Consider the following 56,183-nt stretch of genomic DNA (forward strand, 5'->3'; position numbering starts at 1 on the left):
CCCCGCGGCCCGGGACTGCGTGGCCGCCGAACGCGCGGTGCTCGCCGCCCTCGAGGCCGGCTGCAGCGCGCCGGTGGCCGCGCACGCCGAGCTCGCCGAGGGGGAGGACGGCGCCGCGGAGCTCTACCTGCGCGCGTCGGTCACCGCGCTCGACGGCAGCGACGGCGTCCGTGGCTCGATCACCGGCCCGGCGACCGCGGCCGCGTCCCTGGGGCGCGAGCTGGCCGCCGAGCTGCTGGACCGCGGCGCGGCCGCCCTGATGGCAGCCAGCCGGTGACCTCACCCCGCGGGGGCCACGCCCCCCGCCCCATCCGTCCCGTACCACCCGCAGCGACCCCCTCCGGGGGCAGGAACAGGAGCACGCGATGACGCGCTCACGCAAGCAGAACGGCAACGGCAAGGGCACGGTGGTCTTCGTGGGCGCCGGGCCCGGTGACCCGGAGCTGCTGACCGTCCGGGCCAGCGCCGCGATCGCCGGCGCCGACACGGTGCTGGCCGACCCCGAGGTGTCCGCCGCCGTCCGCGAGGCGCTGCTGGAGGCGCACCCGGACCTCGAGCTGACCACGGTCAGCGGCGAGCCGGCCGAGGTGGCCAAGTCCGCGGTGGCCGCGGCCAAGAACGGCAGCGTCGTCGTCCGGCTGATCGCCGGTGACCCGTTCACCAGCGACGCCGTGGTCAAGGAGGCGCTGGCGGTCACCCGCACCAGCGTCGCGTTCGACGTCGTCCCCGGCGTCGCGATCGGCACCGCCGTGCCCGCCTACGCCGGCGTCCCGCTGGGCGCGAGCTCGGTGCAGGCCGACCTCCGCACCGCCGACGCCCCGGTCGACCTGGCAGCGCTCGCCGCCGCCGCGACCGGCACCGGCAGCCCGCTGGTGCTGCAGGCCAACGCCGACCAGGTGGCCACCGCGGCGGCCGGCCTGCTCGAGGGCGGCCTGTCCGGCAACACCCCGGTCGTCGTCACCACCCAGGGCACCGGGACGGCGCAGAAGAGCGTCGCCGCCAAGCTGTCCGCGGTCGCCGAGAAGTCCGCCGGGCTGGACAGCCTGGCCGGTCCGGTCGTCATCACCGTCGGCTCCGTGGTCGACAAGCGCGCCAAGCTCTCCTGGTGGGAGAGCCGCCCGCTGTTCGGCTGGCGGGTGCTGGTGCCGCGCACCAAGGAGCAGGCCGGCGACATGAGCGAGCGGCTGCGCGCCTACGGGGCCGTGCCGGTGGAGGTGCCGACGATCGCCGTCGAGCCGCCCCGCAGCCCCGCGCAGATGGACCGCGCGGTCAAGGGCCTGGTCACCGGCCGCTACGGCTGGATCGTCTTCACCTCGACCAACGCGGTCCGCGCGGTGCGCGAGAAGTTCACCGAGCTCGGCCTGGACGCCCGCGCCTTCGCCGGGGTCAAGGTCGCCTGCGTCGGGCAGCAGACCGCCGACGCGGTGCGCGAGTTCGGCATCGTGCCGGAGCTGGTGCCCAGCGGCGAGCAGTCCAGCGAGGGCCTGCTGGCCGACTTCCCGCCCTACGACGACGTCTTCGACCCGATCGACCGGGTGCTGCTGCCCCGGGCCGACATCGCCACCGAGACCCTGGCGGCCGGGCTCAAGGAGCGCGGCTGGGAGATCGACGACGTCACCGCCTACCGCACCGTGCGGGCGGCGCCGCCGCCGGCCGCGGTGCGCGAGGCGATCAAGGGCGGTGGCTTCGACGCGGTCTGCTTCACCTCCTCCTCGACCGTGCGCAACCTGGTCGGCATCGCCGGCAAGCCGCACGCCCGCACCGTCGTCTCGGTGATCGGCCCGGCGACCGCGGCCAGCGCCACCGAGTTCGGCCTGCGCGTGGACGTGCAGCCGGAGACCGCGGCGGTCGGTCCGCTCGTCGACGCGCTCGCCGCGTTCGCCGAGGCCCGCCGCGCCGAGGCGGAGGCCGGGGACACCCCGTGACCTCCGGCCAGGGCGGCACGAACCCTGGGTTCGCCCGGGGACGCCGGCTGCGCTCGACCCCGGCGATGCGCCGGTGGACGGCGCAGACCCGGCTGTCCCCGGCCGACCTGGTGCTGCCGGTGTTCGTCAAGGAGGGGATCAGCGAGCCGGTGCCGATCAGCTCCATGCCGGGCGTCGTCCAGCACACCCCCGAGTCGCTGCGGAAGGCGGCCGCGGAGGCGGCCGAGGTCGGGATCAGCGGGCTGATGCTGTTCGGCATCCCCGCGGACAAGGACCCGGTGGGCTCCCAGGCCGACGCGGCCGACGGCGTGGTCAACGCGGCGCTGCAGCAGCTGCGGGCCGACCTCGGCGACGAGCTGGTGCTGATGGCCGACCTGTGCCTGTGCGAGTACACCGACCACGGGCACTGCGGCGTGGTGACCCCGGCGGGCGTGGTCGACAACGACCCGACGCTGGACCGCTACGCCGCCGTCGCGATCGCACAGGCCCAGGCCGGGGCGCACGTGATCGCCCCCAGCGGGATGATGGACGGCCAGGTCGCGGCGATCCGGGCCGGGCTGGACAGCGCCGCGTTCACCGAGACGCCGATCCTGGCCTACGCCGCCAAGTACGCCTCGGGCTTCTACGGGCCCTTCCGCGAGGCGGCCGAGGGCGCGCCCCAGTTCGGCGACCGCTCGACCTATCAGATGGACCCGCCGAACACCGACGAGGCGCTGCGCGAGGTGGCCCAGGACATCGCCGAGGGCGCCGACGCGGTCATGGTCAAGCCGGCCGGGCCGTACCTGGACATCGTCGCCCGGGTCGCCGACGCCGTCGACGTCCCGGTGGCCGCCTACCAGGTCAGCGGCGAGTACGCGATGGTCGAGGCGGCCGCCGCGAACGGCTGGATCGACCGCGAGCGGGCCGTGCTGGAGACGCTCACCGCGATCCGGCGGGCCGGCGCCGGCTCGGTGCTCACCTACTGGGCGGTCGAGGCCGCCCGCTGGCTGCGCTGATCGGGTCGTGAGCTGAGCGTGGCGCTGCTCACCGTCCACCCCGTGGGCGGCGCGGACACCGGAGCGCCTGGGAGAGTGGGACCGTGACTGAGCCCTACCCGTACGAGGCCCCGGTGTCGGCAGAGCTGTTCGAGCGGGCCGGCCGGGTGACGCCCGGCGGGGTGAACTCCCCGGTGCGTGCGTTCCGGGCGGTCGGGGGGACCCCGCGGTTCATGGCCTCGGGCTCCGGTCCGTGGCTGACCGACGTCGACGGTCGCCGCTACGTGGACCTGGTGGCCTCCTGGGGCCCGATGATCCTGGGGCACGCGCACCCGGAGGTGGTCGCCGCCGTCACGGCCGCGGCCCGCAACGGGTTCACCTTCGGCACCCCCACCGCCGCCGAGGCGGAGCTGGCCGAGGAGATCGTCGCCCGGGTGGCCCCGGTCGAGCGGGTGCGGCTGGTCAACTCCGGCACCGAGGCGGTCCTCTCCGCGGTGCGGCTGGCCCGCGGGTACACCGGCCGGCCGCTGATCGTGAAGTTCGCCGGCTGCTACCACGGCCACGTCGACGCCCTGCTGGCCTCGGCCGGGTCCGGCGTCGCGACCCTCGGCCTGCCGGACACCCCCGGGGTGACCACCGGCGCGGCGGCCGACACGATCGTGCTGCCCTACAACGACGTCGCCGCGGTCGAGGCGGTCTTCGCCGAGCGCGGCGACCAGATCGCCTGTGTGGTCACCGAGGCGGCCGCCGGGAACATGGGCGTCGTCCCGCCGCTGGACGGCTTCAACGGCCACCTGCGCCGGATCACCGCCGCGCACGGGGCGCTGCTGCTCGTCGACGAGGTGATGACCGGGTTCCGGGTCTCCGGTGCCGGTTGGTACGGCCTGGACCCGGTGGACGCCGACCTGTTCACCTTCGGCAAGGTCATGGGCGGTGGCATGCCGGCCGCGGCGTTCGGTGGCCGCGCCGACGTGATGGAGCAGCTGGCACCGTCCGGGCCCGTCTACCAGGCGGGCACGCTGGCCGGGAACCCGGTCGCGGTGGCGGCCGGGCTCACCACGCTGCGGCTGTGCACCGACGAGGTCTACGAGCGGTGCGACTCCGTCGCCGCCCTGCTGCGGGGTGCCGCCAGCGCGGCGCTCTTCGCCGCCGGGGTGCCGCACCGGGTGCAGCAGGCCGGCTCGATGTTCTCGGTCTTCTTCGTGCCCGACGAGCGCCAGGTGCGCGACTACGACGACGCCCGCAGCCAGGACGTCGCCGCGCACACCGCCTTCTTCCACGCCATGCTCGCCCGCGGCGTCTACCTGCCGCCCTCGGCGTTCGAGGCGTGGTTCGTCAGCGCCGCCCTGGACGACGAGGCGCTCGACCACGTGCTGGCCGCGCTGCCCGCCGCCGCCTCGGCCGCCGCGGCCGCCGCCGGCGGCCCCGCCTCGCCCGAGGCGAAGGACACCCTGGAGCTGCAGCCGTGAGCGAGCGTGCGAGCGAACCAATGTGCACAGCAGCGGCGCGAACGCGCACGACGAGCGCCAGCGAGGAGAGCTCGTGAGCGAGACGACCGTCGTCCACCTGATGCGGCACGGCGAGGTGCACAACCCGGCCGGCGTGCTCTACGGCCGGCTGCCCGGCTACCGGCTGAGCGAGGCCGGCGAGGGCATGGCCCGCACCGCGGCTGCCTGGTTCGCCGACCGGGACGTCACGCACCTGGTCGCCAGCCCGCTGGAGCGGGCGCAGCAGACCGCGCGTCCGATCGCGGACACGCTGGGGCTGGAGATCGCCACGGACGAGCGGCTGATCGAGGCCGGCAACTCCTTCGAGGGCAAGACCTTCGGCGTCGGTGACGGGGCGATGCGGCACCCGGGCAACTGGTGGCGGCTGCGCAACCCGTGGACCCCCTCGTGGGGCGAGCCGTACCGGGAGATCGCCGCCCGGATGCTCGGCGCGATCGACAGCGCCCGGGACGCCGCCCGCGGGCACGCCGCTGTCTGCGTCAGCCACCAGCTGCCGGTCTGGACCGTCCGGCTGCACCTGGAGGGCCGTCGCTACCTGCACGACCCACGTCGCCGGGAGTGCGGGCTGGCCAGCGTCACCTCGCTCACCTACGACGGCGACCGGCTGGTGCGGCTGGAGTACGCCGAGCCGGCCGGGGCCACCGACCCCGATGCGGTGCCCGGTGCATAGCCGACTGGCGGCCGCGCTGGCGGTGGCCGCCGTGCTCACCGCCGGCTGCAGCACCGGGGACGACGCGGTCGACGTGACCAACGGCGGGGAGTTCCGCTTCGTGGCCGGCACGCCGGCCGGCGAGGTCATCCCCGAAGGGGAGCGGGCCAGTGCGCCGGAGTTCTCCGGGACGCTCCTCGAGGGTGGGGAGTTCGCCTCCGACGAGCTGGCCGGCGACGTCGCGGTGCTCAACTTCTGGGGTTCGTGGTGCGCGCCCTGCCGGGTGGAGAGCCCCGAGTTCCAGGAGGTCTACACCGAGGTCCGGGACGACGGCGTCCAGTTCCTGGGCCTCAACGTCAAGGACGAGGAGCAGCTGGCCACCGCCTTCGTGGAGAGCAAGGGGATCACCTTCCCCTCGCTGCACGACCCGCGCGGTGAGGTGGCGCTGGCGTTCCGGGACTACCCGGCCAGCGCCATCCCCTCGACGATCGTGCTGGACCGTGCCGGTCGCGTCGCGGCGGTGTACACCGGTGCCGTGCGCCAGGACGACCTGCGCACCGTGATCGCCCAGCTGACCGGGGAGGCCTGACCCATGGTGGAGGCGATCAGGGAGCTGATCGGTGACGGGCCGCTGCTGGTCGCCGCTGCGGTGGCGGCGCTGGCCGGGCTGATCAGCTTCGCCTCGCCCTGCGTGCTGCCGCTGGTCCCCGGCTACCTCTCCTACGTCACCGGCCTGGTGGGCAGCGCCCCGCGGACGACGGCCGGCACGCCCCCGGTGGGCGGGCCGCCAACGGGCGAGCCCTCCATGGACGGACCCTCGGTGGGCGGCTCCTCGGCGGGTGTGGCCCAGGCGGCTGGGGCCTCGGTGGCCACCGCCGTCCGGCCGGTCGACGAGCGGGCCTCGCGCGGCCGGATGGTGCTCGGCTCGGTGCTGTTCGTGCTCGGCTTCACGGTGGTCTTCGTGGCGATCAGCAGCGCCTTCGGCGGGCTGGGCCGGCTGCTGCTGGAGTACAACGACGTGATCACCCGGGTGATGGGCCTGGTCACCATCGTGGTGGGGCTCGGCTTCCTGGGGTGGTTGCCGTTCCTGCAGCGCACCGCCCGGATCAACGCCCGCCCCGCGGTCGGCCTGGCCGGCGCCCCGTTGCTCGGTGTGGTGTTCGGGCTGGGCTGGACCCCGTGCCTGGGCCCGACCCTGCAGGCCGTGCAGAGCCTGGCCTTCACCGAGGCGACGGTCGGGCGCGGTGCGTTCCTCGGGCTCGCCTACTGCGTGGGACTCGGCGTGCCGTTCGTGCTCGTGGCGCTGGGCGCCCGCTGGGCCGTGGGGGCGATGTCGTTCCTGCGCCGCAACGCCCGCACGGTCACCCGGGTCGGCGGGATCGTGCTGATCGGGGTCGGCCTGATGCTGGTCACCGGGGCCTGGACCGAGCTGATGATCTGGCTGCGCGGCTGGCTGGCCGCCACCGGACTGGCCGAGTCGGCCCCGCTGTGACCACGACCGCCCCGCCGCGGCCGGCCGCGTCGGCCAGCCCACCGTCCCCGCCCTCGGCCGGCCGTCGGGTGCTGGGCCGGCTGCTGCGCTGGTGGCGGCAGCTGACCGCGATGCGCACGGCGCTGATGTTGCTGTTCCTGCTGGCCCTCGCGGCGATCCCGGGCTCGCTGCTGCCCCAGCGGTCGCTGTCGCAGAGCAACGTGAACGGCTACTTCGCCGACCACCCCACCCTGGCGCCCTGGCTGGACCGGCTCTACCTGTTCGACGTCTTCAGCTCGCCGTGGTTCGCCGCGATCTACCTGCTGCTGTTCATCTCGCTGATCGGCTGCGTCGTGCCGCGGGCGATCGAGCACGGCCGCACCCTCGTCACCCCACCACCGACGGCGCCCCGGCACCTGCAGCGGCTGCCGGAGTCGGCGGCACTCACCACCCCGCTGCCCGCCCCGGCCGCGCTCGACGTCGTGGAGGAGGAACTGCGGGTCCGTCGCTTCCGGGTGGTCCGCCGGGAGGGCCGGTCCGGTCCGGAGGTGTCGGCGGAGAAGGGCTTCCTCCGGGAGACCGGCAACGTGTTGTTCCACTTCTCGCTGCTGGCGCTGCTGCTCGGCCTGGCCGGCGGCAAGTTGTGGGGCTACGAGGGCAGCATCCTGGTGACCGAGGGCCAGGGCTTCTGCAACGCGTTCCAGCAGTACGACACCCACCGGTCCGGGCCGCTGGTCGACGGTGAGGACCTCTCGCGGTTGTGCGTGGACCTCGACGACTTCGAGGCTCAGTACGAGGAGAACCTCACCGCCGCCTCCTACACCGCGGACATCAGCTGGGAGCTGGACGGCGCCGACCCGGTGAGCACCACCATCGGGGTCAACGACCCGCTGCGGGTGGGTGGCGACCGGGTCTACGTCACCGGGCACGGTTTCAGCCCCGTCTTCAGCATCACCCGGCCGGACGGTCAGACGTTCACCGACCTGTCCACGCCATTCCTCCCTGCCGATCTGGGCACCATGCTCAGCCAGGGCGTGCTGAAGGTGCCCGACCTGGGCGCCGGCTCGACCGAGCAGCTGGCGATCGAGGGGTTCCTCGCCCCCACCGGTGTGCTGGAGGCCGGCTTCCTGACCTCGATCGACCCGCGGCCGCTGGACCCGAAGGTGGGCATCGACGTCTACACCGGCTATCTGGGGCTGGACTCCGGCATGCCGCAGTCCGTCTACGCGCTGGACCGTGACCAGATCGACCGTGGTGTGCTGACTCGGCAGGCCCGGACGAACCTCGCCGTGGGGGAGTCGACCACCCTGCCCGACGGGACCGTGGTCACCTTCAGCGGCCTGAAGGAGTTCGCGGCTCTGCAGGTCTCGCACGACCCCGGCCAGGTGTGGGTGCTGGGGGCGTCGATCGCCGTCCTGGTCGGGCTGCTCGGCATGCTGCTGGTCCGCCGGGAGCGGGTGTTCGCCCGCTCCGGCCCCTCTCCGGACGGCGGGGGTACCGTGCTGTCGATCGGCTCGCTGACCCGGGGCAGCGCTGACACCGGTCCTCGCTTCGCCTCGTTCACCGAGGACGTGCAGGAGGCCCTGGCCGCCCGCACCGACGCCCCGGCGAGCACCCCACCGGCCCGTGGACACGGGCCGGCACCCGATGAGGAGGCACCGCCGTCGTGATCGACGAGTCGCTGGCCGCACTGTCCGACACCCTGTTCTCGGTCAGCGTCGGGCTGTACTCCCTGGCCGTGGTCGCGTTCTGCGCCGAGCTGGCGTTCGGCCGGTCGCGGCAGTCCCGGGAGCTCGTGGCCGCCGGCGGCCCTGCGGTGCCGCCGGCCGGGGCGTCGGCCGCGACCCCGCCCGCGGAGCCCGAAGGGGCCCGCCGGCTGGGCCTGGTCGCGATGGTGCTGACCGGGCTGGGGGCGGTCGCCCACGCCGGTGTGCTCGTCGCCCGCGGCATGGCCACCGATCGGTTGCCCTGGGGCAACATGTACGAGTTCGCCACCGCGGTCGTGCTGGTGGCCGTCGTGGCCTACCTGGTGCTCGCCGTGCGGGCGCCGTCCCTGCGGCACATCGGCGTCTTCCTGCTCGCGCCGGTGGTGCTGTCGATGGTGCTGATCGGGCTGTTCCTCTACGCCGAGGCCGGCCCGCTGGTCGCCGCTCTGCGGTCGAGCTGGCTGGCGATCCACGTCAGCACCGCCACCATCGGCTTCGGCATCTTCTTCGTCAGCGGCATCGCCAGCGTGCTCTACCTGGTGCGCACCCGGCGGGACGCCACGGTCGCGGCCGGTGCCGGCACGGCCGCGCCGTCGCTGCTGGACCGGCTGCCCACGGCGGCGGCGCTGGACCGCACCGCCCACCGCACCGCCGTCTTCGGCTTCCCGATCTGGACCTTCGCGGTCATCGCCGGGGCGATCTGGGCGGAGAGCGCCTGGGGCCGGTTCTGGGGCTGGGACCCGAAGGAGACCTGGGCGTTCATCGCCTGGATCGTCTACGCGGCCTACCTGCACGCGCGCACCACGGCCGGTTGGCGGGGGCGCCCCTCGGCGTGGATCAACATCGTCGGCCTCGCGGTGATGATCTTCAACCTGCTCTTCGTCAACCTGGTGTCGACCGGCCTGCACAGCTACGGCGGCGTCTGACCCTCCTCCGGTAGCGCCGATGCTGGGCTGCTGGGCCGATCACCCACCGTCACCTTCGAGTGAGACGGGGCCGGCAGCACGCGCGATGAAGGGCTGCGAGGCGCTGCCCATGGCATCCTGACCGCATGACTGAGAGCGGTGGAGCTCACCGTGGGTAGGCACTCGGCCGGGAACCGTGCGCTCGTCGACCCGATCGCCGCGGCCGCGCTGTCGCAGCGGGCCACGCCGGTGGAGCCACCCCAGCCGACTCCCGCACCCGACCTGGCGGAGAACCAGCAGGACGGCGGCCTGGGCTGGCCCGGCGAGCCGGGCGAGGGCTCCGGTCTCGGGTGGCCAGAGGACACCGCGGCGGACGACACCACCGTGAGCGACACCGCGGCGGACGACCTCACCGCGAGCGGAACCACGGCTGCCGACACGACTGTGGCGGCGCTCGCTGCGGCCCCGGTTGCCCAGCGGAGGTCGGGCTGGCGCCGGTGGTTCGGTGGGAGCCCCGCGGTGCCACCCACGCCGTCGGGCAGCACCGCCGCCTGAGCGGGAGACCCAGAAGCGACGAGTCGCCGGCCCCGGAGGGCCGACGACTCGTCGTGTGTCAGCGTGCGGGCCAGGCGACCCGCGGGTCAGGTCAGGCGGCGGTCGTCCCGTCGTCCCGCCGGGCCCGCCGCTCGAGCTCGCGCAGGAACTCCGGGTCGTCGTCGGGCGCCACCGGCCGGGTGGGCCGCTGCGCCCGGGGCGGGCGCGGCCCGCGGGTCGGACGCTCCGGACGACCGATGCCGCCGGACCCTCCCCGGCCACCGTCCTGCGCCGACGCAGCGCGCATCACCAGTACGACCACGGCCACCGCGATCACCAACATCACCAGGAAGACCATCGGGCCACCCCCCTCATCACCACCAATGTACGACCGCGGCGATACTCGGACCCGGTGATCTCCTGCCCGACCGGGGCGGGCCCCGCGCCAGCGCCCTGCGGGCGTGCACCCGAGGAGCCGGAGGGCGACATCGACGCAGTCGACGAGCAGCTGATCAGCCTGCTGCGGGCCAACGGCCGGGCCAGCTACGCCGAGCTCGCCCGGCAGGTGGGGCTCTCGGCCCCCTCGGTGCACGAGCGGGTCGGGAAGCTGGAGGCCGCCGGCGTCATCACCGGCTACCAGGCCGTCGTCGACCCGGCCTCGGTCGGGCTCGGCGTCACGGCCCTGGTCGGGGTGATCGAGAGCGACCAGGTCGACGACACCGGCCTGGAAGAGGCGATGGCGGAGCTGGCGTCGGTGGAGGACTGCTGGCGGGTGGCCGGCAGCGAGGGGTACGTGCTCAAGGTGCGGGTTCCCGACATCCGGGCACTCGAGGACACCATCAGTGCGTTGAACAGGATCCGGGGCGTCGCACGCACCCGGACGACCGTGGTGCTGTCGACCAAGTGGGAGGGCCGTCGTGGCTGAACAGACGAGGACCGGCGGGGCGTCGGTGCCCGGCGGCACCGATGAGGGGACGCCGAGCCGGGGCGGGGTCGCCCGGTGGCTGGCGATCTACACCCTCGGGCGGCTGGCGATCGCCGCCGCGCTGATCGGGCTGCTGTGGGTGCTCGGGCTGCCCGGCACACCGGGCTTCCTGTTCGGGGTGCTGCTGGCGATGCCGGTGTCCTACCTGGTGCTCGGCGGGGTGCGCCAGCAGCTGACCAGTGCCCTGGTGGCCCGCAACGCCCGCAAGGAGCAATTGCGGGCCGAGCTCCGCGGCTCCGCCGCCGACGACGGCTGACGCAATCTCCGCATGGGGCTCATCGCTCCAGCGGTCGTCGATCGCTCTCTGGTGCGCGGCTCACCAGCGGGCACCTGAGTCGGCCTGCCTGCTCAGGAGCCGATGGCTCGACGGAGCCGCAGCCAGAGCTCGTCCGCGACCAGTCCGCGGTTGAGCACGTCCCAGTCCTGTCCGCGGTCGAAAGGGCCGTGGCCCTCGATCGATCCGATGACGTTCCGCAGGTGGACGTCCTCCTCGGCGATCTCGCGGACCCGGGACCAGTTCGGGTCGCCGCGCCACAGCACGAGGTGCATCGAGGGGTCGAACGTGTTCGCGGTGCGGTCGACCCCACCCTGCAGACCGATATCCCGGCAGCCGGTGAAGTCGTTGCCCCGGACCACCGCCCGCTTGGCCGGATCGCTGGTCAGCGGGCGGGCATCGAAGTTGCCCTCCCACCGTCCCGAGAAGACGCAGTCCTCGAAGTGTGCGTGAACGGTGCCGAGGTCGAGCTTGACGTCGACGTCCTCGAACCGGCACCTCACGAACCGGGCGATCCCCGGATCGAACGCGGGACAGCTCAGGCCGCTGAAGTCGCACTCGACGAAGAGCGGGATCTCACGACCGACCTGCCCCCGCTTCAGCGGTCGCGGCAGGACCTCGTTCAGTGCGCTCGTGGCATCGGCGATCGTCAGCCACGACACTGCCCAGTTCGACAGGTCGGCACCGCGCACGGTCCCCGTGCCCTCGACCCTGACGTCGCCGCTCGGCCTGGCGCCTGCCTGCAGATCTGCACAGCTCACCGTGACCTGGTCCCGGTCCATGACCCGCCCTCCACAGCGTCGTCTGCAGTCGATCGGTGCCGCGCGAGCGGCCCACTTGATGTCCCAGCTGCCGCCTCCAGGGCGGACGGCGGCGGGCGCGGCACTAGCTGAGGGCGAGGCCGAGGCCGAGCAGGACGCCGGTGACCAGGGTGAGCTGCCCGGTGGCCTTCAGCGCGCCGATCAGCGCCGGCCCCCGGCCACCGCCCAGCACCAGGCGCACCGGCGGAACCGCCAGCGGGGCGGCCAGCAGGCCCAGCAGCGCCCACGGCCGGACGACGCCGATGCCGGCGATGACGAGGAAGGCGCCGACCAGCAGCCCGGCGTAGAACACCCGGGTGCGGGCCTCGCCGAGCAGCACCGCCAGCGTCCGCTTGCCGACGGCGGCGTCCCCGTGCACGTCGCGCAGGTTGTTGACCACCAGCAGCGCGACCGAGAGCAGCCCGATCGGCACCGCGGCGGCGAACGCCAGGCCGTCCAGCGACTCGGTCTGGGCGAACGTCGTCCCCACCACGGCGACCAGGCCGAAGAAGACGAAGACGAAGACCTCGCCCAGCGCCCGGTAGCCGTAGGGGATCGGCCCGCCGGTGTAGGTCCAGGCAGCGAGGATGCTCACCGCGCCGACGGCGACCAGCCACCAGCTGGACACCGCCGCGAGCGCGAGGCCGGCCACCGCTGCGACCGCGAAGGACGCCATCGCGGCGGTCAGCACCTGGCGGGGGGTGGCTGCGCCGGAGCCGACCAGGCGCATCGGGCCGACCCGGTCGGCGTCGGTGCCGCGCTTGCCGTCGGAGTAGTCGTTGGCGTAGTTGACCGCCACCTGCAGGGCGAGCGCGACGACGAGCGCCAGCAGCGCCGGCACCAGCCGGAACCCGTCGAGCGCGGCCGCGGCGCCGGAGCCGACGAGCACCGGGGCGAGGGCGGCGGGCAGGGTGCGGGGGCGGGCGCCCGCCAGCCACTGGGCGGGGGTCGCCATCAGTCGGTTCCTCTCGGCGTGCGGGTGATCAGCGTGCGGGCGACGGCCCGGCGGTCGGGCTTGCCGGTGTGCAGGGTGGGCACGGCGTCGACGACCCTCAGCTCGCGGGGGGCGGCTGCCGCGCCCAGCCGGGCGGCGACCCAGGGGCGCAGCTCGGCCAGGTCGGGGGTGGTGCCGGGCGCGGCGACGACGACGGCGACCACCCGCTGCCCCCACTCCGGGTCCGGCAGCCCGGTGACGACGGCGTCGGTGACCGAGGGGTGCTCGCGCAGCGCCGCCTCGACCCCCTGGGGGGCGACGTTGACCCCGCCGCTGATCACGACGTCGTCCAGTCGGCCGTGCACGGTGAGCCGGCCGGCGTCGTCCAGCGAGCCGGCGTCGCGGGTGCGGAACCAGCCGTCGCGGAAGGCGTCCGCCGTGCCGGCCGGGTCCAGTCGGTAGCCCGACGCCAGCACCGGGCCGGCGAGCTCGATCCCGTCGGTGACCCGCACGGAGACCCCGGCCAGGGGCACCCCGTCGTAGACGCAGCCGCTGGCCGTCTCGCTCATCCCGTAGGCGGTGCGCACCTGCACGCCGGCGGCGCGGGCTGCGGCGAGCAGGGCGGGGTCGGTGGCGGCGCCGCCGATCAGCACGCCGTCGAAGGAGGCCAGGGCGGCCGGCTCCTCGGCCAGGTACCGGCGCAGCTGGGTGGGCACCAGGGCGACGTAGCGGCGGTCACCGGCCGGCAGCCGGGCCGCGGCTGCCGTGAGCGACTCGCCCCGGCTGAGGACGACGGGCTCCCGGCCGGCCAGCGCGGTGCGGACGAGCACCTGCAGCCCGCCGATGGCCGAGGTCGGCAGCGCCAGCAGCCAGCTGCCGGGGCCGCCGAGCCGGTCGGCGGTGGCGGCCGCCGAGGCACGCAGCGCCGTCGCGGAGAGGAGCACGCCCTTGCCCGCGCCGGTCGACCCGGAGGTGACGACCACGAGGTCGGTCCCGGGCTCCAGCGGCTCGTCGGGGCGGAGCGCGGCACGGGCGGCGTCGGCCGGCCCGGTGCCGGCGGGCAGCACGGCCAGCGGCCGGTCGCCGTCCAGGCTGGACCGCAACGCCGGCCAGACGGTGTCGAGCACCGCCGCGGCCGCCTCGGGCGGCGGCGCGGCCACGAGGGTCAGCTGGCGGTGCACGAGGAGTCAGGCTACGGCGGCCCGCGCTCAGAACAGGTCGGGCACCAGCGCCAGGACGACGAACCGGATCGCGCGGCCGACCAGGCAGGTGACCACGAAGGCCCGCAGGCTCATCTTCGACGTCCCGGCGTAGAAGGCGATCGCCAGCAGGGGCGGGATGCCCACCGAACCGCTGAGCAGCACCACCCCCGGCCCCCAGCGGCCGGACAGCAGCGCGACGCCCCGGGCGTTGACCCGGCTCAGCCAGCGCCCCACCGGCCGGAGCGCCCGCTTCACCGGCCCGCCCGGGGGTGGCTCCCCAGCGGCCTCGGCGGCGGCGATGGCGGCCGCCTCCGCCGCCCCGCGCTCGCGCAGCCGGTCCAGCCAGCGGGAGCTGGTCGCACCCCGGGCCGCGGAGAAGAGCAGCACCTTGCCCACGGTCTGGCCGACCGCTGCGGCCACCGCCCCGGCGACGGCCACGGTGGGGGAGTGGGTCACCGCCAGGCCGATCACGTAGGCCTCGACCGGCAGGAACGGCGTGACGGCCGAGACCGCGCCGACCACCAGGCCGAGCGCGATCAGCCCGATGGTGCCGGCGTCAAGCACGGGCGGCGGCGCCCGAGGTCGGCTGCGCGACGTGCACGAGGTCGGTCGGCCGGGGCAGCCGCAGCACCCGGCCCAGCGACCAGACCTTGATCACCAGCACCACCGAGGCGGCGGCCAGGGCCACCCGCTGGTCGGGCACGAGCACCAGCAGCAGCACCAGCAGGGTCGTGTTGGTGACCTTGGCGACCACGTGCCAGTTCAGCGTCCAGGCCAGCCGGTCGACGAGGAAGAAGTAGTTCGGGGAGAGCACCGGCCAGCGCATCGGCAGCAGGGTCAGCGGCAGGTCGACCACGACGAACTGGAAGAGGAAGACCGCCACCGGCCAGGGTGCGTCGATGAACATCAGCAGCACGAGGGCGCAGCTGATGCAGTTGACCCGGTCGCAGACCACGTCGAACACCGCGCCGAAGCGGGTCTCCTGGTCCCGCCAGCGGGCGACGTTGCCGTCGGCGGAGTCGCCGATCCAGTAGGTGAGGTAGGCGGCGAGCAGCCACGGCCAGGACTCCTGGACGGCGGCGGTGGTCACCATCGCCAGTGAGGTCAGCGTGCGGACCACGGTGACCAGGTTCGCGGCGTTGAGCAGCTGGCGGGGGTCCTCGCAGGCGCAGCCGCGCACGCCGCACCGCACCGGCAGCCCGGGGCCGCGGGGGCTGCGGTCGGCGGGGACGGTCCGTGCAGCCGTCGAGTGGGCCACGAGGGGACCTCCGGGTCTCGGGTGCGCCGGCTCTCCGGTCGGCAGGGCGGCGCTGCGACTGCACGCTAGGGGGCGGTTGGCCCGCGCACCAGGACCGCGCCCGGGTGTCCCGACGCCCCGCCTACGCTGTCGGCCGTGGTCACCGCCCCTCCCGACGCCGCAGCGACGGCGCTGGAGGTGCACGTCTGGTCGGTGCCGCTGCGCACCCGGTTCCGCGGCATCGACGTCCGCGACGGGGTGCTCGTGCGGGGTCCGGCCGGCTGGGGGGAGTTCTCCCCGTTCTGGGACTACGACGTCGCCGAGAGCCGCCGCTGGTGGGCCGCGGCGCACGAGGCCGCCGTCCTCGGCTGGCCCGAGCCGGTGCGGGACAGCGTGCCGGTCAACGTCACGGTGCCGGCGGTGGGGCCGGAGCGGGCGCACGCCATCGTGACCGCGTCGGGGTGCGCCACCGCCAAGGTGAAGGTCGCCGAGCCCGGCCAGTCCGCCGCCGACGACGTGGCCCGGGTGGAGGCCGTGCGCGACGCGCTCGGGCCGGCCGGGGCGATCCGGGTGGACGCCAACGCCGCCTGGGACGTCGACACCGCGGTGGCCCGGCTGCGCGAGCTGGACCGGGTCCGCCTGGAGTACGCCGAGCAGCCCTGCGCCACCATCGCCGAGCTGGCCGCCGTGCGCCGGCGGGTCGACGTCCGGGTCGCCGCCGACGAGGTCGTCCGCCGCGCCGCAGACCCGCGGGCGGTCGACCTGCGCGAGGCGGCCGACGTGGTGGTGCTGAAGGTGCAGCCGCTGGGCGGGGTGCGGGCGGCCCTGGCGGTCGCCGAGGCGCACGGGCTGCCGTGCGTCGTCTCCTCGGCACTGGAGAGCTCGGTCGGGATCGCCGCCGGGGTCGCCCTGGCCGCCGCGCTGCCGGAGCTGCCCTTCGCGTGCGGGCTGGCCACCGTCGCGCTCTTCACCGACGACGTCACCTGTGAGCCGCTGCTGCCGGTCGACGGGGCGCTGCCGGTGCGCCGTCCGGAGCCCGACCGGCTGGCCGAGACCGCGGCCGACCCGGCGGTCGAGCAGCGCTGGCGCGACCGGCTGGCCGCGGTGACGGCACCGTGAACCCGGCCACCGCCTTCGCCCGGGTGCTCGTCGACGAGCTCGTCCGCGGCGGGGTCACCGACGCGGTGCTCGCCCCCGGCTCCCGTTCCGCACCGGTGGCGCTCGCGCTGGCCGACGCCGAGACCGCGGGCCGGCTGCGGCTGCACGTGCGGATCGACGAGCGGACGGCGGCCTTCCTCGCGCTCGGGCTGGCCAAGGCCAGCGGGCGGCCGGTGCCGGTGCTCACCACCTCGGGGACGGCGACCGCGCACCTGCACGCAGCGGTGCTGGAGGCGCACGAGAGCGGTGTCCCGCTGCTGGCGCTGACCGCGGACCGCCCGCCGGAGCTGCGCGCCACGGGTGCGAACCAGACGATCGACCAGGTCGGCCTCTACGGCGGCGCGGTGCGCTGGGCCCTGGACGTCGGGGTGCCCGAACCGGGGCGGGACGTGGCGCAGAACCGGTACTGGCGGTCGCTCGTCGCCAAGGCGCTGCTCGTGGCCCGGGGCGAGCTGTCCGGCGACCCCGGCCCCGTGCACCTGAACCTCGCGCTGCGCGAGCCGCTCATGCCCGACGACAGCGGCACCGGCCAGCCGCCGGCGCTGCCCTCGGGTGACCTGGCCGGGCGCCCCGACGGTGCGCCGTGGACGGTGTCGGCCGGGGACGGGGTGCGGACCGCGACGCTGACCGGCGGCGCACCGGCCGAGGGCGGCCGCACCCTGCTGGTCGCCGGGGACGCGCCGTCCGCGATCGGACGGGCCGCCGCCGTCGTCGCCGACCAGCGGGGCTGGCCGGTGCTGGCCGAGCCGAGCAGCGGGGCCTGGGGGGCGAGCGGGGCGCTGCGCGGGTCGGCGCTGCTGCTGGGGGCCGCGGACTGGCTGGCCGCGCACCGGCCCGACCGGGTGGTCGTCGTCGGACGGCCCACGCTGTCCCGGCCGGTCAACGCGCTGCTGGGCGACCCGGCGGTCACCGTGGAGACCTACGGGCCCACGCCGCGCTGGGCCGACCCGGGCCGGGGCAGCGCCGTTGTCGGCAGCGCCCAGCTCGACCCGGCCCTGGCGCTGCGCGACCCCGGCTCGCGGGCCGGCGGGGAGTGGGCGGGCCAGTGGACGCAGGCCGCCCGGCAGGTCGGGGCGGCGGTCGACGCCGAGCTGGACGCCCCCACGGGCGGGCTGACCGCGGCCCGGCTCGCCCGGGACCTGGTGGCGGCGTTGCCGGCCGGTGCGCTGCTGGTGCTCGGTTCCTCGACGCCGGTGCGCGACGTCGACCGGGTCGCCGTCCCGCGACCGGGGCTGACCGTGCTGGCCAACCGCGGGGTCGCCGGCATCGACGGCACGATCTCCACCGCGGTGGGGGCCGCGCTCGCGCACCAGGGTGCCGGCGGCGGGCCGGCGTTCGCGCTGATGGGCGACCTGACGTTCCTGCACGACCTGACCGGGCTGCTGCCCGGGGCGGGGGAGCCCCGGCCGGACCTGACCGTCGTCGTCCCGGACAACGACGGGGGTGGCATCTTCGCCCAACTGGAGCCCGGGCAGCCGCAGTACGCCGCCAGCTACCGGCGGGTGTTCGGCACCCCGCACGGCCGGGACCTGGTAGCGGTGGCGCGCTCGCTCGGCTGGGCCGCGACCGCGGTCAGCGACCCCGCCCAGCTGGTGGCCGCGCTCGGTGCGGGCGGGCCGCGGGTGGTCGTCGTCCGCACCGACGCCGCGGCCGAGGCGGCCCTGGCCACCCGGCTGCGCGCAGCCGCGGTCACCGCGCTCGGCTAGCTGGACGGTGAGCCCGGCCGGCTCAGGCCTGGGCGACGGGCAGGTCGCCGGCGGTGGTCGCCGGCCGCGGTCGGGGGAGCGCCGGTGCGGCGGAGGCCTGGCCGAGCAGCAACAGCTCCGCCTCCTCGGCCTCCAGCGGCTTGGCGAACAACCAGCCCTGGGCCAGGTCGCAGCGCTCGGCCCGCAACCGGTCGCGCTGGGCCTCGGTCTCCACGCCCTCGGCGACGACCTCCAGCCGCAGCGTGCGGCCCAGCTGGATCAGCCCGTGCACGATCGCCGCGTCGTCGGCCGAGCCGTCGAGCAGGCTCACGAACGAGCGGTCGATCTTGAGCACGTCGACGTCGAACTGGCGCAGGTAGCTCAGGGACGAGTAGCCGGTGCCGAAGTCGTCCAGGGCCAGCCGGGTACCGAGGGCGCGCAGCTCGCAGAGCCGCTCGGCGACGGCGTCCGGGTCGGTGACCAGCGCGGTCTCGGTGACCTCCAGGACCAGGGACGACGGCGTGATGCCGCTGGAGGTCAGCGCCTCGGCGACGTGCTCGACCAGCGTGCCGCCGACCAGCTGCCGCGCGGAGACGTTGACCGCCATGGACAGCGGCGCCGGCCGGGGGTGGGCGCGCTGCCAGCGGGCGGCGGTGGCGGTGGCCTCGGCCAGCACCCAGCGGCCGATCGACAGGATGTGCCCGGAGTCCTCCGCGATCGGGACGAACCGGTCCGGCCCGATCGTGCCGAGGGTGGGGTGCTGCCAGCGGAGCAGCGCCTCGAAGCCGACCACCCGCTCGGTCTGCAGGTCGACGACCGGCTGGTAGACCAGCCGCAGCTGGCCGGCGGCCAGGGCCCCGCCCAGCTCCCGCTCGAGCTCGATCCGTTCCAGCGCCGCGGTGCGCATGCCCGGGTCGAACACCACCCACTGGGCACGGCCGGCGGCCTTGGCCCGGTACATCGCGATGTCGGCGTCCCGGAACAGCGACAGTGGGGTCGCGTCGGGCTCGGCGGCGACGATCCCGATGCTGGCGGCCACGGTCACCCGGTGGCCGTGCAGCAGCACCGGCTCGTCGAGGGCCTGCAGCAGCCGCTCGGCCAGCGCGGCGGCGACCGGCAGGCCATCCCGGGTGTCGTCGATGAGGACGGCGAACTCGTCGCCGCCCAGCCGGGCCACGGTGTCCGCCGCCCGGACGACCCCCTGCAGCCGGGCGGCCACCGTGCGCAGCAGGTCGTCGCCGGCCAGGTGGCCGAGGCTGTCGTTGACGTCCTTGAAGCCGTCCAGGTCCAGGCACAGCACGATCGGCGGGCTGCCGGTGCGGCCGGCCCGGCGCAGCGCCTGCTCGGTGTGGTCGAGGAAGAGCGACCGGTTGGCCAGCCCGGTCAGCCCGTCGTGGAAGGCCTGGTGCGCCAGTTCCTGCTCGGCGAGCTTGCGCGGGGTGATGTCGTAGAGGCTGACGGCGATGCCGCCGACGTCCGGGTCGTGCCGCAGGTCGACGGCGCGCCCGCCCAGCCACACCGTGCCGCCGGTGGGGTGGGTGCCGCAGAGCTCCAGCTCGACCGGTTCACCCGGTGCGAGCCGGGCCCGGTCGAGGGCCGTCAGGACGTCGTCGGGGTCGACGCCGATGCCGCTGAGCAGCTGGGGCAGCGAGCGCCCGGTGCAACCGCGGCGCCCGAGCAGCTCGGCCAGCGACCGGGAGTCCGAGGTCAGCCGCCCGTCGCGGTCGACGACGGCCACTGCGTCGGAGGAGGTCACCGCCAGCGCCTCGTACCGCCGGGCCAGGGAGTGGACCTCGGCCCGGGCGCGGCTCTGGTCGGTGAGCAGCCGCTGGGCGCGCACGATCATCAGCACGGTCAGCGTGGAGGTGGCCAGCAGGCCGGGCAGCGGGTCGATGTCCTCCCCGGCCAGCCAGGCCCGGAGCTCGAAGGCGCCGGGCACCAGCAGCGGCAGGAAGGCCAGGGTCATCCGCCAGCGTCCGGTCCCGGCCGTGGCGGGCGTCACCGTGGGGCCGGCTGGGAGGTCGGAGCGGTCCGTCCAGGGCAGCGTGGCGAGCGCGACCGCACCGATCAGCCAGCCGGCGTCCAGCCAGCCGCTGACCGTGTCCGGGGCGGCGAGCAGCAGCCAGGCCAGGTCGGAGGCGAGCCAGGCGGTGGAGCCGAGTCCGAGCAGCAGTGCCGGCACCCCCACCCGCGACTGCACGACCATGCCGCGCACCACCAGGCCGAGGACGACCGCGTCCAGCAGCGGGTAGGCCGCCCAGATGGCCCGGGTGCCCAGCGGCAGGCTGTCGTCGGTCAGCGTCGAGTGCACCGAGCTCTGCCAGACCACCAGCAGGGCGATGACCAGCACCGCCGCGCCGTCGAGCAGGGCGTGGAAGCGGGCTCCGGGGTGGCTGTCGCCGTCCCCGGCGTAGACGAGCAGGGCGGCCCCGAGGGCGCAGTAGGAGCCCAGGTAGGCGGCATCGGCGAGCGAGACGTCCGGCGGGGCGTCGGCCAGCCACGCCTGCAGCTGCCACAGCACGTCGCCGACGGCGTTGAGCGAGACGGCGACCGCCACCCACCGGGCCGCCGGCCCCGGGCGGCACCGCCGGACACCCAGCCAGGCGGCGACCGCGGCGCCGACGGTCACGACCAGGTAGACGACCGAGGCCGAGGTGGACCCGCCGGTGAGGCCCACCAGGACGACGAGGGCAGCGGCCAGCGACAGCCACACGGCGGCGGCCGTGCGGCCGCCGTCGTTCGCCACCCTGCTGTCCATGCCCTGTCGTCCCCCTTGCCGGTGTCCCGTTCTGGACACTGTCGGGCCGCAGGCGGGTCGTCTTGACCCCAGGGGACCACCTTGCCGGGTGCGCTCGTCCCTCCGGGGGAGGCCTCAGTCCTCGAGGGCGGCCTGGAAGGCGGCCAGCTTCGCCTGGGTCTCGGCCAGCTCGGCGATCGGGTCGGAGTCGGCGACGATGCCGCAGCCGGCGAACAGCCGGGCCTGACGTCCGCCGTCGGCCCCGGTCAGCTCCGCGCAGCGCAGGGCGAGCCCGAACTCACCGTCGCCGCGGGCGTCCAGCCAGCCGACCGGCCCGGCGTAGCGGCCACGGTCCATCCCCTCGAGCTCGGCGATCACCCGGGCGGCGGTGTCGGTCGGGCTGCCGCAGACCGCGGCGGTGGGGTGCACGGCGCCCACCAGCTCCAGCAGCCCGGTCGCGTCGTCGTCGCGCTGGCGACCGCGGACGTCGCTGGCCAGGTGCCGGACGTTGGGCAGGGTCAGCACGATGGGCTGCTCGGGCACGACGAGGTCGTCGACGAACGGCCGCAGTGCGTCGGCGAGTGAGTCGACCGCGTAGGCGTGTTCGGCGTGGTCCTTCACCGAGCTCTGCAGGCCCGCCGCCAGCCGGTCGTCCTCCGCGCCGGCGCCCCGCGGGGCGGTGCCGGCCAGCACGCGGGCGTCCAGCTCCCGGCCGGTCCGGCGCAGCAGCAGCTCGGGGGTGGCGCCCAGCAGGCCGTCGACGGCGAAGGTCCAGGTGTCCGGGAACCGCTCGGCCAGGCGCAGCAGCAGGCGGCGGGGGTCCAGCGGACGGTCAGCGGTGACCAGCAGGTCACGGGCCAGCACCACCTTGTCCAGCTCGCCGGCGTCGATCCGGGCGACCGCAGCGGCGACGGCGCCACACCAGGCCATCGCGTCCAGGGCGCCGTCGGCGTAGGCGAGCCGGCCGATCGAGGTGGCCGCGTGCTGCGTCGAGGTCTCGACGACCGTGAGCTGCTCGTCGTCCGCGTCGCCGGTGACGGTCACCCAGGTGCACCCGTCGCGGCGGCCCACGACGACCTCGGGGACGACGAACACCGACGTCCCCACCGCCGGGTCGAAGGCCACGGAGGCGAACAGGACCGGCCCGGAGCCGGGGACGCCGACCGGGTCGTGGACCTCGGTGTCCGCGCAGCGCTGGGCCCACCAGTCGGCGGCCTCGGTGAGCGCGCCGGGGCCGGAGACCTCCAGCCGGTCGGCCTCGCCCCAGCCGACCATGCCCTCGCCGCGGCGCACCCAGGCCAGCGCACCGTCGCGGGGGAGGAGGGTCAGCAGCGGTGTGCGCCGGGTGCCCAGCGGGGTGGTGGTGACCGCTGCCGCGCTGGTCGCGGTGCGTGCGGCTGCCGTGGTCACCGCTCCAGAGTAGGAGGCGCGCAGGTAGCGTCGCCGTCGTGGCGACCGGGGAACGGGCTGGGGCAACAGGGGCGCGAGCCGGGCTGGACAAGCGGCCGGCGGAGGTCGCGGCGATGTTCGACCGGGTCGCCGGCCGGTACGACCTGACCAACACGGTGCTCTCCGCCGGGCTGGACGCCGGCTGGCGCCGGGCCACCCGCGAGGCGCTGGGTGCGCAGCCGGGCGCCACCGTGCTCGACGTCGCGGCCGGGACGGGGGTCTCCACCGTCGAGCTCGCCGCCGGGGGCGTGCGCGCGATCGCCTGCGACTTCTCCCAGGGCATGCTCCGCGCCGGGGCGTCCCGGCCGGTGCCGAAGGTCGCCGGGGACGCGATGGCGTTGCCGCTGGCCGACGAGAGCGTCGACGGCGTCGTCATCTCCTTCGGCCTGCGCAACGTCGCCGACCCGCAGGCCGCGCTGCGTGAGTTCACCCGGGTGACCAGGCCCGGCGGCACGCTGGTGGTCTGCGAGTTCTCCAGCCCCACGTTCTCCCCGTTCCGCACCGTCTACACCGAGTACCTGATGCGGGCCCTGCCGGCGATCGCCCGGGCGGTGAGCAGCAACCCGGAGGCCTACGTCTACCTGGCCGAGTCGATCCGGGCGTGGCCGGCGCAGTCCGAGCTCGCCCGGTGGCTGCAGGGCGCCGGCTGGGCCGACGTCGCGTGGCGCGACCTGACCGGCGGCGTCGTCGCCCTGCACCGCGGCACCCGGGTCTAGGGACGGCTGCGCATGGCCCATTCCTCTCCCAGTGCCCAGGTGCTGATCGTCGTCTCGCTCCTGGGCGTCCTCGGCCTCGGCGTCTGGGCGTGGGAAGTCGCCGGTTGGGGTGTGTTCGTCGTGTTCGGGCTGCCCGCGGTCGGCGCGGCTCTCGCCCTGTGGGCCGAACGCGCCAGCGTGACGATGCGGGGCCCCGCGACCGTCGCGGCGGTGGGGGCGATGTCGGTCGCCCGGGGGTGGGTCACGTTGCTGGCGGGCGGGCTGTACCTCCTGGTGCCCGCCCTCCTACTGCTGGTCGCCGCGGTGGTCTCCTGGGTCAGCAGGCGGCCGGACCTCGCCATCCGGCCGCGCCGCTGAGCGCTGCGCCCCGGCCCGGCGTCGAACCGGGGCGTCGAGTGTCGAGCTGTCGACGCCTGGCGGCTGGCGCAGACGTGCACAGCTCCACACTCGGGGAGCGCCGAGTGGTCATCGAGACGGGTTTCCCGGCCGGACCGTGAGGAGCAGGCTCCGGGCATGACGATCCCGCCCACCCCTGAGCCCCAGCCGCCGTCGCCGTCCCCGTCGCCGACCGACCCGATCACCCCGCCGTCCCCGGCGCCCGTCCCGGGCCCTGACCCGACCGATCCCACCGCGCCGCCGCCGGCACCGGCTCCCGGACCGCTGTGAGCCGCTGACCTGCGCTCTCGCGCCTGTCGGGACCCCTGGTGTGAACGCGGTCACCGGGGGTCCTGGTGTTCCGCCACCCCTTCGGCATAGGCTTCGACCACTCGACCTTGTGAACCAGTTCACAAGCACAGGGTGAAGCAGTTCACAAGGGGTCGCCCGGTCGTCGGATGTGAGCGGAGGTCGTCGCAGTGGTCCGCCCGAGGTCGTGCACGCCCCCCACCGTCCCGCGGAACACCTGCCTCGGGAGCTGCTGATGCTGTCGAACTACGTGCCCCTGGTCGGGCTCTTCGTGCTCGCCGCAGGCTTCGCGCTCTTCTCGGTCACCGCCGCTCCGTTCATCGGCCCGCGCCGCTACAACAGCGCGAAGGTGCAGGCCTACGAGTGCGGGATCGAACCGGTCGACCAGCCGCTCACCGGCGGACGGATCCCGGTCAAGTACTTCCTCACCGCGATGCTCTTCATCGTCTTCGACATCGAGATCGTCTTCCTCTACCCGTGGGCGGTCGCCAACGACGCGCTGGGCCTGTGGGGCCTCGGCGCGATGGCGGTCTTCATCGGCACCGTCTTCATCGCCTTCGTCTACGAGTGGCGCCGCGGGGGGCTCGAATGGGACTGACCGACACGGGACCGACCGACACGCAACCGACCGACACGCGACCGACCACGGATGGGGGGCGCTGAGATGGGCCTGGAGGAGAAGCTGCCGAGCGGCGTCCTGCTGACCAGCGTCGAGAAGCTCGTCAACTGGACCCGCAAGTCCTCGCTCTGGCCGGCCACCTTCGGCCTGGCCTGCTGTGCGATCGAGATGATGGCGTCCGGTGCCGGCCGCTACGACCTGGCCCGCTTCGGCATGGAGGTGTTCCGCGCCTCCCCGCGTCAGGCCGACCTGATGATCGTGGCCGGGCGGGTCAGCCAGAAGATGGCGCCGGTCCTCCGGCAGATCTACGACCAGATGCCCGAGCCGCGGTACGTGCTCGCCATGGGGGTCTGCGCCAGCTCCGGCGGCATGTTCAACAACTACGCGATCGTGCAGGGCGTCGACCACATCGTCCCGGTGGACATGTACCTGCCCGGCTGCCCGCCGCGGCCGGAGATGCTCACCGACGCCATCCTCAAGCTGCACCACAAGATCCAGCACCAGCCGCTGGGCGCCAAGCGCGCCCGGGAGCAGGCCGAGGCCCGGGCCAACGGGACGGCGCCGGAGCTGCACCTCGCGATGCCCTCCAGCGTCCGGGCCGACCCGGCGGCGCGGCGCGCCTACGAGCAGGCCGCGGCCGAGGGCCGCACCGGCCAGTTCGCCATCGAGCAGCGCGGAGGCAACGCCGTCGTCCTGCCCGGAGCAGGTCGATGAGCGACGAGGCCGGCTTCGGGGCCGCGACCGAGCCCGGCGGGGGGTTCCGCAAGGGCGCCTTCGGGGTCACCGGCAGCGGCGACACCTCCGGCTTCGGTGGCCTCGTCCGGGTCGAGCCCGGCGGCGCCGTCGCGCTGCACTCCACCGACCGGCCCTACGGCGGCTGGTTCGACGAGGTCACCGACGCGCTGATCGACGCGGTGGGCGAGGCCACGTACGCCGCCGCCGTCCACCGGGTCCTGGTCGACCGGGGCGAGATCACCTACTTCGTCGCCCGCGAGCACCTGCTCACCCTGGTCCAGGCGCTGCGGGACGACGAGTCGCTGCGCTTCGAGCTGTGCAGCAGCGTCTCCGGCGTCGACTACGCCGACAGCGGCGGCCCGGCCGCGACGCCCGACCGGCCCCGGCTGCACGTCGTCTACCACCTGACCTCGATGACCTACCGCCGCCGGATCCGGCTCGAGGTGGCCGTCACCGTCGAGGACCCGCACGTCCCGTCGGTGAGCTCCGTCTACCCCACGGCGGACTGGCACGAGCGGGAGGCCTGGGACATGTTCGGCATCGTCTTCGACGGCCACCCGGCGCTGACCCGGATCCTCATGCCCGACGACTGGGAGGGCCACCCCCAGCGCAAGGACTACCCGCTCGGCGGCGTCCCGGTCGAGTACAAGGGCGCCCAGATCCCCCCGCCCGACGAGCGCCGGAGCTACCGATGACGACGACGAGCGACCCGTACGCCGGCTCCCGGGAGACCACCGAGGGCCGGGTCTACACGGTCACCGGCGGCGACTGGGACCAGACCTTCGGCGCCGACACCCACGACGACCAGCGGCTCGTGGTCAACATGGGCCCGCAGCACCCCTCGACCCACGGGGTGCTCCGGCTGGTGCTCGACCTCGAGGGCGAGACCGTCACCCAGGCCCGCGTCGTCATCGGCTACCTGCACACCGGCATCGAGAAGACGACGGAGTACCGCACCTGGACCCAGGGCACGACCCTGGTCACGCGGATGGACTACCTGGCCCCGCTGTTCAACGAGACCGCCTACTGCCTGGCCGTGGAGAAGCTGCTCGGCATCGAGGCGCCGCCCCGGGCACAGACCATCCGGGTGCTGGTCATGGAGCTCAACCGGATCGCCTCGCACCTGGTCGCGCTGGCCACCTTCGGCATGGAGATGGGCGCGCTCACCGGCATGACCAACGGCTTTCGGGAGCGGGAGCTGGTCCTCGACGTGCTCGAGGAGATCACCGGGCTGCGGATGAACCACGCCTACGTCCGCCCCGGCGGGCTGGCGCAGGACCTCCCCGAGGGAGCCGTCGAGTCCGTTCGGGAGCTGCTCGCCGTCCTCCCCGAGCGGGTCGCGGGCACCCACCGGCTGCTCACCGGCCAGCCGATCTGGCAGCGCCGGCTCAAGGACGTCGGCTACCTCGACCTCACCGGCTGCGTGGCCCTCGGCGTCACCGGCCCGGTGCTCCGCGCGGCCGGCCTGCCCTGGGACATGCGCAAGGTCGAGCCGTACCTGGGCTACGAGACCTACGACTTCGAGGTGCCGACGGCGGACACCTGCGACGCATGGGGCCGCTACCTGGTGCGGATGGGCGAGATCACCGAGTCCATCAAGATCATCGGCCAGGCGCTGGACCGGCTCGAGCCGGGGCCGGTGATGGTCGAGGACAAGAAGATCGCCTGGCCGGCGCAGCTGTCCCTCGGCGCCGACGGCATGGGCAACTCCCTGGACCACGTCCGGCACATCATGGGCCAGTCGATGGAGGCCCTGATCCACCACTTCAAGCTGGTCACCGAGGGCTTCCGGGTGCCGGCCGGCCAGGTCTACACGGCGATCGAGTCCCCCCGCGGCGAGCTCGGCTACCACGTCGTCAGCGACGGCGGGACGCGCCCGTTCCGGGTGCACGTCCGTGACCCCAGCTTCGTCAACCTGCAGGCCACCGCGGCGATGAGCGAGGGCGGCATGATCGCCGACGTCATCGCCGCGATCGCCTCGATCGACCCCGTGATGGGGGGAGTGGACCGCTGATGAGTGCTCTTCCCGGTTCCTACGAGGGGACGGCGGTCACCGGGCTGGACTCCAGCCCGGTCGAGCCGGCCGCCCCGGACCTGCCACCGCTGACCGAGCAGACCGAGGCCGAGGCCCGCGAGCTGATGGCCCGCTACCCGCAGGAGCGGTCGGCGCTGCTGCCGATGCTGCACCTGGTCCAGTCCGTGCAGGGCTACGTGTCGCCCGAGGGCGTCGGCTTCTGCGCCCGGCTGCTCGGGCTGACCAAGGCCGAGGTGGGCGCGGTCGCGACCTTCTACACGATGTACAAGCGGCACCCGACGGGCAAGCACCTGGTCAGCGTCTGCACCAACACGCTCTGCGCCGTCCTGGGTGGGCAGCAGATCTACGACGCCGTCTCCGCCGACCTCGGCGTCGGCCACGACCAGACCGCGCCGGACGGCTCGGTCACCCTCGAGCACGCCGAGTGCCTGGCCGCCTGCGACTACGCGCCCGTGGTCACCGTCGACTACGAGTTCTACGACCAGCAGGACGTCGAGTCGGCCCGCGCGCTGGTCACCGCACTGCGGATGGGGGAGAAGCCGCCGCCCACCCGCGGGGCCCCGCTGACCGACTTCCGCGGCGTCTCCCGCCAGCTGGCCGGCTTCTCCCAGCACCCGGACCTGGAGAGCGAGCGAGCGGCGATCGACGCCCCGTCGGCCGGTGTGCCGACCCTGGTCGGCGTGCGGCTGGCCGTCGAGCGGGGCGAGGTGGCGCCGCCGATGCAGGCACCCGAGCCCGAGGCCGCGCCCGAGCCGGACGTCGAGCCGGCAGGGAGCGCGGGCGAGACGCCGTCCGAGCAGGCCGCCGACACCGCCGTCGCCTCCGCCGACACCCCGGCCGAACGGGCCGGTGCGGTGCAGCACCACCCGGACGCCCCCGAGCCCGCCGGCCGCCAGCCGGCCGAGCGCGGCCGCGAGGGCACCGACACCCCGCCCACCGAGTCCGGCGCCGGGCAGAACAGCTCGATCGAGCGGGAGGCCTGAGATGCCCCTGACCCCCGTCCTCACCGCGCGCTTCGACGCGCCCCGCTCCTGGACGCTGGAGACCTACGAACGCCTCGACGGCTACCGTGCGCTCCGCTCGGCCCTGGAGATGGCGCCGGACGACGTCGTCTCCCTCGTCAAGGACTCCGGACTGCGCGGCCGCGGCGGCGCCGGCTTCCCGACCGGGTTGAAGTGGAGCTTCATCCCGCAGCCCAAGCCGGGGGAGACCCCGACCGGCCCGGCGGCGGCGCCGAAGTACCTGGTGGTCAACGCCGACGAGGGCGAGCCGGGCACCTGCAAGGACCTGCCGCTGATGATGGCCGACCCGCACTCGCTGGTGGAGGGCGTGATCATCACCGCCTACGCGATCCGCTCGCACTTCGCCGTCATCTACGTCCGCGGTGAGGCGGTGCACGCCCACCGCCGGCTGATGGCCGCCGTGCAGGAGGCGTACGCCGCCGGCTACCTCGGCAGCGACGTGCTGGGGTCGGGCTACGACCTCGAGCTGGTGGTGCACGCCGGCGCCGGGGCCTACATCTGCGGCGAGGAGACCGCGCTGCTGGACTCCCTGGAGGGCTACCGCGGCCAGCCCCGGCTCAAGCCGCCGTTCCCCGCCGTCGCAGGCCTCTACGGCTCCCCGACGGTGATCAACAACGTGGAGACGTTGGCCAGCGTGCCGTACGTGGTCCGTGGTGGCGCCGAGTGGTTCAAGAGCATGGGCCCGGAGAAGTCGCCCGGCCCGAAGATCTACTCGCTGTCGGGTCGGGTGGTGCACCCCGGCCAGTACGAGGCCCCGATGGGGACGACGATGCGCGAGCTGCTGGCCATGGCCGGCGGCGTCCGGCCCGGTCACGAGCTGAAGTTCTGGACGCCGGGCGGCTCCTCGACCCCGTACTTCACCGCCGAGCACCTCGACGTCCCGCTGGACTTCGACTCGGTCGCGGCGGCCGGCTCGATGCTGGGCACCACCGCGCTGATGGTCTTCGACGAGACCGACTCGATCGTCGAGGCGACCCTGCGGTTCACCGAGTTCTACGCGCACGAGAGCTGCGGCAAGTGCACCCCCTGCCGGGAGGGCACCTACTGGCTGGTCCAGATCCTGGAACGGCTGGTGCACGGGCAGGGCCGGGCCGCCGACCTCGACCTGCTCACCGACACCTGCGACAACATCCTGGGCCGTTCGTTCTGCGCCCTCGGCGACGGTGCGACCAGCTGCATCGCCAGCTCCCTGAAGTACTTCAAGGACGACTACGTCGCGCTGCTGCCGGCCGAGGAGCAGGCCCGCCTCGGTCGTTCGCTGCGGCTCGAGCCGGTTGGAGCAGCCTGATGACCCTCACCCCGGCCACCCCCGAGCCCGCGCCGGCGCTGCCGCCGGGCGCGCCCGGCCCGCACACCCGACCCGACGCCGTGCACTGCACCATCGACGGTTTCCCGGTCGCCGTGCCGAAGGGCACGCTGATCATCCGGGCCGCCGAGCAGATCGGCGTGCAGATCCCGCGGTTCTGCGACCACCCGCTGCTCGACCCGATCGGCGCCTGCCGGCAGTGCCTGGTGGAGGTGGAGGGGCAGCGCAAGCCGGTGGCCTCCTGCACCACCCCGGTGACCCCTGACATGGTGGTGCAGACCCAGCTGACCAGCCCGGTCGCCGACAAGGCCCAGCAGGGCACGATGGAGCTGCTGCTGGTCAACCACCCGCTGGACTGCCCGGTCTGCGACAAGGGCGGGGAGTGCCCGCTGCAGAACCAGGCGATGAGCAACGGGCGGGCCGAGTCCCGGTTCGTGGAGACCAAGCGCACCTTCCCCAAGCCGCTGCCGATCAGCTCGCAGGTGCTGCTGGACCGCGAGCGCTGCGTGCTCTGCGCCCGCTGCACCCGGTTCAGCCAGCAGGTGGCCGGCGACCCGTTCATCGAGCTTTTCGAGCGCGGCGCGTTGGAGCAGGTGGCGATCTACGAGGACGAGCCGTTCGAGTCCTACTTCTCCGGCAACACCACCCAGATCTGCCCGGTCGGCGCGCTGACCAGCGCCACCTACCGGTTCCGCGCCCGCCCGTTCGACCTGCGCAGCGAGCCCAGCGTCTGCGAGCACTGCGCCAGCGGCTGCGCCCAGCGCACCGACTACCGGCGCGGCACGGTGACCCGGCGACTGGCCGGGGAGGACCCGGCGGTCAACCAGGAGTGGAACTGCGACAAGGGCCGGTACGCCTTCCGCTACGCCAGCAGCAACGAACGGCTGATGACGCCGCTGGTCCGCCGGGACGGTGAGCTGCAGCCGGCGTCGTGGCCGGAGGCCTGGGCCGCCGCGGCCGAGGGGCTGCGGGCGGCGCGCGCGGCCGGCGGGGTCGGGGTGCTGCCCGGTGGCCGGCTGACCGTCGAGGACGCCTACGCCTACGCCGCCTTCGCCCGGGTGGCGCTGGGCACCAACGACGTCGACGCCCGGGCCCGTGCGCACTCCGCCGAGGAGCTGGACTTCCTGGCCACGCACGTCGCCGGCACCGCCCCCGGGGCCGGTGGGGTCAGCTACGACGACCTGACCGCAGCCCCCGCGGTGCTGCTGGTCGGCTTCGAGCCGGAGGAGGAGTCGCCGATCGTCTTCCTGCGGCTGCGCCGGGCCGTCCGGACGGCGGGCCTACAGGTGTTCGACGTCGCCCCCTTCGGCACCCGGGCCGCGGAGAAGCTGCAGGCCACCGTGCTGACCACCGTCCCGGGCCAGGAGGCCCAGCTGCTCCGCGACCTGGCCGCCAACCCGGTGGACGGCGTGCTGGCCGACGCGGCCGTCGCGCTGTTCCGCCCGGGCGCCGTCATCCTGGCCGGGGAGCGGCTGGCCGAGCTGCCGGGCGGCTTCTCCGCGGTCAGCGCCCTCGCCGCCGAGACCGGCGCCCGGATCGGCTGGGTGCCCCGCCGGGCGGGGGAGCGGGGCGCGGTCGAGGCCGGCGCGCTGCCGACCCTGCTCCCCGGTGGCCGCACCGTCGCCAACGCCGCCGACCGGGCCGCCGTCGCCCAGCGCTGGGGAGCCGACGTCCCGGCGACCCTGGGGCGCGACCTCACCGGCATCCTCACCGCCGTGCGCGACGGTGCCCTCGCCGGGCTGCTGGTCGGGGGCGTCGACCCCGCCGACCTGCCCGACCCGCTGCTCGCCGAGCAGGCGCTGCAGACCGCCCGCTTCGTGGTCAGCCTGGAGCTGTTCCCGACCGCGGTCACCGCGCACGCCGACGTCGTCCTCCCGGTCGCCGCCGCCCCGGAGAAGGCCGGCAGCTACCTGGACTGGGAGGGACGGGTCCGCTCGTTCGACGCGACCCTGCACGGCTCCGGGCAGCTCACCGACGGCCGGGTGCTCCAGGGCCTGGCCGAGCACCTCGGCGTCGACCTGCGGGTGGGCTCGGTGACCGAGGTACGTGCCCAGCTGACCGCCCTCGGCGGCGCCGCGCAGGCACCCGCCGGCACCGGGGCCGACGTCGCCCCGGCACCGTTGCCGGAGCTCGCCGACGACGAGGCGGTGCTCGCCTCCTGGCGGCAGCTGGTCGACGTCGGGACGCTGCAGCGGGAGGAGCCGGCGCTGGCCGGCACCGCCCGGCCCCCGGTCGCCCGCCTGGGCAAGGAAGCCGCCCGCCGTCTCGGCGTGGCCGACGGCGACCCGCTCACCGTCACCGGCCCGGCCGGGGCGGTCACCCTGCCGGTGCGGCTGGTCGAGATGCCCGACGGGGTGGTCTGGCTGCCGATGCGCTCGCCGGGCAGCGAGGTCCGCACCCAGCTCGGCGCCGGCCCCGGCTCCGTCGTCCGGCTGGCGGGTCCGCCGCCCACCCCGGCCGGCGCGACGTCCGTCTCGAGCCTGCGGGGAGCCCAGGAGTGACCGTCTTCGCCGCCGCCGACCAGCCGACGCTGGTGGACTTCGGGAACGACGTCTGGTGGATCGTGCTCATCAAGATCGTCGGCATCTTCGGGGTGCTGGTGCTGATGACGCTGTTCGCCATCGTCTTCGAGCGCAAGGTCGTCGCCCGGATGCAGCAGCGGATCGGCCCCAACCGGGTCGGGCCGCGCGGCTACCTGCAGAGCCTCGCCGACGGCCTGAAGCTGGCGTTCAAGGAGGACATCATGCCGGCGCTGGCCGACAAGCCGGTGTACTTCCTGGCGCCGGTCATCGCCACCATCCCGGCCTTCCTGGCCTTCTCCGTCATCCCGCTCGGCCCGACGGTCAGCATCTTCGGCGAGCGCACGCCCCTGCAGCTCGTCGACTCCCCGATCGGGGTCCTCATCGTGCTGGCCGCCTCGGCGATGGGCGTCTACGGCATCGTGCTCGGTGGCTGGGCATCCGGGTCGACCTACCCGCTGCTCGGCTCGCTGCGCAGCGCGGCGCAGATGATCAGCTACGAGATCGCGATGGGCCTGTCGATCGTCGCGGTGTTCCTCTACGCCGGTTCGATGTCGACCTCGGAGATCGTGGCCGCCCAGGCCGACGGCACCGAGCTGTCCTTCTTCGGCCTGGAGTTCACCGGGCCCAGCTGGTACGCCGTCCTGCTGCCGGTCTCCTTCGTCATCTACGTCATCGCCGTGGTGGGCGAGACCAACCGGGCGCCCTTCGACCTCCCCGAGGCCGAGAGCGAGCTGGTCGGCGGTTTCCACACCGAGTACTCGTCGCTGAAGTTCGCGCTGTTCTTCCTGGCCGAGTACATCAACATCGTCACCGTCTCCGCGCTGGCCGCCACGCTGTTCCTCGGCGGCTGGCGGGCGCCCTGGCCGATCTCGATCTGGGACGGCGCCAACACCGGGTGGTGGCCGCTGTTGTGGTTCTTCGCCAAGGTCGTCGTCGCGCTGTTCTTCTTCGTCTGGCTCCGCGGCACGCTTCCCCGGCTCCGTTACGACCAGTTCATGCGCTTCGGCTGGAAGGTGCTGGTCCCGGTCGGGCTGGTCTGGATCCTCGTGGTGGCGACGCTGCGCGCCGTCGCCCGGGAGTCCGACCTGGACGCCGGTCAGGTCGCCGTCTTCGTCGGGGTGCCGATCGCCTTGGTGCTGCTGGGCGGGCTGCTGCTGGCCTCCCGGATGCGCAACCGGGACACCCGGGTCGCCGCCCGCGAGGCCGCCGCCGGCGGGCCGGCGCCGGCCGAGCCGCAGGTGCTGGACCCCCAGGGCCGGGACCGGGCCTCCGGCGGGTTCCCGGTGCCGCCGATGGACCTGGTCGTACCGCCCTCGCCACGGCTGCGCCGCCGCGAGTCCGTCGGCGCCGGGACCGTGGTCGGCACCGGCCGGCGCAGCAGCTCGACCACGCCTGAGGAGACCGACGATGTCTGAGCCCACCCCGCCGCCCACCGCCGAGCCGACGTCGGGCGCCAGCCCGGCCCGGCGCGAGGGCACGGCCATCGCCCGGCAGTCCTCCGAGGCACCGTCCAACACGGCCCCCGGCAAGCGGTCCAGCTGGTTGCCCGGGCCCGCCCAGGGGTTCGGCGTCACCTTCGCCACGATGTTCAAGAAGGTGACCACTGAGGAGTACCCCGAGGTCCCGAAGCAGACCAAGCCGCGCTACCACGGCCGGCACGTGCTCAACCGGCACCCCGACGGCCTGGAGAAGTGCGTGGGCTGCGAGCTCTGTGCCTGGGCCTGCCCGGCCGACGCCATCTACGTCGAGGGCGGCGACAACACCGAGGACGCCCGCTTCTCCCCGGGTGAGCGCTACGGCGCCGTCTACCAGATCAACTACCTGCGCTGCATCTTCTGCGGGCTGTGCATCGAGGCCTGCCCCACCCGGTCGCTGACGATGAGCAACGACTTCGAGCTCGCCGACGACGACCGCCAGGCGCTGATCTACACCAAGGAACAGCTGATGGCCCCGCTGCTGCCCGGGATGGAGCAGCCCCCGCACCCGATGCGGCTGGGCGAGAACGAGCAGGACTACTACGTGCGCGACCCCAAGGCGGCGCCCCCGACGCAGCAGGCGGCCGAACCGGTGATCGAGGAACGGGCATGAGCCCCCTGCACATGGGCGTCCTGGCCGCGGCGGCGGACACCGAGGTGGTCATCGGCACCGGGGAGACGATCGTCTTCTGGGTGCTCGCCCCGGTCGCCCTGGCCGGCGCGCTGGGGATGGTGCTGTCCCGCAACGCCGTGCACTCCGCGCTGTGGCTGGTCGCCACCATGCTCAGTCTGGGCGTCTTCTACGTCGTCCAGGAGGCGCCGTTCCTCGGTGCGGCGCAGATCATCGTCTACACCGGCGCGATCATGATCCTGTTCCTCTTCGTGCTGATGCTGGTGGGCCGGGAGACGTCGGACTCGGTCGTCGAGACGCTGCGGGGGCAGCGGGTGGCGGCGATCGTGCTGGGCATCGGGTTCGCCGGGCTGGTCGGCGCCGGCATCGCGCGCGCCACCGAGGACCTGCCGGTGGTCGGGCTCACGGCGGTGCAGGGCACCGTGGGCGGGCCGGCCGCCGGCAACGTCGAGGCGATCGCCGCCGTCCTGTACGGCCGGTTCGTGCTGGCCTTCGAGGTCACCGGTGCGCTGCTCATCGTGGCCGCCGTCGGGGCGTTGCTGCTGACCCACGCCGAACGGGAGCCCGGCACCGCGCGCAGCCAGAAGGAGCGCTCCCGGGCCAGGTTCCTCACCGACCGGCCGCAGACGCTGCCCGGGCCCGGCGTCTACGCACGCGCCAACTCCATCGCCGCGCCCGGCCGGCTCCCTGACGGCAGCCCCGCGCCGAGCAGCTTCGCCACCGGGGTCGAGCCCGTGCAGGTCGACGAGCTGCCGCGCACCGGCAGCGTCGGCGCCGAGCGCGAGGGGCTGCCGCACGCCGGGGGCACCGACGCGGCGCTCGGCACGATCGGCGGCGGCACCACCGGACCGGTCCCCGGCAGCGGAGAGGACGCTCCCCGATGACCATCACGAACTACCTGGTGCTCGCCGCGATCCTGTTCACCATCGGCGCGGTCGGCGTGCTGGTGCGGCGCAACGCCATCGTGGTGTTCATGTGCATCGAGCTGATGCTCAACTCGGTGAACCTCACCCTGATCACCTTCGCCCGGAGCACCGGGACGGTCGAGGGCCAGGTCATCGCCCTGTTCGTGATGGTCGTCGCCGCCGCGGAGGTGGTCGTCGGCCTGGCCATCATCATGTCGATCTACCGCACCCGCCGCTCGGCCTCCGTCGATGACGTCAACCTGCTGAAGTACTGAGCGGATCGGGGACCCAGGAGTGAACGAGGTCGTGCCTGCGTCGATGCCGGTCGACGGGCTGTTGTCCGTCACGTGGCTGGTGATCGTGCTGCCGCTGGCCGGCGCCGCGCTGCTGCTGCTGGGTGGGCGGCGCACCGACCGGTGGGGGCACCTGCTGGCCACCGGGACGGTGGTCGCCGCCTTCGCCCTCGCCGTGGCCTGCACCGTCGCGCTGACCGACCGCGCCGGCCGCGCGGTGAGCCTGGACCTGTTCACCTTCATCGACACCGGCAGCCTCGACGTCACCGCCGGGCTCCTCCTGGACCCGCTGTCGGCGGTCTTCGTCCTGCTGATCACCGGGGTCGGCGCGCTGATCCACGTCTACTCGATCGGCTACATGGCGCACGACCCCGGCCGCCGCCGGTTCTTCGCCTACCTCAACCTCTTCGTCGCGGCGATGCTGCTGCTGGTACTGGGCAACAGCTACGTGGCCCTCTACGTGGGCTGGGAGGGCGTCGGCCTGGCGTCCTACCTGCTCATCGCGTTCTGGCACACCCGCCCGGCAGCGGCCACGGCGGCCAAGAAGGCCTTCCTGATGAACCGGGTCGGGGACGTCGGCCTGGCGCTGGCGATCTTCATCATGTTCGCCCAGCTCGGGACGACGTCCTACGCCGGCGTCTTCGGCGCGGTCGGGCTGCTCGCCGGCGGCACCGTCACCGCGATCGGGCTGCTCCTGCTGCTGGGTGCCTGCGGCAAGTCCGGTCAGTTCCCGCTGCAGGCCTGGCTGCCCGACGCGATGGAGGGCCCGACCCCGGTCTCGGCGCTGATCCACGCCGCCACGATGGTGACCGCCGGGGTCTACCTGATCGCCCGGAGCGCCCCGCTCTACGACGCCACGCCCACCGCGCGCACCGTCGTCCTGGCCGTCGGCGCGGTCACCCTGCTGATCGGGGCGATCGCCGGCTGCGCCCACGACGACATCAAGAAGGTGCTGGCCTACTCCACGGTCAGCCAGATCGGCTACATGTTCCTGGCCGTCGGGCTGGGCCCGGTCGGCTACGCGGCCGCCATCGCCCACCTGCTGGCCCACGGCTTCTTCAAGGCCGGGCTGTTCCTCGGCGCCGGCTCGGTGATGCACGCGATGGACGACACCGTCGACATGCGCCGCTTCGGCGGCCTGGCCAGGCGGCTGCCGATCACCTTCGTCACCTTCGGGCTGGGCTACCTGGCGTTGATCGGCTTCCCGTTCCTGTCCGGCTGGTGGACCAAGGACGCGATCATCGAGGTGGCGCTGGACCGCGGCGGCTGGTCGGGCTGGCTGCTCGGCGGGGTCGCCGTCCTCGGCGCCGGGCTCACCGCCTTCTACATGACCCGGCTGATGCTGATGACCTTCTTCGGCCGGCCACGGTGGGAGGACGGCGTGCACCCGCACGAGGCGCCACCGTCCATGACGGCGCCGATGGTGCTGCTCGCCGTCGGGTCCGTCGCCGCGGGCTTCCTGCTGGTGGCGGTCTTCCCGCTGAGCGGCTGGCTGGAGCCGGTGTTCGGGGAACCGGAGGAGGCCGCGCACCTGGTGTCGCCGTTGGTGGTCAGCATCGTCGTCACCGTCGTCGTCGCCCTCGGGGCGCTCACCGCCTGGCTGTACGTCGGTCGCCGCGAGGTGCCGACGACGGCGCCGGCCCGGGTCTCGCCGGTGGTCACCGCCGCCCGCCGCGGCCTCTACGCCGACACGGTCAACGAGTCGCTCGTCATGCGCCCGGGGATGTGGCTGACCCGCGCGCTGGTCTGGCTGGACGCCCGCGGGGTGGACGGCGCGGTCAACGGCGCGGCCGCGGCCCTGGGCGGCGGATCGGCCCGGCTGGGGCGGGTGCAGACCGGGTTCGTCCGCAGCTACGCCCTCGGCATCCTCGGCGGCGCGGTGCTGGTCGCCGGCGCGCTGCTCGCGGTGACGGCATGACCACCCCTGACACCCCCACCCGCGGAGAGGCGGCCCAGCCGTGAGCGACGTCCCCTGGCTGGTCCTGATGATCGCCGTCCCGGCGGTCGGTGCGGCGGTGGTCGCGGCGCTGCCGGCCGCCCGGGAGGCGCTGGCCCGCCAGCTCGCCCTGGCGGTGAGCCTGCTGGTCCTGCTCCTCGCCGTGCTCACCACGATCGCCTTCGACCCCGGTGGTGACCGGTTCCAGCTGACCACCGCGGTGGCCTGGATCCCCGACTTCGGGGTCGAGTTCGCCCTCGGCGTCGACGGGATCGCGCTGTCGATGCTGCTGCTGATCGGCGTGCTGGTGCCGGTCGTCGTCGGCGCCTCGTGGCGGGACACCCCGATGCCCCGGCCGGGCCGCCCGGCGCGGTCGATGACCGCCTTCTGGGCCTGGCTGCTGCTGCTCGAGTCGCTGATGGTCGGGGTCTTCGCCGCCACCGACGTCTTCCTGTTCTACGTCTTCTTCGAGGCCATGCTGGTGCCGATGTACTTCCTGATCGGCAGCTTCGGGGGCCCGAACCGGCAGTACGCCGCGGTGAAGTTCTTCCTGTACAGCCTGCTGGGCGGGCTGGTCATGCTCGCCTCGGTGATCGGGCTGTACGTGGTCAGCAACTCCCAGCTGGGCGAGGGCACCTTCGCCTTCGACGCGCTGCGCCAGCTGGAGATCGACCCGAACGTGCAGAAGCTGCTGTTCGCCGGCTTCTTCCTCGCCTTCGCGATCAAGGCGCCGCTGGTGCCCTTCCACACCTGGCTGCCCGACTCCGGTGCCGAGGCGCCCATCGGCGGCGCCGTGCTCCTGGTGGGCGTGCTCGACAAGGTCGGCACCTTCGGCTTCCTGCGCTACTGCCTGCCGCTGTTCCCCGACGCCTCCCGCGACCTCGCCCCCTGGGTGCTGGTGCTGGCCGTGGCCGGGATCATCTACGCGGCGCTGCTCGCCGTCGGGCAGAGCGACATGAAGCGGCTGGTGTCCTACACCTCGATCGCCCACTTCGGCTTCATCGCGCTGGGCATCTTCGCCTTCACCACCGAGGCGGCCACCGGCGCGGTGCTGTACATGGTCAACCACGGCATCGCGACCGGCCTGCTGTTCATCGTCGTCGGCATGGTCATCGCCCGCGGCGGCTCCCGGCAGATCCGCGACTACGGCGGGCTGGCGGCCAAGGCGCCGCTGCTGGCCGGGGTCTTCCTGCTCGCCGGGCTGGCGTCGCTGGCGCTGCCGGGCACCAACAGCTTCGTCAGCGAGTTCCTCGTGCTCATCGGGGCGTTCCCGACCCGCCCGGTCTTCACGATCATCGCCACCGTCGGCATCGTGCTGGCCGCCCTCTACGTGCTGCTGATGTACCAGCGGGTGATGCACGGACCGCCGCGCGGCGTGCTGCTGGTCGACGAGGACGACGCCGGGGACGGCGAGACCCTGCGGCCGGCCTCCGGCACGGGGGGCGCGACCGCGGTGCTGGAGGCCCCGGCGCGGGCGCGGGTGCTGGCGGTCCGCGACCTCTCTCGCCGGGAGATCGCCGTCGTCACGCCGCTGGTCGCCCTGATCCTGGTGCTCGGGGTGTACCCGCAGCCGCTGATCGACCTGGTCAGCCCGGCGGTCGAGGCGACCATGACCGACATCGGCGTCGACCCCGGGGGCAGCACGCCGGCTGCACCGGGCAGCACCGGGACCGGGGGGACCGACTGATGGGCGCCATCGAGGCACCGGACCTGTCGTACGCGGCGCTCGCGCCGCTGCTGTTCGTCTTCGGTGCTGCGTGCACCGGCGTCCTGGTCGAGGCGTTCGTCCCCCGGGCGGTGCGCCACCCCGTGCAGGTGGCGATCGCCCTGGTCGGCACGATCGGGGCCCTCGTCGCCACGCTGCTGCTGGCCGGCACCGAGGAGATCACCGCCGCCGGGGCGCTGGCCGTCGACGGACCGGCCCTGTTCCTGCAGGGGACGATCGCCGTCCTGGGGGCGCTGTCGGTGCTGCTGTTCAGCGAGCGCGCCCTGGACCCGGCCCGTTCCGCGTTCGTCGCCGCCGCCGCGGTGCCGGCCGGCAGCGTCCGGGACCGGGAGCTGGCCACCTCCGAGCGGGTGCAGACCGAGATCTACCCGCTGGCCACCTTCGCCATCGGCGGCATGATGCTGTTCACCGCCGCCAACGACCTGCTGATCATGTTCGTGGCGCTCGAGGTGCTCAGCCTGCCGCTGTACCTGCTGTGCGGGCTCGCCCGCCGCCGGCGGCTGCTGTCCCAGGAGGCGGCGGTCAAGTACTTCCTGCTCGGTGCCTTCGCCTCGGCGTTCTTCCTGTACGGGCTCGCCCTCGTCTACGGGGCCACCGGCAGCGTGCGGCTGTCCGACGTCCGGGTGGCCGTGGTCACCGAGGGCGGGAGCGCCCTCATGGTGCTCGGACTCGGCCTGCTCGTCGTCGGGTTGATGTTCAAGGCCAGCGTCGCGCCGTTCCACAGCTGGACCCCGGACGTCTACCAGGGCGCACCCACGGCGGTGACCGCCTTCATGGCCGCGGCCACCAAGGTCGCCGCCTTCGGGGCGGTGCTGCGGCTGCTCTACGTCGCCTTCGGCACCGCCGACTGGACCTGGCGCCCGCTCATCTACGCCCTGGCGATCGTCTCCATGGTCGTCGGCGCGGTGCTCGGACTGACCCAGACCGACGTCAAGCGGATGCTGGCCTACTCCTCGATCGCCCACGCCGGCTTCCTGCTCACCGGGGTCATCGGCCTCGGCCCGGACGGCACCGGCTACGGGCTGGCCGCGACGATGTTCTACCTGCTGGCCTACGGCCTCACCACGCTCGGCGCGTTCGGGCTGCTCACCCTCGTCCGGGACGGCGACGGCGAGGCCACGCACCTCTCCCAGTGGGCCGGCCTGGCCCAGCGCTCCCCACTCGTGGCCGCCCTGATGAGCTTCTTCCTGCTGGCCCTCGCCGGGATCCCGCTCACCAGCGGGTTCACCGGCAAGTTCGCCGTCTTCCGGGCCGCGATCGAGGTCGGGGCCTGGCCGCTGGTCGTCACCGCCCTGGTCGCGAGCGCGATCGCGGCGTTCTTCTACCTGCGGGTGATCGTGCTCATGTACTTCTCCGACCCGGCGCCCGACGGCCCCACGGTCGGCGTCCCCGGACTGCCGACGACGATCGTGCTGGCGGTCACCGCGGCGGCCACGCTGGTGCTCGGCGTCCTGCCGGGGTCGGTGCTGGACCTGGCCGAGGCGGCGGCGGTGTTCGTCGGCTGATCGGGACCGGTGGACCGGGGCGGTGGAGGTGGAGCGGGCCGGTGGGCCGAGGGCTGTGGACGACGGCTATCTTCGTCGGTTGATGACCGGAGCCGGCACCACCAACCCCCAGGGCGGCGGACTCGACCCCCAGCGCGAGGGCCCGACCTGGCACCGGCCCGCCCGCCCGGCCTCGACGATCGGCCCCTGGCTGCCCGACGGCGAGCTGGGGGTGGCCCTGTCCGACGGGCTCGCGCGGGTGGAGGCCCGGTTGGCCTCCTCGGTCACCAGCGAGCACGCGTTCGTGAACGAGGTCGCCGGGCACCTCATGGCTGCCGGCGGCAAGCGGTTCCGCCCGGTGCTGGCCCTGCTCGCCGCCCAGCTCGGCGACGCGGACGCCCCCGAGGTCGTCGACGCCGCCGTCGTCTGCGAGCTGACCCACCTGGCCACGCTGTACCACGACGACGTGATGGACGAGGCCTCCGTCCGCCGCGGCGCCCCCAGCGCCAACAGCCGCTGGACCAACAGCGTCGCCATCCTGACCGGCGACTTCCTCTTCGCCCGGGCGTCGGACCTGCTGGCCGACCTCGGCCCGGAGGCGGTCCGGGTGCAGGCGCAGACCTTCGAGCGGCTGGTCACCGGCCAGCTCCGGGAGACCGTGGGCGCCCGGCCGGGCGAGGACGCCGTCGCCCACCACCTCGGGGTGCTGGCCGACAAGACCGGGTCGCTGGTCGCCACCTCCGCCCGGTTCGGCGCCTCGTTCGCCGGCGCCGCCCCCGAGCTGGTCACCGCGCTCACCGCGTTCGGCGAGGAGGTCGGGGTGGCCTTCCAGCTCTCCGACGACCTGATCGACATCGTCAGCGAGGGCGGCACGTCGGGGAAGCTGCCCGGCACCGACCTGCGCGAGGGGATCGCCACCCTGCCGGTGCTGTTCGCCCTGGCCGGCGACGACCCGGCCGAGGCCCGGCTCCGCGAGCTGGTGGCCGGCCCGGTCGTCGACGACGCCGAGCACGCCGAGGCGCTCGCCCTGCTGCGCAGCTCGACCTCCCTCGCCCGCGCGACCGCGGTGCTCGGTGAGTACGCCGACCGGGCCCGGAGCCGGTTGTCCGCGGTGCCCGACGGCCCGGTGCGGGAGGCGCTGTCCGGGTTGTGCACCTACGTGGTGACCCGCACCAGCTGAGCCGCACGGCCGGATCGGGGGCATCCTGGGGAGGATGACCCGACGCTCCTGGGTGGCCCTGCCACCGCTCCTGCTGCTCGTCGCATGCGGTGCCACCGACAGCGACGCCGGCGCGGCAGGTCCGGCGCCGGTGTCGGCACCCGCCGGTGCCCCCGAGCTGGACGTCGAGGTGGTCCTCGACGGGCTGGACCACCCCTGGGACGTCGCCCAGGCACCGGACGGCACCCTGCTGGTCGACGAGCGCGCCGGTGGCCTGACCGTGGTGCTGCCCGACGGCGAGGCGCGCCCGCTGGACGCGGACCTCGACGACCTGTTCGCCGAGGGGGAGACCGGCCTGATGGGCCTCGCCCTGGACCCGGCCTTCGCCGACAACCGGCGCTTCTACACCTGCCAGGGTGTGCAGACCGACGCCGGCGCCGAGGTCCAGGTGATCGCCTGGACCGTCGACGAGGCGTGGACGGCCGCCACCCGGGTCGCCGACCCGCTGCTGGGCGGGATCCCCGTCAACTCCGACAGCGGCCGGCACGGCGGCTGCCGGGTCGAGTTCGGCCCGGACGGTGCGCTCTTCGTCGGGACGGGGGACAACGCCCTCGGGACCAACCCCCAGGACCTCGGCTCGCTCGCCGGCAAGGTCCTCCGGATCGACCCGCAGACCGGCGAGGCGCTTCCCGGCAACCCGTTCACCGACGACGCCGACGCCGCCGACCGGATCTGGACCTACGGGCACCGCAACGTGCAGGGCCTGGCCGTGCGGCCGGACTCCGACCAGGTGTACTCGGTGGAGCACGGGCCCGACCGGGACGACGAGGTGAACCTGCTCCAGCCGGGCGCCGACTTCGGCTGGGACCCGGTCGGGTCGGGGACGTACGACGAGAGCGTGCCGATGACCGCTCCCGGCGACGTGCCGGCGGTGTGGTCCTCCGGCGAACCCACCATCGCGCCGTCCGGGGCGACGTTCCTCGACGGCGCGGAGTGGGGCGACTACGACGGGCTGCTGCTCATCGGCGTGCAGAAGGACACCGGCGTCCTCGCGCTGCGGCTCACCGAGGACGGCGAGCTGGTCGAGTCCTTCCGGCTGCCCGAGCTCGAGGACACCTACGGCCGCATCCGCACCCCCGAGCAGGGGCAGGACGGCGCGCTGTACGTGACCACCGACAACGGCGACGGCGAGGACCAGGTGCTCCGGGTCACCCCGGCGAGCTGAGCGACCGGTCCCGTACCCGCGCCGGCACCGGGACGCCGGCCGGGAGCAGCGGGTCGGGCACCGGCTCGCCGAGCACGGTGCGAAGCGGCAGCACCCCGGCCCACACCGGGGACGGGCCGGCATCGGCCGCGAGATCCCGTTCGTCGTCCCCGGGTGGGCCGGAGCGCACCTTCAGGCTCGCCTCGGTGAGGTCCAGTGACAGGACGGCGGTGGCGGCCAGCTCCCGGCGGTCCGGCTGCCTGGTCGCCGTCCAGGAGCCCGGTGCCAGCTGCTCGGTCAGGGCTGCCAGGGCGCGGAGCCGTTCCGCGGGGTCGGTGACCAGCTGCGCGATGCCGTGCACCACCGCGCAGCGGTAGTTCATCGAGTGGTGGAACGACGAGCGCGCGTAGACGACCCCGTCCAGGTGGGTGACGGTGAAGGCCACCGGCTGGCCGGTCGCGGCCACCCGCAGCGTGGCCGCCCCGGTGGAGCCGTGCAGGTACAGGGTGTCGTCCACCCGGCCGTACCCGGTGGGCAGCACCACCGGTGCGCCGTCGAGCACGACCCCCAGGTGACCGACGAGCCCGGCGTCGAGCACGGCGTAGAGCTCGGCGCGGTCGGTGCGGGCCCGCCGGGCTCCCCGGCGGACGGTGCTGCGGGCGGTGGGGGAGAGCGGGAGCTGGTCGGCGGGTGCGCTGGTCACCGGACCATCGTGCGGGCACGAGTGGCCTCTTCGAAGGGCCATTCCCCTACGATCTGGGCAGGCCACTCCCGGATGGCCCCGAGGGGAGTGCCCATGGTCGACGTGCCGCCGCTGCCGCTGGACCGCACCTCCCGGGTGCCGTTGTCGGTGCAGCTGGCCGACGCCCTGCGCACGGTCACCGCCCAGGGCAGCCTGCGGGCCGGGGACCGGCTGCCCTCCACCCGGCAGCTGGCGACCGTGCTGGCGGTCAGTCGCACCGTCACCGCCGCGGCCTACGACCAGCTGCTGGCCGAGGGGTGGGTCCAGGGCCGGCGGGGCGCGGGCACCTTCGTGGTCGGCGCGCCCAGCGCGCCCGTACCGGCCCCCGCCACCCCGACCACCGTCCGCAGCCCCGCCCCGGCGGCGGTCGACCTGCGGGCGGGCACGCCCTGCCTGGAGGTGCTCGACCGGGCCGCCTGGCGCCGGGCGTGGCGGGCGGCCGGCGACGAGGAGCCCGACGGGTGGCCGGACCCGGCCGGTGCGCCGGGCTACCGGGCCGCGGTGGTCGAGCACCTGCTCCGCCACCGCGGGCTGCCGGCCGCGGCCGAGGACGTGCTGGCCACCGCGGGCACCTCCGCCGCCGTCGGCGAGGTGGCCCGGCTGCTGCCCGCCGGGTCCCGCGTCGGGGTCGAGGACCCGGGCTACCAGCGCGCCGTCGGCGCACTCCGCGACGCACAGGTGGAGGTCGTCGCGCTGCCGGTGGACGCCGACGGACTGGTCGTCACCGAGGTGCCCCGGGGGCTGGCGGCGGTCTACTGCACGCCGGCCCACCAGTGGCCGCTGGGCGCCCGGCTGGCCGCGTCCCGGCGGACGGCGCTGGTGGCCCGGGCCCGGGCCGAGGGCTTCTGGGTGCTCGAGGACGACTACGACGGCGAGCTGCGCTACGACGTCGCGCCGCTGCCCCTGCTCGCCGCGCTCGCCCCGGACGTCGTGGTGCACCTGGGCACCACGAGCAAGGTGCTCAGCCCGACCCTGGGCGTCGGCTGGCTGGTCGCCCCACCCGCGCTGCGGGAGGGCCTGCTCGCCCGCCGGACGGCGACCGGCACCCGCCCCGCCCGGGCCGGGCAGCGGGTGGTGGCTGCCCTGGCCGCCTCCGGTGACCTGTCCCGGCACCTGCGCCGGCTGCGGCGGGAGCTGCACGCCCGCCGCGACGAGGTGCTGGCCGCCGTCGCCGCCGCGGGTCGGGGCACCCTGGGCGACGCGGCGGGGGCGCACGTCGTCGTCCCGCTGCCGGATCTGGCGACCGAGGCGGCGGTGCTCGCCGCCGCCGCGGCGCGCGGCCTCGCCCTGGACCCGCTGTCCCGGCACTCACTGGACCCGGCAGCCGCTCAGGCGGGGGTGGTGCTGGGCTGGGCGGCGCCGACCCGCGCCGAGCTCACCCGGGCGCTGCCGGAGCTGACCAGGGTGCTGCTGCGAGGCGGCTGAACGACACCGGACCCGCCCCCCGGTGAGGGAGACGGGTCCGCTGCGGGTCTGATCCGGAGGATCAGGACGTCACTGCACGGTCCAGCTGTCGCCGCCGGCGAGCAGGGCGTCGAGGTCGGCGGGCTCCTGGGCCGCGGCGTCCTCGAGCTGGTCGGCCATCATCCGGTCGTAGGTGGGCTTGGCCACCGACCGGAAGACGCCCATCGGGCTGTACCGCAGGTCCTGGGTGGACAGTCGGGACAGCGCGAAGGCGTACGACGGGTCGTCGCGGTGCGCGTCGTGCACCACGATCTGGCTGGCGTCGACCTGGTTGGTCTCGGCGATCCGCAGGCCCCCGAAGTCGTCCCGGACGACGCAGGAGGCGCCACCTGGGCCGAAGACCAGCGGCTCGCCGTGCACCAGCGGGATCGTCCACATCGGGCCGGTGTTCGGGTCCTTGAGCAGCTCGAACGCGCCGTCGTTGAAGATGTTGCAGTTCTGGTAGATCTCCACCAGCGACGTGCCCTGGTGCTCGGCGGCCTGCCGCAGGACGTCGGTGAGCCCCTTGCGGTCGGAGTCCATCGCCCGGCCGACGAAGGTCGCGTCCGCGCCCAGCGCCAGGCTCACCGGGTTGAACGGGTGGTCCAGCGAGCCCATCGGGGTGGACTTGGTGACCTTCCCGACCTCCGAGGTCGGCGAGTACTGGCCCTTGGTCAGCCCGTAGATCCGGTTGTTGAACAGCAGGATCGTCAGGTTCACGTTGCGGCGCAGGGTGTGGATCAGGTGGTTGCCGCCGATGGACAGCGCGTCGCCGTCCCCGGTGACGACCCACACCGACAGGTCCGGGCGGGAGGCCGCCAGGCCGGTCGCGATGGCCGGGGCGCGGCCGTGGATCGAGTGCATCCCGTAGGTGTTCATGTAGTACGGGAAGCGCGAGGAGCACCCGATGCCGGACACGATGACCATGTCCTCGCGGGCGATGCCGAGGCTGGGCAGGAAGCTCTGGACCGCGTTGAGGATGACGTAGTCACCGCACCCGGGGCACCAGCGCACCTCCTGGTCGGTCTTGAGGTCCTTGGCCTTCAGGACCGTCTGCTTCTCACCGTGCGCGGCGACGGAGGCGTCGATGGCACCGGAGATCGTGGTGACGTCCGGGCCGCCGGCGGGCATGCCGAGGTCGTGCACGTGCGCGTTCGTGGACTCGATGGCGGTCACAGAGCCGCTCCCGTCTGTGCAGGGGTGTCGGAGCCGGTGTCCAGGGTGGCCACCGTCCCGGTGGTCCCGTCGATGACGTCCTGGAACACGGCCGCCAGCTCCGCGGCGCGGAACGGCAGCCCGCGCACCTGGGTGTGGCTGTGCACGTCGACCAGGTACTTGGCCCGCAGGATCATGGCCAGCTGACCGAGGTTCATCTCGGGGCAGACCACCCGGTCGTACCGGGCGAGGATCTCGCCCAGGTCGGCCGGCAGCGGGTTGAGGTGGCGCAGGTGCACCTGGGCGATCGGGCGGCCCGAGGCGCGGATCCGACGGCAGGCCGCGCCGATCGGCCCGTACGTGGAGCCCCAACCGATGACCGCGACCCGGGCATTCCCGTCGGGGTCGTCGACCTCGGTCGCCGGGATCGAGGCGGCGATGCCGTCGATCTTGGCCTGCCGGGTGCGGACCATGAAGTCGTGGTTGTCTGCGTCGTAGGAGATGTTGCCGGTCTTGTCGGCCTTCTCCAGCCCACCGATCCGGTGCTGCAGCCCCGCCGTCCCCGGCACCGCCCACGGCCGGGCCAGGGTCTCCGGGTCACGCAGGTAGGGCAGGAACTCGCCGTCCTCGCCGTTGGGCTCGGTCGCGAACTCCGTCCGCAGGTCGGGGAGCTCGTCGGTGGCCGGGATCGACCACGGCTCGGCGCCGTTGGCGAGGTAGCCGTCGGACAGCAGGATCACCGGCGTCCGGTAGGTCAGCGCGATCCGCGCGGCCTCCAGCGTGGCGTCGAAGCAGTCGCCGGGGGACCGGGGGGCGATGACCGGCACCGGGGCCTCGCCGTTGCGGCCGTAGAGGGCCTGCAGCAGGTCCGACTGCTCGGTCTTGGTGGGCAGCCCGGTGGAGGGGCCGCCGCGCTGCACGTCGACGATGAGCAACGGCAGCTCGGTCATCACGGCCAGGCCGATGGTCTCGGCCTTGAGCGCCACACCCGGGCCGGACGTCGTCGTGACGCCCAACGCCCCGCCGAAGGAGGCGCCCAGCGCCGCGCCGATGCCGGCGATCTCGTCCTCGGCCTGGAAGGTGCGCACGCCGAAGGCCTTGTGCTTGGACAGCTCGTGCAGGATGTCGCTGGCCGGGGTGATCGGGTACGCGCCGAGGAACACCGGCAGGCCCGAGCGCTGCCCGGCGGCGACCAGGCCGTAGGAGAGCGCCTGGTTGCCGGAGATGTGCCGGTACTTGCCCGGGGCCATCGGAGCCGGCTTGACCTCGTAGGAGACCGCGAAGGCCTCGGTCGTCTCGCCGTAGTTGAACCCGGCCCGGAAGGCGGCGATGTTCGCTGCGGCGATCTGCGGCTTGCGACGGAACTGCCGCTCCAGGAAGCGGATCGTGCCCTCGGTGGGCCGGTGGTACATCCAGGAGAGCAGGCCGAGGGTGAACATGTTCTTGCTGCGCTCGGCCTCCTTCTTGCCCAGGCCGGAGTCCGCGAGCGCGTCGGTGGTCATGGAGGTCAGTGGCACGCTCACCAGCTGCCACTTCTCCAGGGAGCCGTCCTCGAGCGGGTTGCTGGCGTAGCCCACCTTGGCCAGGTTCCGCGGGGTGAACTCGTCGGAGTCGGCGATGAGCAGGCCACCGCCGGGGAGGTCCACGAGGTTGGCCTTGAGCGCGGCCGGGTTCATCACGACCAGCACGTCGGGCGCGTCGCCCGGGGTCATGATGTCGTGGTCGGCGAAGTGCAGCTGGAAGCTGCTGACCCCGGGGAGGGTGCCCGTCGGCGCCCGGATCTCGGCGGGGAAGTTCGGCAGCGTCGAGAGGTCGTTGCCGAACGAGGCCGTCTCACTGGTGAAGCGCCCACCCGTGAGCTGCATCCCGTCGCCGGAGTCCCCGGCGAGCCGGATGACGACGCGATCGAGCTCGACGACGCTCTTCACCAGTCCGCCGGGGGCGGAGCTGTGGGCGGCAGCGTCGATGGCGGGGTCCACGGCGGGGTGCATGCCAGGGGCAACACCGTTCGCGGTGGGGCTGATTCCGGGGTTGGTGCCAGTCATGTGTGAGGTACCTCCGACCCGCCAGGCTACGTGCGCGGCGCGCCGCACGACCGGCTCGGGCGTCGACGTGAGGCAAGCCACACAGGGTGGGCTCACCTCACCGGGCTGAGCCCGGGGTGCCGGGGGAACGGGGATCGGGCCGGGGGCGTTCTACCGCTCGTGCAACGCTGGAACAACGGACTGAAGACGGCTGTGCTCCTCGGCCTGATGGCCGGGGTCATCCTGCTGGTCGGCAGCTTCTTCGGTCGCGGTGGGCTGCTGATCGCCCTGGTCGTGGCGCTGGGCGTCAACGGCTGGGCGTACTTCAACTCCGACAAGCTGGCGCTGCGGGCCATGCGCGCCTTCCCGGTGACCGAGACGCAGGCCCCGCAGCTCTACGCGATCGTGCGCGAGCTCGCGACCGAGGCCCGCCAGCCCATGCCCCGGCTGTACGTGAGCCCCACGGACCAGCCCAACGCGTTCGCCACCGGCCGCAACCCGCGCAACGCCGCCGTCTGCTGCACCCAGGGGATCCTGGAGCTGCTGGACCGCCGGGAGCTGCGCGGGGTGCTCGCCCACGAGCTGTCGCACGTCTACAACCGCGACATCCTGATCAGCTCGGTCGCCGGCGCGATGGCCACGGTGATCACCTACCTGGCGCACATGGCGATGTTCGCCTCGCTGTTCGGTGGCCGGTCCGAGGACCGGCAGGGCGGCGGGCTGGGCGGCCTGCTGCTGGTCTTCCTCGGCCCGGTCGCCGCCGGCCTGGTCCAGATGGCGGTCAGCCGCAGCCGCGAGTACCAGGCCGACGCCTCCGGCGCCCGGCTCAGCTCCGACCCGCTGGCGCTGGCCAGTGCCCTCTCCAAGCTCGACCGCGGGGTGGCCGCCCGGCCGCTGCCGCAGGACGACCGGCTGGTCACCCAGAGCCACCTGATGATCGCCAACCCGTTCCGCGGCCAGGGCATGGCGTCGATGTTCGCCACCCACCCGCCGATGGCCGAGCGCATCGCCCGGCTCCAGCAGATGGCCCGGGAACTGGGCTGACGGCCCCCTCGCCGCGGCGCGGGGGCCGTCCCTCAGCTCACCTGTAGTTGTCGAACTGCAGCGCGATCTCGAAGTCCTTGCTCTTCAGCAGCTGCTGGACCGCCTGCAGGTCGTCGCGCTTCTTGCCGCTGACCCGGAGCTGGTCGCCCTGGATCTGCGCCTGCACGCCCTTGGGGCCCTCGTCGCGGATGGCCTTGGCGATCTCCTTGGCCTTGTCCGAGGCGATCCCCTGCTGGATCCGGGCGGAGATCCTGTAGACCTTCCCCGAGGACTGCGGCTCGTCGGCGTCCAGCGCCTTCATCGAGATGCCCCGCTTGACCAGCTTCTCCCTGAACACCTCGAGCGCCGCGGCCACCCGCTCCTCGGTGTCGGCCTGCAGGGCCACCGCCTCCTCGCCGGCCCAGGCGATGGTGGCGTTGACGCCGCGGAAGTCGAACCGCTGCGACAGCTCCTTGCCCGCCTGGTTCAGGGCGTTGTCGACCTCCTGCCGGTCGACCTTGCTCACCACGTCGAAGGACGCATCGGCCATGTCGGTTCCTCCTCAGTGGGGACGACGCGCCGCCGGGGACCCGGCGAGGGCGTCGTCCCCCGTCTTGTAAGCTCTCCCGGTACCACCACGGCGGGTTGCCCGAGTGGCCAATGGGAGCGGACTGTAAATCCGTCGGCTTAGCCTACGAAGGTTCGAATCCTTCACCCGCCACACCTGGTACGGCGGCCCCCGACCACGCGGTCGGGGGCCGTCCTCGTTCAGGCGGTCGGTGCCCGGGCGCTGGCCACGGCGGTGCGCTCCAGTGGCTCGCCGGCCAGGAAGAGCCAGCCGAAGGCGATCGGGACCGACCGGCTGCACCGCACGGTCACCTCGGCCCCGTCGGTCGCCGCCGACCACGAGTCGAGGGCCACGCCGGCATCGCCGAGCTGGTCGGCCACCGCCGCCTCGGCCGCGGCGCGCGTCAACGGCAGCTCGGTGCCCACCCCGCGGGTGTAGACGGCGGCCTCGTCGGCCTGGTTCGCCGCCGCCAGCGCCGCACCGTCGCAGATCGACTGGACCTCCTGCTGTTCCAGGAAGGCGTCGGAGGCGGCGATCGCCCCGAACGCCATCAGCGCGCCCACCAACCAGCAGACCAGCACGAAGGGCAGCGTCGACCCGGCCTCGGGATCGCCTCGCTCGGGCCGTCCGGTTCGCACGCGGGCAGCGTAGAGGTCGCCCGCCACGGTGCTCCGCCGTCGTCCACCGGTTGTGGACAGAGCCTGTGGACGGTGTGGACGACGGCGCCCCACCCGGCCTGTGACGCCACCGGCCCTGTGGACGACGGCGGCGGTGGACACCGCCCGGCCGCGAGACTGCCCGGCATGGTCATCGAGGTGGTCCCGGCACGGCTGTACGCGCTGGCCGGGGTGCTGGACGCCGCAGCGGCCCGTGCCGGCCAGATCGGCGCGGCCGGCGACGGGCCGGGGGTGGGTGGGCCGCTCGGCCCGGTCGTGGCCGGGTTCGGCGAGACGGTGGCGGCCGCCGGTGGTTGCCTGGTGGGCGAGCTCGCCTGGCTGCGCGGCGCCGTGACGACGGCAGCCGGTTCCTGGCAGCAGGTGGACGCCGGGCTGCTGCCCGGGCGTGGCACGGCGGTGCCCCGGTGAGCGGGCTGCTCCCCACACCGATGGGGCTCCCCGACCCGCCGGGCTCCCCGGCTGCCCTGGGGGACGTCCTCGACCAGCTCGCCTCGGCCGGCTTCGCGGCGGGGACGACGGTCCACCTGCTGGGTGCGGCGACCGTCGACTCCGGCTGGCAGGGAGCCGATGCGGCGGCGCTGACCGCCGAGGTCGCCACGGCACGGACGGTGGCCGGGGAGCTGCACGGTGCGCTGGCGACGGCGGCCGCCCGGCTCGGTGACCACCGCGAGCTCTGGCTGGCAGTCCTCACCCGGATCGCGGACCTGCGAGCCGATCAGCGCGAGCAGTTCGCGAGGGCCGGGTCCCGACTCGCCGTGCTGGTGGGGCCGGCGTGGGACGGCGGTGTCCCCGGTCCGGGCCGGGACGAGGCCGCCGACCTCAGCGCCGCGGTCGCTGCCGACGACGTCGACCGGGCCGCCGAGCACCGGGCACTGCTGGACGACCTGGCCGCCGACGCCACGGCCGTCGCCGCGGTGCTCGCCGCGGTCGCCGCGCCACTGGGCGGGGCCGCCCGCCTCGGGGACGCCGCAGGGGTCACCGCCTGGCTCGCGGGGCGGATGCCGGGGTGGGGGGACGGCGCGTTCGCCGCGCTGGGGAGGGAGGCGGCGGCGGACCTCCTCCGGCCGGGCACGGCCCAGCGGCTCGATGCTGCGGCCGCCCGCTGGTCCGGCCACGCGGCGAGCCCTGCCTTCGCAGCTGCCGTGGCCGCGCGGCTCGGCGCCGAGGGCCTCCGCTGGCTGCTCACCGTGCTGGGCGAGGGGGATGGCTCCGTCGACGCGCTGGCCGACCTGCTGGCGGGAACGCTCGGCTCGGTGGCCGGTGGGGCGGCCTCGGGGAGCCCGGCCCGTCGCGCCCTGGGCGACCTGCGGCTGCCGCCGGCGGACCCCGACGGCGCGGTCGACGTGCTGGCGGTCGGGATGGGCACGGTGCTGGGCGCCCTGGCGGGCCGGCGTGGGGCCGGAGTCTCCGCCCTCGCTGCGTCCTGGGGGCGCCAGTTCCTGGCGCGGGAGGCGGCGCAGGGAGCTGGCGCGGCCGCCCGGGTGCGCCCGACGGCCGCCGACCCCGTGGAGACGGCGCTGACCGTGCTGCGCCGTGCCGGCGACGCAGGTCCGGCGGGCGAGCTGCTCGCCGACCCGGCTGTCTGGACGACGCTGCTGAGCCGGCCCTGGCCGGGCGGGACGGAGGACCTGGCTGCGGTCGTCACCCTCGCCGCGGCCGGCCCGGGTGCGGCGGCGGGCGGGGCGGCGCTCCAGTCGCTGGGCCGGGGAGTGGCGCCGGACTCACCGGACAAGGTGCTGGTCGACCAGGAGACTCTCGCCGGGATCGGCGCGGAGGTGAGCCGACTGGTGGCCGGACAGGTCGGTGTCGTGCTGCCGGTGCTGGAGGCGGCCGTGCGCGACGGCGGCCCGGAGGGTCGCCTCGATGCGTCGACCGACGCCGCGCTGCGCGGGCTGGCGCTCCTGTTCGCCGACGAGGCCCGGAGCGAGCCGGTGGTGACCGCTGTGCACGCCGCCCTGGCGGCCGTGGACGCACCTGCGTCGTCGTCGGCGGAGCTCGTCGGTGCCACCGTGGCGGTCCAGGAGCACGGGCAGCGGCTCAGGTACGGGCTCGCGTACAGCCAGGAGCACGAGGCGGCCGTCGACCGCCAGCTGCTGTGGACGCTCGGGGTGACCGTGCCCAGCTTCTTCCTCCGCGGGCCCCGGGGAGACCCGCTCAGTGCTGGCTTGGACCTGGCAGCGATCGCGGTCGGCGCGGACGGCGAGGTGCGGATGGGGCCGGACACCGGCCGGGTCCGCACGGCCGAGGACGCGCAGCGGGACGCCGTCGAGCTCCTGGGGGAGGAGACGCCGGTCCCCGGCGCGGTCGGGGCAGCCGCGCGGACCGGCTTCGCACAGGTGGCCGCCGTGCTGGGCTCGCTGGGGCCCCCGGAGCCCTCGCTGTGGGATCGGCTCGACGACCCGCCCCGCGCAGAGCTCCCGGAACCCCGTCCACCACGCTGACACCGGTTCAGCGACACCCCAACGTGACTCTGGGCAGATCGCTCGTCACGCACAGTGGCGACACAACGAAGATCATTAGCCCAGTCGTGTCTAATCTTGCGCGTGTGGGTGACCCGCTGCAGTCTCTTCATTGCGGTCTGTGCCGGACGACGCTCTGCCCCCGCGTGGGCGGCTGCCGCGATCCCCGAGCCCACTCATGCCCTCAGGAGACGTCATGTCTGCACGGACCATCCAGCCGAAGTCCACCGCCATCCGCGCCCCGTGGAAGTCGGGTCGGCCGTGGAAGTGGGGTCGCTGACCGGACGCCGCCTGGTTCGAGGTGCCCTACATCGGGTGACCTCGGCTGAGCGAGTTCCTCGCAGGGCGCCTGTCCGCTGTTAGGTTCTGGCGACCGATCCCAGAACAGACAGGGTCATGTTGGCCGAGTCCGCGGTTCCTCTGCAGCAGGGGATCCCCCTCCTCAAGCGCCCCTGGGCGATCGCCGTCCTGGCGATCGTCGTGGCAGGGCTGCTGGCCTCGACGACCCTGCGAGACGGCTGGACGCTGTCCGCGCCACTGGTCCTCGTGGGGCTCGTCCTCGCTTTCGCCCTCGGCGAACTCGTGCAACTGGACCTCGAGTTCCGCAGGCAGACCATCTCTGCCTCGCCGACCGAGGTGGTCATCGTCTTCGGTCTCGTCGAGATCGGTGGGCCCTGGACCGCCACCGCGTTCCTGGTGGGAACTGTCCTCGCGATGCGCTGGCAGGGGTATCCCGCCGCCAAACTGGTCTTCAACGCGGCTCTCGCCGTGGCCGAGATCGCCGGCGCGGTGGCGGTGCTGGACCTCTTCCGGCCGCTCGACGTGGAACGGCCCTCGTCCTGGCTGGCACTGATCGCTGCCGTCTTCGTCGTCTGGCTGATCAGCGTGATCGGGGTCGGAGCTGCGATCAGCTTGGCCGACGGCTTCCCCGGATGGCGCTTCTGGTTGAGCGCCCTGCCCAACGCGGCCATCGGGCCGCTCAGCGTCGTCGTCGCGGTGATCGCCCTCCTGCTCACCCGTCGGACGCCGTGGGCCTGGGTGCTCATCGTGCCGTTGCTGCTGGCGATCTTCGTCCTGTTCCGACAGTCCTTCCGGGTCTCCCGTGAACGGCGGACGGTCCAGCGGGTCTACGACTTCGCCCGGCGGGTGGAGCTGGTGTCCGCCGACGAGGCCGGCACCCGGGAGATCGTCCGGGCCGTTCGTGAGCTCCTCAACGCCGACCGTGTGGCGCTGTGGCTGCCTCCGTACCTGGACGAGGGGCCGCAGCTGGTCGTCGATGCGGCCGACCGGGACCTGGCCTGGTACGACGGACCAGGCGACCCCGACGACCTGGTCCGGGCGCGCGCCGTCGTCCCGGGCGCCGATGGTCCCGTCTTCGTCTCCTTCGGTCGGGCCGACGACGCGGAGCGGGCAGCGCTCCTCCGCCGTGGTGCACGCGAGGTGCTCGGCGCGCCCGTGACCACCGCAGCCGGTGAGCCGGGATACCTGGAGGTGTGCGACCGGCAGGGGGACATCGTCTCCTTCGCCGACGGAGACCGCAGTGCGCTGGAGTCGATGCTGACCCACGTCAACGCCGCCATCCGCCAGCAGCAGCTGCTCAGCCAGATCCGGCACGACGGCGACCACGACCGGCTGACCGGGCTGCCCAACCGGCAGCGGCTGGGCGGGGAGATCGACGCACTGCTGCTGGCCGAGCCGGCGACCGCCCGTGCCGGGCTGGTGCTCGCGGCCCTGGACGGCTACACCGACGTCACCGACACCCTCGGGCACGGCGCCAGCGACGAACTGCTCCTGGTCACCGCCGGGCTGCTCCGCGAGCACGCGCCGCCGCAGGCCGTCGTCGCGCGGATGGAGGGCGGCCAGTTCGCCGTCCTGCTGCCCGGCCTGTCCCTGGCCGCCACCGAGCGGGCCGCCCGCCGGCTGCGGGAGGCCGCCTCCACCCGCGCCCGGGTCGCCGGGCTCGACCTGGAGGTCGCGCTGACCATCGGGGTGGCCGCGGCGCCGGTCCACGGATCGGAGTCCGGCACGCTGATCCAGCGGGCGGACGTCGCGCTGCTCGCGGCACAGGGCTCCGGGGGAGTGGCGACCTATCACCCCGTCCTGGACCAGCAGAGCCTGCGCCGCCTGCAGCTGGGTGCCGAGCTGGAGACCGCGATCGCCGACGGGCAGATCTCGGTGGTCTTCCAGCCCATCGTGGACACCCGCACCGCCGACATCGTCTCGGTGGAGACGCTCGTGCGGTGGGCCCACCCGCGCTACGGGGACATCTCGCCGGACGACTTCATCAGCCTGGCCGAGCAGATCGGCCGGATCGGCCTGCTCACCGACCACGTGCTGGACAAGGCGCTGGACCGCTGCCGGCGGTGGCTGGACCAGGACATCGCGCTGTCGGTCGCGGTCAACCTCTCCGCCCACTGCCTCGCCGAGCCGGACATCGTCGACCGGGTCCGTCGCGCGCTGCGCCGCCACGGTGTCCCGGGTGAGCTGCTGACCCTCGAGCTCACCGAGGGCAGCGTCGTCGACGACACGGTGCGCAACAGCACCGTGCTGGCCGACCTGCACGCGTTGGGCCTGCGGCTCTCCATGGACGACTTCGGCACCGGCTACTCCTCGCTGTCCCAGCTGCGGCTGCTGCCGATCGACGAGCTGAAGATCGACAAGTCCTTCGTGCTGGGCATGTCGACGAGCTCGAACGAGTCCTTCATCGCCCGGTCGATCGTCGAACTGGCGCACAACCTCGGGCTCCGCGTGGTCGCCGAGGGGGTCGAGGACGAGATGACCCGGGACCTGCTGACCCAGATGGGCTGCGACAAGCTGCAGGGCTTCCTCGTCAGCCGGCCGTTGCCCGAGGACCGACTGGAGGGCTGGCTGCTGGCCCGCACCGGCGTCCGTGCCGCCGCGCCGGGGGCCACCCACCGGCGACTGTTCGTCCGTACCTGAGAAAGGACCTCCCTGCCCCCCACCGCTCGCAGGCTCGCGGCGGGCCCCTGCAGGGAGGCCGAAGGGCATCAGGTACAGTTCTGCACGGCTCTTCGGAGCAACGCCCCTTTAGCTCAGTCGGCAGAGCGTCTCCATGGTAAGGAGAAGGTCTACGGTTCGATTCCGTAAAGGGGCTCGTACGATCGAATGCCCGACCGCCGGTCCAGTCGGAAGACCGGGCCGCACGGTCGCCTGGCGGTGTAGCTCAGCCTGGTAGAGCAAGCGGCTCATAATCGCTGTGTCACCGGTTCAAGTCCGGTCACCGCTACCCCAGACGGACCCCGGGAACGGGGTCCGTCGTCGTGTTCGGCATCCGCCGGGCGCGGGCACCACCCGACGCGTCGAGGAACTCTCGACCACCGACAAGGCGAGGATGCGCTCATGGCAGCCACCGACGTTCGTCCGAAGATCACCCTGGCTTGCCAGGAGTGCAAGAACCGCAACTACATCACCCGCAAGAACCGGCGGAACGACCCCGACCGGATCGAGCTGAAGAAGTACTGCCCCACCGACCGCAAGCACACGGTC

General features: G+C 74.2%; 51 protein-coding genes and 3 tRNA genes (2 of these 54 running past the window's edge). 41 read left to right on the plus strand and 13 right to left on the minus strand.

What is annotated here, in order from left to right; all coding sequences use genetic code 11:
- From hemC to O2W20_RS03970, 10 genes are all read left to right on the plus strand, one after another.
- A protein-coding gene (gene hemC / locus O2W20_RS03925) for a hydroxymethylbilane synthase (protein ID WP_269170446.1) crosses the window boundary here: on the plus strand, positions 1-277 show its final stretch. Its footprint begins 662 nt before the window's first position; 277 of the gene's 939 nt are visible here — the last part of the coding sequence; the start codon falls outside the window, past its left edge; the stop codon is at positions 275-277.
- An 88-nt stretch (positions 278-365) separates the two neighbouring features.
- The gene (locus O2W20_RS03930) at positions 366-1,925 is read left to right on the plus strand and encodes a uroporphyrinogen-III synthase (RefSeq protein WP_269170447.1); all 1,560 of its coding nucleotides are present in this window, start codon (positions 366-368) and stop codon (positions 1,923-1,925) included.
- Positions 1,922-2,920, plus strand: a complete 999-nt coding sequence (gene hemB, locus O2W20_RS03935) for a porphobilinogen synthase (RefSeq protein ID WP_269170448.1) — start codon at positions 1,922-1,924, stop codon at positions 2,918-2,920. Before O2W20_RS03930 ends, hemB begins: the two co-directional genes overlap by 4 nt.
- A gap of 83 nt (positions 2,921-3,003) precedes the next feature.
- Complete coding sequence (gene hemL / locus O2W20_RS03940; protein ID WP_269170449.1) at positions 3,004-4,368, plus strand: glutamate-1-semialdehyde 2,1-aminomutase; 1,365 nt, start codon at positions 3,004-3,006, stop codon at positions 4,366-4,368.
- A gap of 73 nt (positions 4,369-4,441) precedes the next feature.
- Positions 4,442-5,077 (plus strand): histidine phosphatase family protein, encoded by a 636-nt coding sequence (locus O2W20_RS03945; protein ID WP_229681856.1) that lies wholly within the window; start codon positions 4,442-4,444, stop codon positions 5,075-5,077.
- Positions 5,070-5,645 carry a TlpA family protein disulfide reductase gene (locus O2W20_RS03950; RefSeq protein ID WP_269170450.1) on the plus strand — a complete coding sequence of 192 codons (576 nt, stop codon included), beginning with the start codon at positions 5,070-5,072 and terminating at the stop codon, positions 5,643-5,645. Before O2W20_RS03945 ends, O2W20_RS03950 begins: the two co-directional genes overlap by 8 nt.
- Positions 5,646-5,648: 3 nt before the next feature.
- Positions 5,649-6,548, plus strand: a complete 900-nt coding sequence (locus O2W20_RS03955; RefSeq protein WP_269170451.1) for a cytochrome c biogenesis CcdA family protein — start codon at positions 5,649-5,651, stop codon at positions 6,546-6,548.
- Positions 6,545-8,197: a cytochrome c biogenesis protein ResB gene (resB, locus tag O2W20_RS03960; RefSeq protein ID WP_269170452.1), complete on the plus strand. Its 1,653-nt coding sequence runs from the start codon at positions 6,545-6,547 to the stop codon at positions 8,195-8,197. Before O2W20_RS03955 ends, resB begins: the two co-directional genes overlap by 4 nt.
- Positions 8,194-9,159, plus strand: a complete 966-nt coding sequence (gene ccsB / locus O2W20_RS03965) for a c-type cytochrome biogenesis protein CcsB (RefSeq protein WP_269170453.1) — start codon at positions 8,194-8,196, stop codon at positions 9,157-9,159. Before resB ends, ccsB begins: the two co-directional genes overlap by 4 nt.
- A gap of 150 nt (positions 9,160-9,309) precedes the next feature.
- On the plus strand, positions 9,310-9,693 hold the full coding sequence (locus O2W20_RS03970) for a hypothetical protein (RefSeq protein ID WP_269170454.1): 384 nt from the start codon (positions 9,310-9,312) through the stop codon (positions 9,691-9,693).
- A 91-nt stretch (positions 9,694-9,784) separates the two neighbouring features.
- Here the strand turns inward: O2W20_RS03970 and O2W20_RS03975 are convergent, their stop codons facing one another.
- Entirely contained in the window at positions 9,785-10,030 is a 246-nt protein-coding gene (locus O2W20_RS03975; protein ID WP_269170455.1) for a hypothetical protein, read from the minus strand.
- 54 nt (positions 10,031-10,084) lie between these two features.
- Here O2W20_RS03975 and O2W20_RS03980 point away from each other — a divergent pair, with 54 nt between their 5' ends.
- Complete coding sequence (locus O2W20_RS03980) at positions 10,085-10,597, plus strand: Lrp/AsnC family transcriptional regulator (RefSeq protein WP_269159097.1); 513 nt, start codon at positions 10,085-10,087, stop codon at positions 10,595-10,597.
- Positions 10,590-10,913 carry a DUF4229 domain-containing protein gene (locus O2W20_RS03985; RefSeq protein ID WP_269170456.1) on the plus strand — a complete coding sequence of 108 codons (324 nt, stop codon included), beginning with the start codon at positions 10,590-10,592 and terminating at the stop codon, positions 10,911-10,913. The genes O2W20_RS03980 and O2W20_RS03985 overlap by 8 nt, the downstream gene beginning before the upstream one ends.
- 92 nt (positions 10,914-11,005) lie before the next feature.
- Here O2W20_RS03985 and O2W20_RS03990 read toward each other — a convergent pair whose 3' ends face one another.
- The 5 genes from O2W20_RS03990 to O2W20_RS04010 all read right to left on the minus strand — a co-directional run bounded on the left by O2W20_RS03990 (position 11,006) and on the right by O2W20_RS04010 (position 15,125).
- A complete protein-coding gene (locus O2W20_RS03990; protein ID WP_269170457.1) occupies positions 11,006-11,623 on the minus strand; it encodes a hypothetical protein in 618 nt (205 codons plus the stop codon).
- A 193-nt stretch (positions 11,624-11,816) separates the two neighbouring features.
- Positions 11,817-12,686: a 1,4-dihydroxy-2-naphthoate polyprenyltransferase gene (locus O2W20_RS03995; protein WP_269170458.1), complete on the minus strand. Its 870-nt coding sequence runs from the start codon at positions 12,684-12,686 to the stop codon at positions 11,817-11,819.
- The gene (gene menE, locus O2W20_RS04000) at positions 12,686-13,846 is read right to left on the minus strand and encodes an o-succinylbenzoate--CoA ligase (protein ID WP_269170459.1); all 1,161 of its coding nucleotides are present in this window, start codon (positions 13,844-13,846) and stop codon (positions 12,686-12,688) included. The genes O2W20_RS03995 and menE overlap by 1 nt, the downstream gene beginning before the upstream one ends.
- A gap of 27 nt (positions 13,847-13,873) precedes the next feature.
- Positions 13,874-14,431: a hypothetical protein gene (locus O2W20_RS04005; protein ID WP_269170460.1), complete on the minus strand. Its 558-nt coding sequence runs from the start codon at positions 14,429-14,431 to the stop codon at positions 13,874-13,876.
- Positions 14,424-15,125, minus strand: a complete 702-nt coding sequence (locus O2W20_RS04010; protein ID WP_269170461.1) for a CDP-alcohol phosphatidyltransferase family protein — start codon at positions 15,123-15,125, stop codon at positions 14,424-14,426. The genes O2W20_RS04005 and O2W20_RS04010 overlap by 8 nt, the downstream gene beginning before the upstream one ends.
- Positions 15,126-15,260: 135 nt before the next feature.
- Between O2W20_RS04010 and O2W20_RS04015 the strand changes: the two genes are divergently transcribed.
- The gene (locus tag O2W20_RS04015; RefSeq protein ID WP_269170462.1) at positions 15,261-16,223 is read left to right on the plus strand and encodes an o-succinylbenzoate synthase; all 963 of its coding nucleotides are present in this window, start codon (positions 15,261-15,263) and stop codon (positions 16,221-16,223) included.
- Positions 16,220-17,968, plus strand: coding sequence for a 2-succinyl-5-enolpyruvyl-6-hydroxy-3-cyclohexene-1-carboxylic-acid synthase (gene menD / locus O2W20_RS04020; RefSeq protein WP_269170463.1), 1,749 nt, complete (start codon positions 16,220-16,222; stop codon positions 17,966-17,968). Before O2W20_RS04015 ends, menD begins: the two co-directional genes overlap by 4 nt.
- A gap of 22 nt (positions 17,969-17,990) precedes the next feature.
- On the opposite strand, the gene O2W20_RS04025 is transcribed toward menD, so the two are convergent.
- Positions 17,991-20,705: a putative bifunctional diguanylate cyclase/phosphodiesterase gene (locus O2W20_RS04025; protein WP_269170464.1), complete on the minus strand. Its 2,715-nt coding sequence runs from the start codon at positions 20,703-20,705 to the stop codon at positions 17,991-17,993.
- A gap of 114 nt (positions 20,706-20,819) precedes the next feature.
- Positions 20,820-22,094 (minus strand): isochorismate synthase, encoded by a 1,275-nt coding sequence (locus O2W20_RS04030; protein WP_269170465.1) that lies wholly within the window; start codon positions 22,092-22,094, stop codon positions 20,820-20,822.
- Positions 22,095-22,132: 38 nt separating this feature from the next.
- Between O2W20_RS04030 and O2W20_RS04035 the strand changes: the two genes are divergently transcribed.
- The 18 genes from O2W20_RS04035 to O2W20_RS04120 all read left to right on the plus strand — a co-directional run bounded on the left by O2W20_RS04035 (position 22,133) and on the right by O2W20_RS04120 (position 42,606).
- Positions 22,133-22,849 (plus strand): demethylmenaquinone methyltransferase, encoded by a 717-nt coding sequence (locus O2W20_RS04035; RefSeq protein WP_269170466.1) that lies wholly within the window; start codon positions 22,133-22,135, stop codon positions 22,847-22,849.
- A 12-nt stretch (positions 22,850-22,861) separates the two neighbouring features.
- Complete coding sequence (locus O2W20_RS04040; RefSeq protein WP_269170467.1) at positions 22,862-23,206, plus strand: hypothetical protein; 345 nt, start codon at positions 22,862-22,864, stop codon at positions 23,204-23,206.
- Positions 23,207-23,768: 562 nt separating this feature from the next.
- A complete protein-coding gene (locus tag O2W20_RS04045) occupies positions 23,769-24,131 on the plus strand; it encodes an NADH-quinone oxidoreductase subunit A (protein ID WP_373286324.1) in 363 nt (120 codons plus the stop codon).
- 51 nt (positions 24,132-24,182) lie between these two features.
- Positions 24,183-24,866: a NuoB/complex I 20 kDa subunit family protein gene (locus O2W20_RS04050; protein WP_442928930.1), complete on the plus strand. Its 684-nt coding sequence runs from the start codon at positions 24,183-24,185 to the stop codon at positions 24,864-24,866.
- Positions 24,863-25,582 (plus strand): NADH-quinone oxidoreductase subunit C, encoded by a 720-nt coding sequence (locus tag O2W20_RS04055; protein ID WP_269170468.1) that lies wholly within the window; start codon positions 24,863-24,865, stop codon positions 25,580-25,582. Before O2W20_RS04050 ends, O2W20_RS04055 begins: the two co-directional genes overlap by 4 nt.
- Positions 25,579-26,901, plus strand: coding sequence for an NADH-quinone oxidoreductase subunit D (locus O2W20_RS04060; RefSeq protein WP_269170469.1), 1,323 nt, complete (start codon positions 25,579-25,581; stop codon positions 26,899-26,901). The genes O2W20_RS04055 and O2W20_RS04060 overlap by 4 nt, the downstream gene beginning before the upstream one ends.
- A complete protein-coding gene (gene nuoE, locus O2W20_RS04065; RefSeq protein ID WP_269170470.1) occupies positions 26,901-27,905 on the plus strand; it encodes an NADH-quinone oxidoreductase subunit NuoE in 1,005 nt (334 codons plus the stop codon). The genes O2W20_RS04060 and nuoE overlap by 1 nt, the downstream gene beginning before the upstream one ends.
- Before the next feature lies 1 nt (position 27,906).
- Positions 27,907-29,232 carry an NADH-quinone oxidoreductase subunit NuoF gene (nuoF, locus tag O2W20_RS04070; RefSeq protein ID WP_269170472.1) on the plus strand — a complete coding sequence of 442 codons (1,326 nt, stop codon included), beginning with the start codon at positions 27,907-27,909 and terminating at the stop codon, positions 29,230-29,232.
- Positions 29,232-31,751, plus strand: coding sequence for an NADH-quinone oxidoreductase subunit G (locus O2W20_RS04075; RefSeq protein ID WP_269170473.1), 2,520 nt, complete (start codon positions 29,232-29,234; stop codon positions 31,749-31,751). Before nuoF ends, O2W20_RS04075 begins: the two co-directional genes overlap by 1 nt.
- Positions 31,748-33,187 (plus strand): NADH-quinone oxidoreductase subunit NuoH, encoded by a 1,440-nt coding sequence (gene nuoH / locus O2W20_RS04080; RefSeq protein ID WP_269170474.1) that lies wholly within the window; start codon positions 31,748-31,750, stop codon positions 33,185-33,187. Before O2W20_RS04075 ends, nuoH begins: the two co-directional genes overlap by 4 nt.
- A complete protein-coding gene (nuoI, locus tag O2W20_RS04085) occupies positions 33,180-33,860 on the plus strand; it encodes an NADH-quinone oxidoreductase subunit NuoI (RefSeq protein WP_269170475.1) in 681 nt (226 codons plus the stop codon). Before nuoH ends, nuoI begins: the two co-directional genes overlap by 8 nt.
- Complete coding sequence (locus O2W20_RS04090; protein WP_269170476.1) at positions 33,857-34,762, plus strand: NADH-quinone oxidoreductase subunit J; 906 nt, start codon at positions 33,857-33,859, stop codon at positions 34,760-34,762. Before nuoI ends, O2W20_RS04090 begins: the two co-directional genes overlap by 4 nt.
- Positions 34,759-35,058, plus strand: a complete 300-nt coding sequence (gene nuoK / locus O2W20_RS04095) for an NADH-quinone oxidoreductase subunit NuoK (protein WP_166754891.1) — start codon at positions 34,759-34,761, stop codon at positions 35,056-35,058. The genes O2W20_RS04090 and nuoK overlap by 4 nt, the downstream gene beginning before the upstream one ends.
- Positions 35,059-35,089: 31 nt before the next feature.
- Positions 35,090-36,994: an NADH-quinone oxidoreductase subunit L gene (gene nuoL, locus O2W20_RS04100; RefSeq protein ID WP_269170477.1), complete on the plus strand. Its 1,905-nt coding sequence runs from the start codon at positions 35,090-35,092 to the stop codon at positions 36,992-36,994.
- A gap of 40 nt (positions 36,995-37,034) precedes the next feature.
- Entirely contained in the window at positions 37,035-38,699 is a 1,665-nt protein-coding gene (locus tag O2W20_RS04105) for an NADH-quinone oxidoreductase subunit M (protein ID WP_269170478.1), read from the plus strand.
- Entirely contained in the window at positions 38,699-40,243 is a 1,545-nt protein-coding gene (gene nuoN, locus O2W20_RS04110) for an NADH-quinone oxidoreductase subunit NuoN (RefSeq protein ID WP_269170480.1), read from the plus strand. The genes O2W20_RS04105 and nuoN overlap by 1 nt, the downstream gene beginning before the upstream one ends.
- An 82-nt stretch (positions 40,244-40,325) precedes the next feature.
- Complete coding sequence (locus O2W20_RS04115) at positions 40,326-41,402, plus strand: polyprenyl synthetase family protein (RefSeq protein WP_269170481.1); 1,077 nt, start codon at positions 40,326-40,328, stop codon at positions 41,400-41,402.
- 34 nt (positions 41,403-41,436) lie between these two features.
- Positions 41,437-42,606, plus strand: a complete 1,170-nt coding sequence (locus O2W20_RS04120) for a PQQ-dependent sugar dehydrogenase (RefSeq protein WP_269170482.1) — start codon at positions 41,437-41,439, stop codon at positions 42,604-42,606.
- Here O2W20_RS04120 and O2W20_RS04125 read toward each other — a convergent pair.
- Positions 42,590-43,288 (minus strand): pyridoxamine 5'-phosphate oxidase family protein, encoded by a 699-nt coding sequence (locus tag O2W20_RS04125; RefSeq protein ID WP_269170483.1) that lies wholly within the window; start codon positions 43,286-43,288, stop codon positions 42,590-42,592. The genes O2W20_RS04120 and O2W20_RS04125 overlap by 17 nt on opposite strands.
- 93 nt (positions 43,289-43,381) lie before the next feature.
- Here O2W20_RS04125 and pdxR point away from each other — a divergent pair, with 93 nt between their 5' ends.
- Positions 43,382-44,752, plus strand: a complete 1,371-nt coding sequence (pdxR, locus tag O2W20_RS04130) for a MocR-like pyridoxine biosynthesis transcription factor PdxR (protein ID WP_269170484.1) — start codon at positions 43,382-43,384, stop codon at positions 44,750-44,752.
- 69 nt (positions 44,753-44,821) lie between these two features.
- Here pdxR and O2W20_RS04135 read toward each other — a convergent pair whose 3' ends face one another.
- Positions 44,822-45,946, minus strand: a complete 1,125-nt coding sequence (locus O2W20_RS04135; RefSeq protein ID WP_269170485.1) for a 2-oxoacid:ferredoxin oxidoreductase subunit beta — start codon at positions 45,944-45,946, stop codon at positions 44,822-44,824.
- Positions 45,943-47,916: a 2-oxoacid:acceptor oxidoreductase subunit alpha gene (locus tag O2W20_RS04140; RefSeq protein ID WP_269170487.1), complete on the minus strand. Its 1,974-nt coding sequence runs from the start codon at positions 47,914-47,916 to the stop codon at positions 45,943-45,945. Before O2W20_RS04140 ends, O2W20_RS04135 begins: the two co-directional genes overlap by 4 nt.
- A 213-nt stretch (positions 47,917-48,129) precedes the next feature.
- On the opposite strand from O2W20_RS04140, the gene htpX reads away from it, so the two are divergent.
- Positions 48,130-48,993, plus strand: a complete 864-nt coding sequence (htpX, locus tag O2W20_RS04145) for a zinc metalloprotease HtpX (protein ID WP_269170488.1) — start codon at positions 48,130-48,132, stop codon at positions 48,991-48,993.
- Positions 48,994-49,030: 37 nt separating this feature from the next.
- Here the strand turns inward: htpX and O2W20_RS04150 are convergent, their stop codons facing one another.
- On the minus strand, positions 49,031-49,522 hold the full coding sequence (locus O2W20_RS04150) for a YajQ family cyclic di-GMP-binding protein (RefSeq protein ID WP_269170489.1): 492 nt from the start codon (positions 49,520-49,522) through the stop codon (positions 49,031-49,033).
- 89 nt (positions 49,523-49,611) lie between these two features.
- On the opposite strand from O2W20_RS04150, the gene O2W20_RS04155 reads away from it, so the two are divergent.
- A tRNA-Tyr gene (locus O2W20_RS04155) sits at positions 49,612-49,693 on the plus strand.
- A gap of 47 nt (positions 49,694-49,740) precedes the next feature.
- On the opposite strand, the gene O2W20_RS04160 is transcribed toward O2W20_RS04155, so the two are convergent.
- Entirely contained in the window at positions 49,741-50,178 is a 438-nt protein-coding gene (locus O2W20_RS04160) for a pilus assembly protein TadG-related protein (protein ID WP_269170490.1), read from the minus strand.
- Between the two features lie 165 nt (positions 50,179-50,343).
- Between O2W20_RS04160 and O2W20_RS04165 the strand changes: the two genes are divergently transcribed.
- The 6 genes from O2W20_RS04165 to rpmG form a co-directional block, all read left to right on the plus strand.
- A complete protein-coding gene (locus tag O2W20_RS04165) occupies positions 50,344-50,625 on the plus strand; it encodes a hypothetical protein (protein ID WP_269170491.1) in 282 nt (93 codons plus the stop codon).
- The gene (locus O2W20_RS04170; RefSeq protein WP_269170492.1) at positions 50,622-52,658 is read left to right on the plus strand and encodes a hypothetical protein; all 2,037 of its coding nucleotides are present in this window, start codon (positions 50,622-50,624) and stop codon (positions 52,656-52,658) included. The genes O2W20_RS04165 and O2W20_RS04170 overlap by 4 nt, the downstream gene beginning before the upstream one ends.
- Before the next feature lie 414 nt (positions 52,659-53,072).
- Positions 53,073-55,616: a bifunctional diguanylate cyclase/phosphodiesterase gene (locus tag O2W20_RS04175; protein ID WP_269170493.1), complete on the plus strand. Its 2,544-nt coding sequence runs from the start codon at positions 53,073-53,075 to the stop codon at positions 55,614-55,616.
- 102 nt (positions 55,617-55,718) lie between these two features.
- Positions 55,719-55,791 (plus strand) — tRNA-Thr (locus tag O2W20_RS04180).
- 58 nt (positions 55,792-55,849) lie between these two features.
- Positions 55,850-55,923 (plus strand) — tRNA-Met (locus O2W20_RS04185).
- A 113-nt stretch (positions 55,924-56,036) separates the two neighbouring features.
- Positions 56,037-56,183, plus strand: the 5' portion of a protein-coding gene (gene rpmG, locus O2W20_RS04190) for a 50S ribosomal protein L33 (protein ID WP_014742879.1). Its footprint extends 18 nt past the window's final position; the window shows 147 of its 165 coding nt (coding positions 1-147); it begins with the start codon at positions 56,037-56,039; its stop codon lies beyond the right edge, outside the window.

The sequence above is a fragment of the Modestobacter sp. VKM Ac-2982 genome, assembly GCF_026967935.1.
Lineage (GTDB): Bacteria > Actinomycetota > Actinomycetes > Mycobacteriales > Geodermatophilaceae > Modestobacter.

What these genes read in the sequence shown, in the direction of transcription:
- O2W20_RS03930 (WP_269170447.1), top strand. Translation starts at nt 366, where the DNA reads ATGACGCGCTCACGCAAGCAGAACGGCAACGGCAAGGGCACGGTGGTC.
- O2W20_RS03955 (WP_269170451.1), top strand. Translation starts at nt 5,649, where the DNA reads ATGGTGGAGGCGATCAGGGAGCTGATCGGTGACGGGCCGCTGCTGGTC.
- O2W20_RS03975 (WP_269170455.1), bottom strand. Translation starts at nt 10,030, where the DNA reads ATGGTCTTCCTGGTGATGTTGGTGATCGCGGTGGCCGTGGTCGTACTG.
- O2W20_RS03995 (WP_269170458.1), bottom strand. Translation starts at nt 12,686, where the DNA reads ATGGCGACCCCCGCCCAGTGGCTGGCGGGCGCCCGCCCCCGCACCCTG.
- O2W20_RS04025 (WP_269170464.1), bottom strand. Translation starts at nt 20,705, where the DNA reads ATGGACAGCAGGGTGGCGAACGACGGCGGCCGCACGGCCGCCGCCGTG.
- O2W20_RS04040 (WP_269170467.1), top strand. Translation starts at nt 22,862, where the DNA reads ATGGCCCATTCCTCTCCCAGTGCCCAGGTGCTGATCGTCGTCTCGCTC.
- O2W20_RS04045 (WP_373286324.1), top strand. Translation starts at nt 23,769, where the DNA reads ATGCTGTCGAACTACGTGCCCCTGGTCGGGCTCTTCGTGCTCGCCGCA.
- O2W20_RS04050 (WP_442928930.1), top strand. Translation starts at nt 24,183, where the DNA reads ATGGGGGGCGCTGAGATGGGCCTGGAGGAGAAGCTGCCGAGCGGCGTC.
- O2W20_RS04055 (WP_269170468.1), top strand. Translation starts at nt 24,863, where the DNA reads ATGAGCGACGAGGCCGGCTTCGGGGCCGCGACCGAGCCCGGCGGGGGG.
- O2W20_RS04060 (WP_269170469.1), top strand. Translation starts at nt 25,579, where the DNA reads ATGACGACGACGAGCGACCCGTACGCCGGCTCCCGGGAGACCACCGAG.
- nuoE (WP_269170470.1), top strand. Translation starts at nt 26,901, where the DNA reads ATGAGTGCTCTTCCCGGTTCCTACGAGGGGACGGCGGTCACCGGGCTG.
- nuoF (WP_269170472.1), top strand. Translation starts at nt 27,907, where the DNA reads ATGCCCCTGACCCCCGTCCTCACCGCGCGCTTCGACGCGCCCCGCTCC.
- O2W20_RS04075 (WP_269170473.1), top strand. Translation starts at nt 29,232, where the DNA reads ATGACCCTCACCCCGGCCACCCCCGAGCCCGCGCCGGCGCTGCCGCCG.
- nuoI (WP_269170475.1), top strand. Translation starts at nt 33,180, where the DNA reads ATGTCTGAGCCCACCCCGCCGCCCACCGCCGAGCCGACGTCGGGCGCC.
- O2W20_RS04090 (WP_269170476.1), top strand. Translation starts at nt 33,857, where the DNA reads ATGAGCCCCCTGCACATGGGCGTCCTGGCCGCGGCGGCGGACACCGAG.
- nuoK (WP_166754891.1), top strand. Translation starts at nt 34,759, where the DNA reads ATGACCATCACGAACTACCTGGTGCTCGCCGCGATCCTGTTCACCATC.
- nuoN (WP_269170480.1), top strand. Translation starts at nt 38,699, where the DNA reads ATGGGCGCCATCGAGGCACCGGACCTGTCGTACGCGGCGCTCGCGCCG.
- O2W20_RS04115 (WP_269170481.1), top strand. Translation starts at nt 40,326, where the DNA reads ATGACCGGAGCCGGCACCACCAACCCCCAGGGCGGCGGACTCGACCCC.
- O2W20_RS04120 (WP_269170482.1), top strand. Translation starts at nt 41,437, where the DNA reads ATGACCCGACGCTCCTGGGTGGCCCTGCCACCGCTCCTGCTGCTCGTC.
- pdxR (WP_269170484.1), top strand. Translation starts at nt 43,382, where the DNA reads ATGGTCGACGTGCCGCCGCTGCCGCTGGACCGCACCTCCCGGGTGCCG.
- O2W20_RS04140 (WP_269170487.1), bottom strand. Translation starts at nt 47,916, where the DNA reads ATGCACCCCGCCGTGGACCCCGCCATCGACGCTGCCGCCCACAGCTCC.
- O2W20_RS04150 (WP_269170489.1), bottom strand. Translation starts at nt 49,522, where the DNA reads ATGGCCGATGCGTCCTTCGACGTGGTGAGCAAGGTCGACCGGCAGGAG.
- O2W20_RS04165 (WP_269170491.1), top strand. Translation starts at nt 50,344, where the DNA reads ATGGTCATCGAGGTGGTCCCGGCACGGCTGTACGCGCTGGCCGGGGTG.
- O2W20_RS04175 (WP_269170493.1), top strand. Translation starts at nt 53,073, where the DNA reads ATGTTGGCCGAGTCCGCGGTTCCTCTGCAGCAGGGGATCCCCCTCCTC.